At 72.5% G+C, this 57671-nt stretch carries 47 protein-coding genes (2 of these 47 running past the window's edge); 21 read left to right on the forward strand and 26 right to left on the reverse strand.

Annotation, left to right across the window (positions count from 1 at the left end):
• The 7 genes from ACIBBF_RS01885 to ACIBBF_RS01915 all read right to left on the reverse strand — a co-directional run.
• Positions 1-249, reverse strand: partial view of a carbohydrate ABC transporter permease gene (locus ACIBBF_RS01885; protein WP_397409897.1) — the 5' end (the start) only. The gene continues 624 nt to the left of window position 1, outside the view; only the first 249 of its 873 coding nucleotides appear in the window; its start codon is at positions 247-249; the stop codon falls past the left edge of the window.
• Complete coding sequence (locus tag ACIBBF_RS01890) at positions 246-1223, reverse strand: carbohydrate ABC transporter permease (protein ID WP_397409899.1); 978 nt, start codon at positions 1221-1223, stop codon at positions 246-248. The genes ACIBBF_RS01885 and ACIBBF_RS01890 overlap by 4 nt, the downstream gene beginning before the upstream one ends.
• Before the next feature lie 26 nt (positions 1224-1249).
• A complete protein-coding gene (locus tag ACIBBF_RS01895) occupies positions 1250-2545 on the reverse strand; it encodes an ABC transporter substrate-binding protein (RefSeq protein ID WP_397409901.1) in 1296 nt (431 codons plus the stop codon).
• A gap of 187 nt (positions 2546-2732) precedes the next feature.
• On the reverse strand, positions 2733-3878 hold the full coding sequence (locus ACIBBF_RS01900; RefSeq protein WP_397409903.1) for an ROK family protein: 1146 nt from the start codon (positions 3876-3878) through the stop codon (positions 2733-2735).
• Between the two features lie 68 nt (positions 3879-3946).
• Positions 3947-5419 (reverse strand): alpha-L-fucosidase, encoded by a 1473-nt coding sequence (locus ACIBBF_RS01905; RefSeq protein WP_397409905.1) that lies wholly within the window; start codon positions 5417-5419, stop codon positions 3947-3949.
• Positions 5420-5848: 429 nt separating this feature from the next.
• Positions 5849-8149 carry an FdhF/YdeP family oxidoreductase gene (locus ACIBBF_RS01910; RefSeq protein ID WP_397409907.1) on the reverse strand — a complete coding sequence of 767 codons (2301 nt, stop codon included), beginning with the start codon at positions 8147-8149 and terminating at the stop codon, positions 5849-5851.
• Positions 8150-8243: 94 nt separating this feature from the next.
• Complete coding sequence (locus ACIBBF_RS01915; RefSeq protein ID WP_397409909.1) at positions 8244-9482, reverse strand: MFS transporter; 1239 nt, start codon at positions 9480-9482, stop codon at positions 8244-8246.
• A gap of 204 nt (positions 9483-9686) precedes the next feature.
• Here ACIBBF_RS01915 and ACIBBF_RS01920 point away from each other — a divergent pair, with 204 nt between their 5' ends.
• Positions 9687-11405 (forward strand): FAD-dependent oxidoreductase, encoded by a 1719-nt coding sequence (locus tag ACIBBF_RS01920; protein ID WP_397409911.1) that lies wholly within the window; start codon positions 9687-9689, stop codon positions 11403-11405.
• Positions 11406-11408: 3 nt separating this feature from the next.
• On the opposite strand, the gene ACIBBF_RS01925 is transcribed toward ACIBBF_RS01920, so the two are convergent.
• The 3 genes from ACIBBF_RS01925 to ACIBBF_RS01935 all read right to left on the reverse strand — a co-directional run bounded on the left by ACIBBF_RS01925 (position 11409) and on the right by ACIBBF_RS01935 (position 14047).
• Entirely contained in the window at positions 11409-11765 is a 357-nt protein-coding gene (locus ACIBBF_RS01925) for a UBP-type zinc finger domain-containing protein (RefSeq protein WP_397409913.1), read from the reverse strand.
• 70 nt (positions 11766-11835) lie between these two features.
• A complete protein-coding gene (locus ACIBBF_RS01930) occupies positions 11836-13278 on the reverse strand; it encodes an amidase (protein WP_397409915.1) in 1443 nt (480 codons plus the stop codon).
• 79 nt (positions 13279-13357) lie between these two features.
• Positions 13358-14047, reverse strand: coding sequence for a type 1 glutamine amidotransferase domain-containing protein (locus tag ACIBBF_RS01935; protein ID WP_397409917.1), 690 nt, complete (start codon positions 14045-14047; stop codon positions 13358-13360).
• Between the two features lie 152 nt (positions 14048-14199).
• Between ACIBBF_RS01935 and ACIBBF_RS01940 the strand changes: the two genes are divergently transcribed.
• From ACIBBF_RS01940 to nhaA, 8 genes are all read left to right on the forward strand, one after another.
• Entirely contained in the window at positions 14200-16380 is a 2181-nt protein-coding gene (locus tag ACIBBF_RS01940; protein WP_397409919.1) for a LuxR C-terminal-related transcriptional regulator, read from the forward strand.
• Positions 16381-16488: 108 nt separating this feature from the next.
• Positions 16489-17274: an alpha/beta hydrolase gene (locus ACIBBF_RS01945; protein ID WP_397409921.1), complete on the forward strand. Its 786-nt coding sequence runs from the start codon at positions 16489-16491 to the stop codon at positions 17272-17274.
• On the forward strand, positions 17264-20500 hold the full coding sequence (locus ACIBBF_RS01950) for an ATP-binding protein (protein WP_397409923.1): 3237 nt from the start codon (positions 17264-17266) through the stop codon (positions 20498-20500). Before ACIBBF_RS01945 ends, ACIBBF_RS01950 begins: the two co-directional genes overlap by 11 nt.
• Positions 20501-20592: 92 nt before the next feature.
• Positions 20593-21384: an alpha/beta hydrolase gene (locus ACIBBF_RS01955; protein ID WP_397409925.1), complete on the forward strand. Its 792-nt coding sequence runs from the start codon at positions 20593-20595 to the stop codon at positions 21382-21384.
• Positions 21385-21389: 5 nt separating this feature from the next.
• Positions 21390-22121: a tetratricopeptide repeat protein gene (locus tag ACIBBF_RS01960; RefSeq protein ID WP_397409927.1), complete on the forward strand. Its 732-nt coding sequence runs from the start codon at positions 21390-21392 to the stop codon at positions 22119-22121.
• A 115-nt stretch (positions 22122-22236) separates the two neighbouring features.
• Positions 22237-23061 (forward strand): alpha/beta fold hydrolase, encoded by an 825-nt coding sequence (locus ACIBBF_RS01965; RefSeq protein ID WP_397409929.1) that lies wholly within the window; start codon positions 22237-22239, stop codon positions 23059-23061.
• Positions 23058-23972 carry an alpha/beta fold hydrolase gene (locus ACIBBF_RS01970; protein ID WP_397409931.1) on the forward strand — a complete coding sequence of 305 codons (915 nt, stop codon included), beginning with the start codon at positions 23058-23060 and terminating at the stop codon, positions 23970-23972. Before ACIBBF_RS01965 ends, ACIBBF_RS01970 begins: the two co-directional genes overlap by 4 nt.
• Before the next feature lie 29 nt (positions 23973-24001).
• Positions 24002-25897 (forward strand): Na+/H+ antiporter NhaA, encoded by a 1896-nt coding sequence (gene nhaA / locus ACIBBF_RS01975; protein ID WP_397409933.1) that lies wholly within the window; start codon positions 24002-24004, stop codon positions 25895-25897.
• A gap of 78 nt (positions 25898-25975) precedes the next feature.
• Here nhaA and ACIBBF_RS01980 read toward each other — a convergent pair whose 3' ends face one another.
• A complete protein-coding gene (locus ACIBBF_RS01980) occupies positions 25976-27436 on the reverse strand; it encodes an NAD-dependent succinate-semialdehyde dehydrogenase (RefSeq protein ID WP_397409935.1) in 1461 nt (486 codons plus the stop codon).
• Positions 27437-27624: 188 nt separating this feature from the next.
• Entirely contained in the window at positions 27625-28584 is a 960-nt protein-coding gene (locus ACIBBF_RS01985) for an alcohol dehydrogenase catalytic domain-containing protein (RefSeq protein WP_397409937.1), read from the reverse strand.
• A 458-nt stretch (positions 28585-29042) separates the two neighbouring features.
• Between ACIBBF_RS01985 and ACIBBF_RS01990 the strand changes: the two genes are divergently transcribed.
• On the forward strand, positions 29043-33728 hold the full coding sequence (locus tag ACIBBF_RS01990; RefSeq protein ID WP_397409939.1) for a S8 family serine peptidase: 4686 nt from the start codon (positions 29043-29045) through the stop codon (positions 33726-33728).
• Positions 33729-33816: 88 nt separating this feature from the next.
• Here ACIBBF_RS01990 and ACIBBF_RS01995 read toward each other — a convergent pair whose 3' ends face one another.
• Positions 33817-36225, reverse strand: coding sequence for a hypothetical protein (locus tag ACIBBF_RS01995; protein WP_397409941.1), 2409 nt, complete (start codon positions 36223-36225; stop codon positions 33817-33819).
• Positions 36226-36426: 201 nt separating this feature from the next.
• Between ACIBBF_RS01995 and ACIBBF_RS02000 the strand changes: the two genes are divergently transcribed.
• On the forward strand, positions 36427-37656 hold the full coding sequence (locus ACIBBF_RS02000) for an amidohydrolase (RefSeq protein ID WP_397410667.1): 1230 nt from the start codon (positions 36427-36429) through the stop codon (positions 37654-37656).
• Positions 37657-37666: 10 nt separating this feature from the next.
• Here the strand turns inward: ACIBBF_RS02000 and ACIBBF_RS02005 are convergent, their stop codons facing one another.
• A complete protein-coding gene (locus tag ACIBBF_RS02005) occupies positions 37667-38320 on the reverse strand; it encodes a TetR family transcriptional regulator (protein WP_397409943.1) in 654 nt (217 codons plus the stop codon).
• A 64-nt stretch (positions 38321-38384) separates the two neighbouring features.
• Between ACIBBF_RS02005 and ACIBBF_RS02010 the strand changes: the two genes are divergently transcribed.
• The gene (locus ACIBBF_RS02010) at positions 38385-39230 is read left to right on the forward strand and encodes an SDR family NAD(P)-dependent oxidoreductase (protein ID WP_397409947.1); all 846 of its coding nucleotides are present in this window, start codon (positions 38385-38387) and stop codon (positions 39228-39230) included.
• 5 nt (positions 39231-39235) lie between these two features.
• On the opposite strand, the gene ACIBBF_RS02015 is transcribed toward ACIBBF_RS02010, so the two are convergent.
• Both ACIBBF_RS02015 and ACIBBF_RS02020 read right to left on the reverse strand, forming a co-directional pair.
• Entirely contained in the window at positions 39236-39685 is a 450-nt protein-coding gene (locus ACIBBF_RS02015) for an ACT domain-containing protein (RefSeq protein ID WP_397409949.1), read from the reverse strand.
• Positions 39682-40173, reverse strand: a complete 492-nt coding sequence (locus ACIBBF_RS02020) for an OsmC family protein (protein ID WP_397409951.1) — start codon at positions 40171-40173, stop codon at positions 39682-39684. The genes ACIBBF_RS02015 and ACIBBF_RS02020 overlap by 4 nt, the downstream gene beginning before the upstream one ends.
• Positions 40174-40237: 64 nt before the next feature.
• Between ACIBBF_RS02020 and ACIBBF_RS02025 the strand changes: the two genes are divergently transcribed.
• Positions 40238-40966: an ArsR/SmtB family transcription factor gene (locus ACIBBF_RS02025; protein ID WP_397409953.1), complete on the forward strand. Its 729-nt coding sequence runs from the start codon at positions 40238-40240 to the stop codon at positions 40964-40966.
• Between the two features lie 10 nt (positions 40967-40976).
• Here ACIBBF_RS02025 and ACIBBF_RS02030 read toward each other — a convergent pair whose 3' ends face one another.
• Entirely contained in the window at positions 40977-41435 is a 459-nt protein-coding gene (locus tag ACIBBF_RS02030; RefSeq protein WP_397409954.1) for a winged helix-turn-helix transcriptional regulator, read from the reverse strand.
• 107 nt (positions 41436-41542) lie between these two features.
• On the opposite strand from ACIBBF_RS02030, the gene ACIBBF_RS02035 reads away from it, so the two are divergent.
• Both ACIBBF_RS02035 and ACIBBF_RS02040 read left to right on the forward strand, forming a co-directional pair.
• Entirely contained in the window at positions 41543-42400 is an 858-nt protein-coding gene (locus ACIBBF_RS02035; RefSeq protein WP_397409956.1) for an NAD(P)H-binding protein, read from the forward strand.
• Between the two features lie 52 nt (positions 42401-42452).
• On the forward strand, positions 42453-43466 hold the full coding sequence (locus ACIBBF_RS02040; RefSeq protein ID WP_397409958.1) for a zinc-dependent alcohol dehydrogenase family protein: 1014 nt from the start codon (positions 42453-42455) through the stop codon (positions 43464-43466).
• On the opposite strand, the gene ACIBBF_RS02045 is transcribed toward ACIBBF_RS02040, so the two are convergent.
• The 3 genes from ACIBBF_RS02045 to ACIBBF_RS02055 form a co-directional block, all read right to left on the reverse strand.
• On the reverse strand, positions 43444-44970 hold the full coding sequence (locus ACIBBF_RS02045; protein ID WP_397409960.1) for a PepSY-associated TM helix domain-containing protein: 1527 nt from the start codon (positions 44968-44970) through the stop codon (positions 43444-43446). The two genes, ACIBBF_RS02040 and ACIBBF_RS02045, sit on opposite strands and share 23 nt — an antisense overlap.
• Before the next feature lie 101 nt (positions 44971-45071).
• Entirely contained in the window at positions 45072-45707 is a 636-nt protein-coding gene (locus ACIBBF_RS02050) for a hypothetical protein (protein WP_397409962.1), read from the reverse strand.
• Positions 45708-45762: 55 nt separating this feature from the next.
• Positions 45763-46479 carry a FadR/GntR family transcriptional regulator gene (locus ACIBBF_RS02055; RefSeq protein WP_397409964.1) on the reverse strand — a complete coding sequence of 239 codons (717 nt, stop codon included), beginning with the start codon at positions 46477-46479 and terminating at the stop codon, positions 45763-45765.
• Positions 46480-46599: 120 nt separating this feature from the next.
• Here ACIBBF_RS02055 and ACIBBF_RS02060 point away from each other — a divergent pair, with 120 nt between their 5' ends.
• Positions 46600-47235, forward strand: coding sequence for a gluconokinase (locus tag ACIBBF_RS02060; RefSeq protein WP_397409966.1), 636 nt, complete (start codon positions 46600-46602; stop codon positions 47233-47235).
• Positions 47235-48719: a gluconate:H+ symporter gene (locus ACIBBF_RS02065; protein WP_397409968.1), complete on the forward strand. Its 1485-nt coding sequence runs from the start codon at positions 47235-47237 to the stop codon at positions 48717-48719. The genes ACIBBF_RS02060 and ACIBBF_RS02065 overlap by 1 nt, the downstream gene beginning before the upstream one ends.
• Here the strand turns inward: ACIBBF_RS02065 and ACIBBF_RS02070 are convergent.
• From ACIBBF_RS02070 to ACIBBF_RS02080, 3 genes are all read right to left on the reverse strand, one after another.
• A complete protein-coding gene (locus ACIBBF_RS02070; protein WP_397409970.1) occupies positions 48655-49731 on the reverse strand; it encodes a helix-turn-helix domain-containing protein in 1077 nt (358 codons plus the stop codon). The genes ACIBBF_RS02065 and ACIBBF_RS02070 overlap by 65 nt on opposite strands.
• A 57-nt stretch (positions 49732-49788) precedes the next feature.
• The gene (locus tag ACIBBF_RS02075; protein ID WP_397409972.1) at positions 49789-50760 is read right to left on the reverse strand and encodes an alpha/beta hydrolase; all 972 of its coding nucleotides are present in this window, start codon (positions 50758-50760) and stop codon (positions 49789-49791) included.
• Positions 50761-50901: 141 nt separating this feature from the next.
• A complete protein-coding gene (locus tag ACIBBF_RS02080; protein WP_397409974.1) occupies positions 50902-51456 on the reverse strand; it encodes a MarR family winged helix-turn-helix transcriptional regulator in 555 nt (184 codons plus the stop codon).
• A gap of 113 nt (positions 51457-51569) precedes the next feature.
• On the opposite strand from ACIBBF_RS02080, the gene ACIBBF_RS02085 reads away from it, so the two are divergent.
• Entirely contained in the window at positions 51570-52019 is a 450-nt protein-coding gene (locus ACIBBF_RS02085) for a pyrimidine dimer DNA glycosylase/endonuclease V (RefSeq protein ID WP_397409976.1), read from the forward strand.
• Positions 52016-54163, forward strand: coding sequence for an MMPL family transporter (locus tag ACIBBF_RS02090; protein WP_397409978.1), 2148 nt, complete (start codon positions 52016-52018; stop codon positions 54161-54163). The genes ACIBBF_RS02085 and ACIBBF_RS02090 overlap by 4 nt, the downstream gene beginning before the upstream one ends.
• Here ACIBBF_RS02090 and ACIBBF_RS02095 read toward each other — a convergent pair.
• Complete coding sequence (locus tag ACIBBF_RS02095) at positions 54160-55029, reverse strand: TetR/AcrR family transcriptional regulator (protein ID WP_397409980.1); 870 nt, start codon at positions 55027-55029, stop codon at positions 54160-54162. The two genes, ACIBBF_RS02090 and ACIBBF_RS02095, sit on opposite strands and share 4 nt — an antisense overlap.
• Positions 55030-55120: 91 nt before the next feature.
• On the opposite strand from ACIBBF_RS02095, the gene ACIBBF_RS02100 reads away from it, so the two are divergent.
• A complete protein-coding gene (locus tag ACIBBF_RS02100) occupies positions 55121-55753 on the forward strand; it encodes a GNAT family N-acetyltransferase (RefSeq protein WP_397409981.1) in 633 nt (210 codons plus the stop codon).
• 6 nt (positions 55754-55759) lie between these two features.
• Here the strand turns inward: ACIBBF_RS02100 and ACIBBF_RS02105 are convergent, their stop codons facing one another.
• Complete coding sequence (locus ACIBBF_RS02105) at positions 55760-56545, reverse strand: ferredoxin reductase (protein ID WP_397409983.1); 786 nt, start codon at positions 56543-56545, stop codon at positions 55760-55762.
• Entirely contained in the window at positions 56538-57152 is a 615-nt protein-coding gene (locus ACIBBF_RS02110) for a molybdopterin-dependent oxidoreductase (protein ID WP_397409985.1), read from the reverse strand. The genes ACIBBF_RS02105 and ACIBBF_RS02110 overlap by 8 nt, the downstream gene beginning before the upstream one ends.
• A gap of 198 nt (positions 57153-57350) precedes the next feature.
• Here ACIBBF_RS02110 and ACIBBF_RS02115 point away from each other — a divergent pair, with 198 nt between their 5' ends.
• Positions 57351-57671, forward strand: the start of a protein-coding gene (locus ACIBBF_RS02115; protein ID WP_397409987.1) for an NPP1 family protein. The gene runs 507 nt beyond the window's last position; the window shows 321 of its 828 coding nt (coding positions 1-321); it begins with the start codon at positions 57351-57353; the stop codon falls past the right edge of the window.

A 57671-nucleotide genomic window follows, 5' to 3' on the forward strand; every position in this document is an offset into this window, starting at 1 on the left:
GAGCGCCCACATGCCGTAGGCGCCGTCCTCGCGGGCGAACAGGTCGCCCAGGTTCTGGAGGAGTCCGCTGCCGGGGGCGAACGTGAAGGAGCTGAACAGCTCGCCCGGTGCTTTGGACGCGGCCACGAACACCCAGATCACGGGGATGAGACAGTAGATCGCGCCGATGACGAGGACGACTGTGGGAACGACCTTGCCGCGGTGCAGCGGTGATCGGCCGGGACGGACCGGAGCCGTGGTCGTGGTCATGCCATTCCCCTTCGGCTGATACGACGGACGGCCGCGAGGACGGCCACGGAGACGGCGGCCGTGCCGATCGCCAGCACCATGGATGCCGCGGCGGCCGAGGAGAGGTTGTCCAGCACGAACGCGTCGCGGTAGATCGTCATCAGCGGCGCCCAGGTGGTGGAGATGCTGTTGGTCAGTGGCATGAGCATCGCGGGCTCGCCGTACAGCTGGAGCGCGCCGAGCAGGGCGAAGATCGACGTGAGGACCAGCGCGGGACCGACCAGCGGGACCTTGATCCGCAGGGCGACCTGGACCTCGCTGGCGCCGTCGATGCGGGCCGCCTCGATCATCTCGTTCGGGATGCTCTGCAGGGCCGTGTAGATGACGAGCATGTTGAAGCCGATGCCGCCCCAGATCGTGATGTTGGCGATCGACCCGTACAGGCTGTCCGGTTCGAGGAACGGGATCGTTCCGAGGCCGATCGCACGGGTCACGTACGAGAACGGGCTCGTGTCCGGCAGGTACATGAACCCCCACATGAGGGCGGCGACGACACCTGGAACGGCGTAGGGGATGAAGATCGCGGTGCGGCCGAACCGCTTGAGGCGGGTCCCGTTCGCGTCGAGCAAGAGGGCGAACAACAGGGCCAGACCCAGGGTGAGCGGTACCGCGATGATCCCGTAGATCGTCAGCCGGCCCAGGCCGGCGACGAGGCTGGCATTGGTGAGGACCTCGGCGTAGTTGTCGAACCAGACGAAGACCGTCTGGCGTGTTCCGAGGATCCCTCCGCCGGTCAGCCGCTGGGCGAAGAAGCTTGATCCGAGGGCGTATCCGAGCGGGATGACGGTGAAGGCGACGTAGAGGACCATCGCCGGCGCGCTGAAGAGATACGGCGCGACCCGTGGGCGGAGCGAACGTCTGCGCTGTGGTGGGTGCCGGTGGTCGGGTCGCCGCGGGATCGAGACGGCGGCTGGGTCGGTGGTGGCGTGGGTCATGGTCGGTTCTCCCGCCGGCTGCGGGCTCAGTTGCCTTCCTTGACGGTGAAGCCCTGTTCCTTCATGTCCGCGACGACCGCCTCCTGCGTCGCATTGAGCGCATCCGCCCACGGGGTCCCGTTCTGGACAGCGGCATTCATCGCATCGGTGAAAGCCGCAGCGGCGACGTCGGTGTTCGGGCCCCACGTGACCGGCTTGGTGTTCTTCGCGATCTCCGCGACGATCTCGTAGTAGTCGGCCTGCTGGGGCATGAGAGCGGGCGGGTCCTGCTCGGTCGCGATCTCCTGACCGGACAGCGCGGCCGGATAGCCGTTCTGGACGTTGAGGATCATCTCGGCCCCCTCTTCGCTCGCGTTCAGCCACTTCGCGAACTCCGCGGCCTCCTCCGGGTGCTCGCTCGAGGAGGTGACGACGACGGACGACCCGCCCTGGAACGAAACGGTGGGATCGTCTGCGTCCCACCGGGGCAGCGGGGCCAGGGCCCACTTTCCGGCAGTGGAGGGCGCCACGCCCTCGATGACTCCAGGTGCCCAGACGGCCGAGGGCCACGTGAGCATGGTGCCGTCGTTGAGCTGCTTGTTGTAGGTCGGCGTCAGGATCGGGTCGGCGGCGATGAGCCCGTCGTCGTACATGCCCTGGAAGAAGTCCATGACCTCGCGTGACTTGTCACCGTCGATGTCGACCGTCCAGGTCTCGCCCTCCACCGACCACCAGTCGTCACCGGCCTGGGCCGCGACCGGGGCGTACCAGCCCCAGCCGTCGGTGCTGAGGGAGGCCATCGTCAGGTTCGGGTCCTGCTCCTTGATCGTCGCGGCCGCGTCGCGGTAGTCCTGCCACGTCACCGGCGGTTCGATCCCGAACTTGTCGAAGACGTCCTGGCGGTACAGGAGCGCCATCGGGCCAATGTCTTGCGGGATCGCGAACGCGTGGCCGTCGAAGGTGGTCTGTTCCCAGGAGCCCGGTGCGAAGTTGTCCTGCACGTCGGCGACGTAGTCGGTGATGTCCAGGGGGACGCCGGAGACGATCATCCGGGGCAGCGAGGTGTTCTCGACCAGGGCCAGGTCGGGCGCGTTGCCGGCGCGCAGCGCCGTGATGAGCTTGGCGGACGAGGTCTCGCCACCGCCCGCGTCGACGTGCTTGACCTGGATGTCCGGGTGGGACGCGTTGAACGCGTCCACTTCTTCCTGGGAGCCGGGTGCCCAGGCCCAGTACTCGAGCGTGACGGGCTCGCCCGTGTCGTCACCGGATGCCGAGCAGCCGGTGATCGCGATCGCCGCGAGCCCGAGCGCGAGGGCTGCTGCTGTGTTTCGTGGGGTACGCAAGACGTCTCCTTTGACCGAGCGTGGTTGCCGCAGTTTTCGGCAGCCGCGTTCAGGTTCGCGGACGCCTTCCGAGTTTGTCAAGTGACGAAAATAAGACCGGCAGAAGTGGGTCGGGCGTCGCTCGAGGGTCTCGGGGGCGTGCCTGAGCGTGCCCCCGTCGAGCCGACGGAGCGCGCTTCGAAGGTGCTCAGTAGCCCTGGGTGCTCACGCTCCGGTAGAGGGCCAGCGCTGCGGCGGCTCGGGCCCATTCCACGAAGTTGAAGTCGGGCAGGTCGACCTGAACGTCCCGGTCGCCGAGGTAGGTGCGCTGGAGGGCCGAGTGGAACGGGCCGAGGCGACCCCGCAGGACGGTATGGCTCTCGCCGGTGAGGACGAGCTTGTCCGGGTCCAGGAGGTTCGCGAGGTATCCGGCGACCGTGCCGAGGCCGTCCGCCGCGCGTGTCATGACGTCATTGCTCAACGGATCGCCGTCGTCCGCGCGCGCGACGACCTCGGACATGGTGCTCGATCCTGGGACGGCGCGGGTGACCGCTGTCGTCGAGCAGACGCTCCAGAGGCATCCGCGGTGGCCGAGAGGGCACTCGGGGCCACCGGAAAGGACCGGCACATGGTCGAAGCGGCCGGCCGCGCCATGGGCGCCGCGGATGATCTGCCGGTCCTCGACCAGGCCGAAACCGATCTCCTGGCCCACCGAGATCAGGACCATGCTGTTCTGGCCTTCGGAGAGCTGGGGCCATTGCTCGAACGCCGTCAGGGCGACCACGTCGTCCTCGACCCAGAGCGGGACGTCCCATGTTGCGGTGAACTCCTCCTGGAGCTGTTCGCCGATCCCGCGAACCTGTTGATGCGCCGGGTCGAGCCCTACCCTGCCCAACGGACCGCAGATCGCGACAGCGGCCACCCGGAACGCCGATGCCGTCTCCTGCAGCCACCTGGCTGCCAGCTCGACGACCTCACGGGGTGCCTCGGTCTCCAGCGAGGCGCTGTCCTCCCAGACCACCCGCCCGTCGAGGTCGACCAGCGCGGCGATGACGTCTGTCCCGCGCAGGTGCAAACCTAGGAACTGGTACGCGGTCGTCACCGCGTGGAGCATCTCTGCCGGGCGCCCCGTGGCGGCCCGCAGCTCCCGGTGCCCCTCGACCAGCAGGCCGGCGGCTTCCAGGTCGCGTGTGATGGCTGTGAGCCGGGCTCGAGAGATCCTGAGCTTGCGAGCGATGTCGCTGCGGGAGAGCCCGCCCTGCCAGAGGACCTGGTTGAAGGCGGCCTGGGTCGTCGGATGGAACTCCGGCCACCGCTCGATACCGCTGTGCCGGAGAGCGGCAGCCTCGTTCATCGGCACGAACTTAGCAGAGTGCGGGTGACCGTCCTGGTTCTCGTGGTGCCACCCACCCGCACTCCTGGTCACGACGACGAGCGCGGGCCCGCCACGCTGTCCTCCACGGCGGCGACGGTCGCGACCGCGGGGGTGCCCCGGCTCGAGCCGATGGTGACGGTCAGGCCCCGGATCGTCACGGTGGGGAATCGCATGACCCGGCGGTACCCGACCGACTCGGCCTGCGCGAGGACGACGTCGCGGCCTCCCACCACGGCGCGCACGGTCAAGCTCTCGATGCGTTGGCCGTGCCGGATGTCCTCGCTCACGACCACGGCTCCGATCGGCCGTGGCTCGTCGAACGTCAGCTCGACCGTGGGTTGCGCATCGGCAGGGTCTGGTTGCCACGGGATGTCCCGATGCGGGCCGAACACGCACGAGAAAGCGGCTGGGAGCGTGTCCGCCCCGGTCGCGCCGCGGATGGACGACGGGTAGGCGCGCGAGGGCACCACCCCGGTGCGGAACCGTTCGACGAGCTCGCCCAGCCGCGCGAGCTCGCGCTGGTCCGGTTCGGCGACGAGGCCGCGAGCGTCCGGCGGAACGTTGAGGAGGAACGTCGCGTTGCCTCCGGTGGAGCTGCACCAGATCTCGAAGAGCTCCTCTGCGGTGCGCACGGCAGCGTCCTCGTCGGCGTGGTAGAACCACCCGGGCCTCATGGAGGTGTTGACCTCGGCGGGGTACCAGACCAGGTCGTCGAGGCGGCCGGCCAGGGCCTCGCGGCTACCGAGATCCTCGTCGTTGCTCCGTACCAGGCGTGAGAACTGGCCGTCGTCAACGTGCTGGGACTGCTGCGCGATGCGTTCCGCGTCACGCAGTGCGCCCGGGACGACGCTCCACTCGTTCGTGCGCGTGTGGCCGGCCTCGTTACCGCACCATCGGACGTCGGGTCCGCAGACGCTGATGACCGCGTCCGGCTGGAGGTGGCGGATCGTCTCGTAGTAACGGTCCCAGTCGTAGACCTGAACGCGCCCGTCGGGCCCCTCGCCGTTGGCGCCGTCGAACCAGACCGAGAAGACCGGACCGTACCGGGTGAGGAGCTCGGTGAGCTGCGCGACGAAGAAGTCGTCATAGGCCGGGCCGGAACCGTAGGTGCGCTCGGTGCGGTCCCAGGGCGAGAGATAGACGCCGAACTGGAGGCCGTGCCGCCTCGCAGAGTCCGCTACTTCGGCGACCAGATCACCGGAACCGTGGCGCCACGGGGAAGAGGCGACGGAGTGGGTCGTCACGTCGCTGGGCCAGAGGCAGAAGCCGTCGTGGTGCTTGGCCGTGAGGATCACGCCCGTCATGCCGGCGCTCCTGATCGACCGCATCCATTGATCGGTGTCGAGCCCGGTGGGATCGAAGAGCGCGGGGTCCTCGTGGCCCAGGCCCCATTCGCGGTTGGTCATCGTGTTCATCCCGAAGTGGATGAATGCGTAGAACTCCAGCTGCTGCCAGGCGACCTGGCGTTCGTGGGGTCGGACCGCGGCGAGACGGTCGGTCTCGTCGACAACTGAGGTCATCGGTTCCTGCCTGCCTGGTGTCGTGTCGGAGCGGCGCTGGTGCTGGCCGGGCCGAGTTATTTTTGTGAGTTGACAAACGCGACTCTACAGGGTGGACAACGGGGGTGTCAGCATGGGAGCACTCGGTGAGGTGGACGGGTCGCGGGACCTGCTGGGTGAGCTGAGGGTGCTGGCCCAACGCCGCGGACAGTCTCCGGGACGTGCATAGACGTCTTGCGTCATCGTTCACATTGGGATTGTTGTTGCGCCAGGAGGTGCGAGGTCCGCTTCGAGAACGCGATCTGGCATGGTGCGACACGGCGAGCATGCCAAGCCGCGTCTCAAAGCGTGCAAGGCACCTGGCTCGAAGCTCCGGGCTTCGTGCGGTGAGCGCGCTGCGGCCCAGCACTGGACGGACGAGAAGCACCGCGTCGTGCATCCCGGACCCGGCTACTCGTCTTTGGCTCGGGCCGGCGTGACGCGGACCTTGAGGTTCTTCATCAGGGGCTGGTTGCTCTGTGTGCTGTAGTCACTGATTCCGACCAGAGCGTTCATCTCCGGCATGTAGCCCGCGGCGCTGCCCCGGGGCAGGTCGTACGCCAGCGCACGATAGCCACGCAGTTCCCGGACGCTTCCGTCCTTGGAGGTGGCGACGATGTCGACCAGTGTGCCCTGGGGGATCCCGCGTGAGGTCATGTCCTCGGTGTTCATCAGGATCAGGGTGCGCAGGTTCTTGATCCCGCGGTAGCGGTCGTTGTCGGAGTAGATCGTGGTGTTCCACTGGTCGTGTGACCGCATGGTCTGCAGCACGAGCACGTCGTCCGACTCCGGGACGACGTCGGGCAGCGGGGCGCAGGAGAACTCGGCGCGTCGGGTCGGTGTGTGGAAGACGAGCTCGCGGGCGGGCTGCTCGATCCGGAACCCTCGGGGGCGGCGCACCCGGGTGTTGAAGTCCTCGAAGCCGACCAGAGCTCGGGCCATCACGTCGCGGATTCGGTCGTAGTCCTCGACGTACCACTCCCATGGGGTGGTGCTGTCGGGCAGCGTGGCCCTGGCCATCGCGGCGATGATCGCGGGTTCGGACAGGAGGTGGGGCGAGGGTGGTTTCCGGTGGCCGCGTGAGAGGTGCACCATGCTCATCGAGTCCTCGACGGAGACGGACTGGAGTCCGCTGCGCTGGGGGTCGCGTTCGGTGCGGCCCAGGCACGGCAGGATGAGCGCCTTGCGGCCGTGGTCGAGGTGGCTGCGGTTGAGCTTGGTGCTGACGTGGACGGTCAGCTCGCACCGGTGCATGCCGGCTGCCGTGTATGCGGTGTCGGGAGCCGCGCGGACGAAGTTGCCGCCCATGCCGACGAAGACCTTGACCGCGCCGCGGTGCATCGCCTGCACGGTGGCCACCGTGTCGAGGCCGTGCTCGAGTGGCGGACGGATGTCGCAGGCCGCGGCGAGCCGGTCGAGGAACTCTCGCGACGGGCGGTGGTCGATGCCGCAGGTGCGGTTGCCCTGGACGTTGCTGTGGCCGCGCACGGGGGAGGGTCCGGTGCCTTCCCGGCCGAGGTTGCCGCGCAGGAGCAGGACGTTGACGATCTCGCGGACGGTGTCCACGCCGTGCTCGTGCTGGGTGAGGCCCAGGCACCAGCTCATCAGCGTGCGGTCGGACGCCAGGTAGATCTGACCGGCCTTGCGGATCTCCGACTCGCTCAGGCCGGACTGCGTGGTCAGATCCGCCCAGGTGGTGGCTTCGACCAGCGCGCGGTACCGGTCTGATCCATGGGTGTGCCGTGCGAGGAAGGCCTGGTCGACGGCGGCGGGGTGGGTGGCGTGGGCCTCGAAGACCGACTTGGCGATCCCTCGCAGGAGCGCGAGATCCCCGCCCGGGCGTACCTGGAGGTTGAGGGAACTGGTCCTGGTTGCCTTGTTCAGGGCCATGTCGACGACCTCGTGCGGGATGATGGCGCGCCGTGCTGCGGCTTCCACGAGCGGGTTGACGTGAACGATCTGAGCGCCCCGTTCGTATGCGTGGGTGAGCGCGGTCAGCATTCTCGGCGCGTTGGAGGCGGCGTTGACGCCGAAGATGAACAGCGCGTCGGCGGTCTCCCAGTCGTCGAGGTCGGCGGTGCCCTTGCCGGTGCCGAGGGCCGCCTGCAGGGCCAGGCCCGAGGCCTCGTGGCACATGTTGGAACAGTCCGGCAGGTTGTTGGTGCCGTACTCGCGGGCCATCAGCTGGTACAGGAACGTCGCCTCGTTGCTGAGCCGGCCAGATGTGTAGAAGGCGGCCTGGTCTGGGCTGTCCAGGCCGCGCAGCTCCTGCCCGATCATCGCGAACGCGGCCGCCCAGGTGATGGGTACGTACCGGTCGGTTGCTGCGTCGTACGACATGGGTTCGGTCAGGCGGCCCGCCGCCTCCAGGTCGGCGTCCCGCCAGCCGCGCAGCTCGTCGACGGCGTGAGCGGCGAAGAAGTGCCGGTCGGCGCGCCGGGCGGTCATCTCCCAGGCGACGTGCTTGACCCCGTTCTCGCACAGGTCGAGCGCCAGGCCTTTCAGGTCGTCCGGCCACGCGCAACCGGGGCAGTCGAAGCCGCCGTCGGAGTGGTTCATGCGGGCCATGGCGCGCGGGCCCGAGACGACGGCGCCCTCCTTGGCCAGGAACGTCCCGACCGACCGGGCAGCGCCCCACCCGGCCGCCGGATGGTGATAGTCCGCCTGCGACCACGACGGGTCCGGCGTCTGGTGTGACTCGGGGTCGGTCATGCGTTGCTGCTCCTGTCGGGGACGCGGTTTCTCGGGCCTGTCCGGAGCCGTGCACGCCGGTGCGCCGGGCGCACCGTGCTCGGGCGGGCTCGTCTCACGTGGCGGCGGGCAGTGGCGTCCGTACCCGCCCGACGGTCGTGACGTAGAGCAGCAGGCCGGCGCTGGTCAGGACGGCGCCGGCCCAGACCGTGGACAGGGTTCCCCAGCCGGCGTCGAGGGTGATGGCGCCGCCGATCGCGCCGAGGGAGTTGGCCAGGTTCAGGGCGGCGAGGTTGAGGGCGCCCATGAGGGTGGGGGCGTCGGGCGCGAAGCCGGTGAGCCGGACCTGGATGGTGGGGATGGCGAACATCATCGTGGCCCCGGTGCCGAAGAAGCAGAGCAGCAGGACGGTGAGGTTGTTGCCGGCGATGCCGATCAGGACCAGGAAGACGAGCACGCCGCCGTACCCGTAGAGCAGGCCGCGGCTCTCGTACCGGTCGGCGACGCGTCCGCCCAGGCCGTTGCCTACGGCCATGCCGATGCCGAACACGGCCAGTGCGAGGGGGATGAGAGCGGGGTCCTGGTGGGCGGCGTCGGTGATGAAGGGGCCGATGAAGGTGTAGACGGCGAAGATGCTGGAGATGCCGAGGGCGGCGACGGCGACCATGAGCCAGACGTTGAGGCGGCGCAGGGCGCTCAGCTCGTTGCGGATGGAGCCGCCGTGCAGGTCGCTGGTGCGTGGCAGCCAGGCGACCAGGGCGGCGCCGGCGAGCAGGCCGATGACGACGACGGCCCAGTACATGGCGCGCCAGCCGGCGTTCTGCCCGATGAAGGTGCCCAGGGGTGAGCCGACGATGGTGGCGACGGTCAGACCGCCCATGACGGTGGCGAAGGCTTTGCCGCCGCGCCCGGGACCGTAGACGTAGGCGGCGACCACGGCGCCGGCCCCGAAGAACGCGCCCTGGACGCTGCCCGCGATGAACCGGAACACGACCAGCAGGGCGAGGTTGGGTGCGATGGCCGACAGTCCGTTGCCGATCAGGAACAGTGCGACCAGGCCGAGCAGCAGGGTGCGGCGGTTGGTGCGTGCGGCGATCAGCGTGATGGCGGGGGAACCGATCATGACGCCGAAGGCGTAGGCGGTGATGGCGTAGGTCGCTACGGGGATCGACACGTCCAGGTCGGCGGCGAAGAGCTGGATGATGCCGTTGCTGCCGAACTCGCCGGTACCGATCGCGAACGTGCCCAGCGCCAGCGCGAACAGGGCCAGTCGCGGGTTGCGGCTGGGTGCGGTGGCGGCAGTGTGGCGCGGCTCCTCGGCTTCGCACTGCGCCTGGTAGGCATGCTCGTGCATGGTTCCTCCGTCGTGAGGGTCAACGATCTCGGGCCGAGCCTGCCGGTTGTCGGTAGACACCCTGTGAATCGATGTCTCAGTGCGCGACGGCGAAATCCACTCGTTGTCCACCGCGTCCTCGTAGCGTTGAGCCCTGGCCGGGCAGGCGCCCGACGGTCGTCAGGTGGCCTGGATGATTCACCGCGCTGGAAGGTAGGGCGGAGCATGCCTCAGGAGAGCGAACCGGCAGCCGGCACAGAGGATGTCCGTGCCGAGGCTGTCGCGGCCCTGGCAGATGCGCCGTCCTTGAACCCGGAGCAGTTTCGCCGTCTCGCCTCGTACGGTGAGCGTGAGGACGTCGCTCAGGGCGATGTGCTGTACGCCACGGGTGACCGGCGCTACGACCTCTTCCTGATCGAGTCGGCGGTCGTCGACGTGGTGCGCGATGCCACGGCCACCGACTCCGAGTACGTGGTCTACTCCCGGCACCCGGGTGACTTCACGGGCGAGCTGAGCATGCTCACCGGGCAGTCGGTGTTTCTGACCGCCAGGGTCAGCCGCCCTGGTGTCGTGATCCGGATCGGTGGAGAACGGTTCCGTGCGGTGCTCCGTGAGCAGGTCGACATCGCCGACGTGATCGTCGAGGCGTTCAGCGTCCGCCGCCGCATCGTGCAACGGGCTGCCGGCAGCGTGCTGGAGATCGTCGGCGCACCGAACTCTGACCAGACGCGTGCTCTTCAGGCCTATGCGGCCCGGCTCCTGCTCCCGCACGAGGCCCTGGACGCCGACTCCGTTCCCGGACAGGCGCTCATGGCCGCCCATGGCCTGACGGCGGCGGACCTTCCGGTCGCGGTCGTCTCGGACCGCGCGCTCCGCAGGGCGGCGCCCCACGACGTCGCCGCGGCGATCGGCCTGACGTACGACGGCTCCCCGGGGTCCGGCGACTCGATGCGCGCGGTGGACCTCGTGGTCGTCGGAGCAGGCCCGGCCGGTTTGGCGGCGGCGGTCTACGGGGCGTCCGAAGGCCTGGCCACGGTGCTGCTCGACTCGGGTGGGGCAGGTGGGCAGGCTGCCACGAGCTCTCGGATCGAGAACTATCTCGGGTTTCCGCGTGGCGTCAGCGGGGAGGAGCTGACGAGGCTGGCGCTGGTGCAGGCGCTGAAGTTCGGTGCGCAGCTGTACGCACCGTGCGACGTGGTGGCGCTGGACGTCGGCGACCCGCGCGGTCCCGCGGTGCGCCTTGCGGACGGCGTGCGTCTTCGGGCCCGGTCGCTGATCGTCGCCACCGGAGCGCGCTATCGTCGGCTGTCCGTTCCCCGGCTGGACGAGTTCGAGAAGCTCGGGCACGTGCGCTACTCGGCCACCGAGCTCGACGCGCGCGACTGCGTCACCCGGCCCGTCACGGTGGTCGGTGGAGCGAACTCCGCTGGTCAGGCGGCCCTGTTCCTGGCGGCCCGGGGTGCACGTGTCGATCTCGTGGTCAGGGGCGAGGAGATCCGGCAGAGCATGTCGGACTACCTGTGCAGGCGGCTGGAGGCGGATCCCAAGATCCACCTCCACCACCGCACGCAGGTCGTGGGGTTGACCGGCGACGGCGCGCTCAGCGGCGTCGTCCTGGCGCATGGCGATGCCCCCGGCCGTGAAGTTCCCAGCAGTGCGGTGTTCTGCTTCATCGGTGCCGACCCCGACACGGACTGGCTCGCCTGCCTGGAGCGCGACCCGCACGGGTTCCTGCTCACCGGGACCCGGACGTCCGCACGGACGGCAGGGCCGGGCAGGCCGGCCCTGCCGTATCAGACGAGCCACCCGCGGGTGTTCGCCGCGGGTGACGTCCGTGCAGGGTCGGTCAAGCGGGTGGCCTCGGCTGTCGGTGAGGGGGCCGGGGCTGTCGCATCCGTGCACCAGATGCTGGCTCAGGAGCACGACGGAGCACTGCGGCTCTGACGGTCAGTGCAGGAGCTCCGTCCAGTTGTGCGGGAGACGTTCGACGGGACCAGGGCTGGGCTGGCTGAGGGGGCGGCTGCGCGGCGGAGCCAGGACCGGCCCGTCCATGGACAGTCCGGTGCGGTAGTCGTAGAACCAGTCCTCACCTGGTTCGAAGCTCTGGATGATCGGGTGCCCGGCCTGTCGGGCATGCCGGGACGCATGCCCGGCCGGTGAGCTGTCGCAGCACCCCACGACACCACAGGTCGCGCACCGCCTGAGGTGCAGCCACCAGCCCGTGCCGCTGGACAGACACTCGCGGCAGCCCAGGCCGCTCGGTGGCTTGTCGGTGTCGATCAGCGGGTCGATGTCGCTCGTCATCGTGCTGGCTCCTCGTGTCGTTGCTGAGACGTTCTGATGGCGCCCCGGGGATGGTCGCCGCCGCCGGGACTCACTGCCGCACGGCGTTCTCGAGCGCGTGCGCGATCCGCACCAGCGTGGCCTCACCCCAGCGTGGGCCGACGAGCTGCACTCCGACGGGCAAGCCCGCGGCATCGGTGCCCGCGGGCAGGGAGACCGCCGGTAGGCCTGCCATCGAGATCCCGTAGGTGTACCTGACGAAGGTCTCGAACGTGCCGGCGGACCGTCCGTTGTGTCGCATGGTGGTGTCCTGGGTGATCGGGACAGCGGTCGCCGGCGTGGTGGCCGTGAGCAGCACGTCCACCGTGGTGAACGTGTCCGCGAACGCCCGGCGGAGCGCGGGCAGCGTGGCGGCCTGGACCTTTGCGTACTGGAATGCGGGTACGGGCTCCGGCTCAGGTCCGACCTGCGCACCCAGAGCGGCCCGGACGTCCGCGCCGAAGCGGTCGAGGTGCGCGACGATCCCGCCGTCGATGCCCGCGGTTCGCAGTGCGCGCTCGGTGAGCACGACGGCTTCCGGAACTACCGTGACGAAGCCCTGTGCGGTCGCCGCCTCGACACCTTCGACCGTCACCGGCACGAGGACGGCGCCCGCATCTTCGAGCGTGCGGTATGTACGGGCCAGGGCACGGTCGACGTCGGGCGTGTTGTCCGCCGCGAAGAAACCGTCGGGAATCCCGATGCGCGCTCCGCGCAGGCATCCGATGGCCGTCGCGAGGGACTCGGGTACGTCCGTGCCGGGCGGCCCGTGTCTCGCATCCGGGTCCAACGTGTCCGGGCCGGAGGAGATGACCCGAAGGAGCGCCACTGCGTCGGCCACGGTGTGGGCGATCGGCCCCACGACGTCGCACGTCCATGACAGGCCGAACATGCGTCCCCGGCTGACCCGGCCGAGCGTCGGCTTGAGACCGACGACCCCGCACAGCGCCGCCGGGATCCGCACCGATCCACCGGTGTCGCTGCCGATGGCCGCCGAGCACAGGCGTGCGGCGACCGCGGCAGCCGACCCGCCGCTGGAACCTCCGGGGATCCGCAGCGGGTCGTAGGGGTTGCGCACCGCACCGTAGTGGGGGTTGTTGCTCGTGATGCCGAACGAGCTCTCGTGCAGGTTGGTCTTGCCCAGGACGACCGCGCCGGCCCGGCGCAGCCGCCGCACTGCTGTGGCGTCGTGGTCGGGGATGAATGACTCGAGCAGCGCGGTGCCGTTGGTCGTGGTGGTGCCGGCGGTGAACAGGTTGTCCTTGACGGCCAGCGGGACACCGTGCAGCGGACCCAGCGGACCCCCCTGGGCACGGAGGCGGTCGAGCCGGGTGGCCTCCGCCAGGGCGTCCTGCCCACGCGAGAGGATGAACGCGTTGAGCCCGTCCGGTCCGTCCAGTGCGTCGATCCGTTCCAGGTACGCCCGCGTGAGCTCGAGGCTGGACAGGTCGCCACGGCTTATCGCGGCGGCCTGGTCGAGCATCGCTCCGGACACCTCCGACACGTACGGGCCCGACACGGCGGCCGGTGGGGGCGGGACGGTTCGAGAACGGCCGGGGGACGTGACCATCGCGTCACGCCCCGGTGTTCCGGACCATCGAGATCAGCTCCATGGCAGCGGGACCCGACGACGCCGGGTTCTGCCCGGTGACGAGCATCCCGTCGACCACGACGTGGGGCTCGAAGTTGCGCACCCTGGAGAACACGGCTCCGCGCGCGACGAGGTCGTCCTCCACGAGGAACGGCACAACCTCGGTCAGGCCCATCGCGTCTTCCTCGCTGTCGGTAAATCCGGTGACCTGTCGGCCTGCCACGAGCGGCTCACCGTCCGCGGTGGTGGCGTGGCGCAGCGCACCAGGCGCATGGCACACCAGCGCGAGAGGCCGGCCGGCCCGCACCATCCGTTCGATCAGCGCGATCGAGGCCGGGTCCTCGGCCAGATCCCACAGCGGGCCGTGCCCACCCGGGTAGAACACCGCGTCGAAGTCGTCGACGGAGACCGAGTCCAGCCGGGCCGTCGCGCCGAGCAAGGCTTCCGCATCCACGTCGGCCTCGAACCGCCGCGTTCGTTCGGTCTGGAACTGCGGCTCGTTGCTCTTGGGGTCCAAGGGCGGACGTCCGCCCTGTGGCGAGGCGAGGGTGATGTCCCATCCCACATCACGGAAGTGGTAGTAGGGCGTCGCGAGCTCCTCGAGCCAGAACCCGGTCTTGCGTCCCGTGTCGCCCAGCTCACCGTGCGAGGTCAGTACGATCAGGATCTTCATGGACGCGACGCTATGGCGCTGCACTGGACACCCTGTTGACGGGGCGTGGACGGTCGATGGATCGCTCTACGGCAACGGATTGCCGCACGAGCCAGGGTGAAACCACCCCCTGCGGGATGGCGGACCTTGTCCCACGGCGTTGAGATTGACTCGTGGCGTCGTCTGATCCGTATGCAAGTATCGCCGCCCTGCCCCGGGCGACCCGGGACCTGCTGCTTGCCGCGGCGGCAGCGGCACCGGAAGACCTCCCGTTGTTCCTCGGATCGCTGCCGGACGACGCGCTCGCGGACCTGGAGCCGGCAGAGGATGCAGGGCTCGTCCACCTGGGTGGCACCGAAGCTCAGCCGCTGGTGTGGTCCAGTCCCGAGGTCCCGAAGGGCCTCTACGGCGCAGCGCGGTACAGCGACCGCCGACGCGCCCACCGAAGACTTGCCGACGCGCTCGCGGGACGCGCAGACCGGCAGGCCTGGCATCTGGCCGCCGCCTCGCTCGGACCGAACGACGACGTGGCCACCGCGCTCGAAGACGGCGCGGAGGTAGCGCGTGTGCACTCGGGCTGGGCAGCCGCGGCAGAGATGCTGGAACGGGCCGCCGAGCTGTCGACCCAGCAGCGTGCCGCTGCCCGGCGCTACCTGCTGGCGATGCGAGCAGCCATCTTCGCCGGCGACGGTCCGTGGGTACGACGGCTGGGCGTCCGGGCCGGTGAGCTCACCGACGACCCGGACGACGCCCTCGAAGCCGCGCTGGCATCCGGTTGGGCCCTGGCGCGCACTGACCGGCACGGGGAGGCCGTCGCCATGCTGACCGCAGTGGCGGTCCGTGCGGCCGGTACCGGCAATAGCCGTCTCGCCTGGTCGGCCCTGTCGCCTGCCGCCGTGGCGGCCTTCTATTCCGGAGCCGTCGCACACCGCGAGCAGCTGACGAGAGCACTCGACGTCGTGGTCCGGCGGTTCTCGCGCCCCCCGCCCGATGCGGTTGCCTCCACGGACGACTCGCCCCTCCTGAAGCCCGCGGCAACCGCGCCCCCGGCCTTCGTCACCGCCGCCGGAGGAGAGAACGCGCCGGACCTGTCCGACCTACCGCAAGCGGCATGGCTGACGGCCTCGCTCGACCCCGTCGGTTCCGTGAAGCAGATCGAGGCGGTCCTGACCGCAAAGGGGCACCCCACCGGCCTGGACCAGGTCACGCTGAACCAGCTCGGCGGCGCCGCATGGGCCATCGACCAGACGCAGTACGCCGTCACAGCACTGCGCACGTTCCTGGACCGGCAGGAGGACACCGCGCTGGGGGGCGTCAACGCCCTGGTCTCGAACACTCTCGGCACCGTGCTGCGCGACAGCGGTGCCTGGGATGCCGCCGCCGCGGCGTACGGTGACGCCCTCCGGGTGGCCGAAGGGACCGGGATGGAGATGATCCGCCGGACCGCCGAAGCCGACCTCGCGATCATCGCCGCCATGCGCGGCGATGCGGACCGGGCGCACACGCTGGTAGCGAGGTCGTTGTCCGGCCTCGACCTGGACACCAGCCGCGCCGTCGCCGTGCTCACCCGCCGCGCGCTGGGCCTGGCGGCCCTGGCCGGCGGCGACCACGAACGCGCCCACGACGTGCTCCGCCTGATCCTGGACGACTCCGGCCAGCCGCTGCACCCGCACCTTTCGCTGTACGGCATGGTCGACCTGGTGACCGCAAGCCTGCGCACAGGCCGCCACGTCGCGGCACAGGAGGCGGCGGCAACCTTCGAGCAGGTGGCCGGGCACGGATCCGCCCGGCTGCAGATGCTGGTGGCGCATGCCGCGGCACTGGTCGCCACCGCGGGTGACGAGCACGCCGACCAGGCCCAGGGCGAGACTCATTTCGCGCGGGCACTCGCAGACTCGCGGAGCACGACGTGGCCGTTCGAGCGTGCTCGTGTTCAGCTCGACCTCGGCGCCTGGCTGCGACGGCAGCGCCGGGTGACGGAGGCGCGCCCGCACCTCATGGATGCCCACAACACGTTCGAGCGCCTCGGCGCAGCACCTTTCGCCCGCCGTGCCGGGGCTGAGCTGCGCGCGGCGGGCGTCCGGGCCGATCTTGCTCCGGGCGGCTGGTCGACACCGAGGGATTCCGCCTCCAGTGGTACGGGGCAGCTCTCCGTGCTCACCCCGCAGCAGCGCCAGATCGTGCTGCTGGCCGCCGAGGGGCTCACGAACCGGGAGATCGCCGAGCGGCTGTACCTGTCACCGCGGACGGTGGGTATGCACCTGTACCGGGTGTTCCCGTTGCTCGGCGTGACCAGTCGCAACCAGCTGCGGGACGTCGTCGACCGGTCTTCGCCAGGCCCTGAGCAAGACTGACCGGCCCACGTGCTGTCGACGAGCCAGGTGTAGTCATCTGACAGAAGCCCTGCCGCCGTCTCCCGGCCGAGACTGTTGTTCAGGAGCACGGCGACCGCGGAGGAACGGATGAGTACTGTGGTCTTCGTCCACGGGTTGTGGCTGCACGCCACGTCCTGGACCGCATGGTTGGAACACTTCGCGGCGTCCGGGCACACGGCGCAGGCGCCGGGCTGGCCCGGCGACTCGCCGACCGTGGCCGAGGCGCGCGCCAACCCCGACCGTGCTGCCGGGTTCGGTCTCGATGACGTCGTGCGGCACTACGGGCATCTGGTGGCCGGCACAAGCAGGCCCGTCGTGGCGGTCGGCCACTCGTCCGGTGGCCTGGTCGTCCAACGGCTGCTGGCCCGCGGCGGGGCCGACGCCGCCGTCGCGATCAGCTCAGCACCCGTCCACGGCGAGGCCCTGCTGCCCTCGTCCTGGTCCGTGGCGGCCCCGGTGGCACCGTGCGGTGGGGTCAGCTTCCGGGGCTCGGTCACGTTGACTCCACACGAGTTCGCCACCGGCCTGGGCAACACCCTGCCCGCGGAGGAGTGCGCCGATCTGTACGAGCGCTGGACCGTGCCAGCACCGGGCCGCATCCTGCTCGAGGACGCGGCGAACCTGAGGGCCGGCTCACCGACCCCGATCGACGTGGACGCCGATCGGGGGCCCCTGCTGCTGATCACCGGGGGCATGGACCGCGCGGTCCCGCCGGCACAGGCCCGCACCGTGCACGAGCTGTGCTCCCGCAACCCACGCGTGGTCACCGACCTGATCGAGCTTTCCGACCGGGGGCACACGCTCACCGTCGACCACGGGTGGAGCGAGGTCGCCGACGTGGCCCTGTCCTGGATGAAGCACAATGGCCTCTGAGATCGACCGCCCCCCGGCCGCCCCGGCCGTACGTGGTGGCGCACTGCGCATCCAGATCCTCGGACCGCTGCGGCTGTGGCGGGGCCAGACCGAGCTGGACACCGGTCCACGGCAGCAGGCCTACCTCCTGGCCCTGCTGGCGGCGCACCCAGGGCTGCCGGTCAGCAAGTCGGAGCTGGTCGACCTCATCTGGGGGGACGCGGCACCGGACAGCGCGCTCAACGTCATCCACAAGTACGTCGGCGTACTGCGGCGGCTGCTCGAGCCGACACTGCCCAGCCGAGGGCAGAGCTCCTACCTCGTGCGGCGGGGAGGCAGCTACCTGTGCACGGCGGGATCTGGGACGCTTGACCTCGCGACCTTCAGGGATCTGGTGGCCTCGGCTCAGAGCGACTCGGGCGACGGCCGGCCCGAGGACGCGCTGGACGCCTTCGAACGCGCACTGAGGCTGTGGCACGGCTCCGCGGGCGACGGGCTGGCCCTGCGGCCTGACGCCGTGCCCGTGTTCGCGGGGTTGAACAACGAGTTCTTCGGGGCGTGCACCGCCGCAGCCGACCTCGCGGTGGCCGTCGGCCAGCCTGAGCGGGTGCTTGCTCCCCTCCGGCTGGCGGCGTCCATGGGTCCGCTGCACGAACCCGTCCATGCCAGCCTGATCACCATTCTCGGGGCCGCCGGCCAGCAGGCCGAGGCACTGTCCGTCTACCAGTCCGTGCGGACCCGTCTGGTCGAGGAGCTCGGTATCGATCCGGGCCCTCTGCTGGAGCTGGCTCATCAGCAGGTGCTGCGGCAGGATCTCCCGGCCGGACATCCGACGTCGCCGGATCATGCTCCGCCGGCTCGTGCCGAGCTCGTGCCACCGCTGCGACCTGTCGACGTCGAACCGGTAGGCCGCGCGGTCGAGCTCACGGCCCTGCGGGACACCGTGAGCCGCGTCGCCGGTGGCGCGACAGGCCTGGTCGTCCTCGAGGGAGAGCCGGGCGTCGGCAAGACCCGGCTCCTGGAGCAGGTCGCAGGGGAGGCGGGCGCGAAGGGCTGCCTGGTGGCGTGGGGCCGGTCCGCCGACAGAGAGGGTGCTCCCTCCATGTGGCCGTGGCTGCAGACCGTCCGCGCGATCCTGGAGGACCTGCCCGAGGCGGAGCAGCGGCCCTGGCTCACCGGCGCGCTCGGTGAGCTCCTGGAACCCCACGATGCCGCCCCCGCGGGCCGGCTCCTGCCCGGCGGCAGCGGCCAGTTCCGGTTGTTCGAGAACGTCGTGGCGTTGTTCTCTCAGGTGTCGGCGCGGCGCCCCGTCATCGTCGTCCTCGACGACCTGCAGTGGGCCGACACCGCCTCGCTGCACCTCTTCGCCCATCTTGCCACCCGCATGCCGTCCAGCAGCGCGATCCTCGCGGCCGTCCGCGACCACGCGCCCGTGCACGACCCGCACCTGGCGCGGGCCCTCGCGACAGCGAGCCGGTCGTCGGCGCACCGCAGGCTCCGCCTCGGCCCACTGGGCGTGGACGACGTCGCTGAGCTGGTGCGCCGCGAGATCGGAAGGCCTCTGGACCCCCAGGCAGTCCGCACTCTGCACACGCGTACCGCCGGCAACCCGTTCTTCGTCCGGGAGGTCGCGCGGCTGCTCGGAGACGACCAGCCCGTCGGCAAGCCGCGGTGGCGCGAAGGGGTACCCACATCGGTCCGCGACGTGGTTCGCGACCGGCTGACCGACCTGGACGCCGACGCCACCGTGCTGCTCGAGACCGCAGCGCTGATCGGCCGAGACGTGGACCTCAACCTCCTGGCCCGCGTTGCCGACCTCGACCTGGGCACCTGTATGACGAGGCTCGAGCCCGCCGAGGCGCTGAGCCTGCTGACACCCACCCCGGGCGACCCCTGCTCGGTGCGCTTCGTGCACGACCTCGTGCGGGAGTCGATCTCCGAGGCGATCTCACCTCGGCACGCCACCCGCCTCCACCTGCGGGTCGCCGACGCGCTGGAGCACATGGCGGCGGACGGCGAGGTCGTGCCCGAACGGGTGGCGCACCACCTGTGGGCGGCCGGACCGTTGGCGGAGCCGGGCCGCACGGCCGACGCCCTGGTGCGGTCCGGGCGCAGGGCGGCCGCGCGATCGGCCCTGGAGGCTGCGGAGCAGCAGCTGCGGCTCGCCGCACAGGTGTCCCGCAGTGCCGGGCTGACCGAGGCAGAGCTTGCCGCGCTCACGGAGCTCACGGCTGTCATCGGGATGCGTTCGATGTACGCCGGCGCAGAGCGGGGACTGCTGGAACGGGCCGAACACCTGGCCCGCACGCTGGGGCGCGAGGTGGAAGCCGCAGGCATCCTCTACTCCCGCTGGGCTTCCTTCGCCCAGGGCATCCACCTGGACCAGACGGGTCCCCTCGCGAGGCAGCTGCTCATGCTCGGCGAGTCGTCCGACTACCCGATCGTGCGCACCTACGGCCTGCAGGCATGGGGGATCCACCAGTGGGACATCGGCAACATCGGAGAGGCGTTCCGGTACCTGAGCCGGTCCGAGGAGACCCTCCGGGCCGACTGGGTCGGCCGCGAGGAGAACCCCGTCCAGTACGACCTGCAGCTGCTCATGACAGGCCTGCATGCCGAGACGACGGTCCTGCACGGCAACCGTGAGCAAGGGCTGGCACTCCTGGACCGGTTGGAGACCGCCGGCCCGGACCCCTACACGGTCACCGTGTGGGCCACCATGTCGGCGAGGATCGCCGTGCTCATCGGGGACCCGGTCATGGCCCTCGACGCGGCCGAGCGGGGCATCACTGCCGATCCCGACTACTCCTACGCGTTCCTGGGCACCTACCAGCGGCTGGCCCGCTGCTGGGCGCGAGCGGTCGCCGCGACAGAACCCGCTGCAGCGGCCGGCGCTGCCGAGGAAGCCGAACGGATCATCGAGACGAGGTTGTGCAACCCCGTGCGTTCGTGCGTCTCCACCTGGTACGGGTTGCTGGCCGAGATGCTGCTCGCCGCAGGCGACGTCCGCGGCGCCGCGGAGGCTCTGGACCGCGCCGACCACTACCTGCATGACTATGGCCAGCGTTACGCGGAAGGTCTGCTCCTGCTCCTGCGCGCGCGACTGCTACGGGCCGAGGGGAAGCCCGCTGGGAAGGTGCGAGCGGCCGTGCTCAGGGCCCGAGACGTCGCCCTCGCGCAGGAGGCGTACCTGTTCGTCCAGCGGGCCGACGACCTCCTTGCGCGATGGGACTCGACGGCTGCGTGATGGACGCTCCACTCGTGTTCCACCGCTGGTCAACAACACGCGCCTAGGTTGACGAGCGTCGGAAAGCCCCTTCTGCACGGATGAGGTCAGTGATGAGACGGCGCGTCGTGTTCATCCACGGTCTGTGGATCCACTCCACGTCCTGGACGCCATGGCAAGACCACTTCGCCAAAGAAGGCTATGAGACGCTCGCACCGGGCTGGCCGGGCGACGCGGACACACCCGAGGCCACACGGTCCGACCCGTCCGGGATGATCGACGTGGGCGTGGACCGGATCACCGAGGCCTACGCCGAGACGATCGCCGGCCTGGAGGCGCCGCCCATCGTGGTCGGACACTCCTTCGGCGGGCTGGTGGCACAGAAGCTTCTCGAACGTGGCCATGCCGCGGCTGCCGTCGCGATCTCACCCGCGCCGGTCAAGGGTGTGCGGGTCGTGCCGCTGAGCCTGCTCCGGTCGAGCTTCCCGGTGCTGTCCAACCCGCGCAACAGGCACAGGACGGTCGCCCTCACTGCCGACCAGTTCGCGTACGGTTTCGGCAATGCCCTGTCGCGTGCGGAGTCGGACGAGCTCCACCGGCGCATCGCGATCCCTGGGCCGGGCCGGCCGCTGTTCGAGGCGTCGTCGGCCAACTTCACGCCCCGTGCGGCCACGACGGTCGACACACGGCGCAGTGACCGAGGGCCCTTGCTGCTGATGGCCGCAGGCAGGGACCACACCGTGCCCGCCGTCGTGGTCCGGGCGGCGTACAAGCTCTATTCCGCCTCGGGTGCGGATACCGAACTGCTCGAGTACCCCGACCGCGGGCACAGCGGGGTCTTCGACGCGGGCTGGCGCACCCTGGCGGATGCCACGCTGGACTGGCTCACCCGGCGGGGGCTCTAGGCGCGATGAGCTTCCAGGACCAGATCCGCGCCACCTTCCGCCGGGGTGAGACCGCCGAGGTGCGCCGTCTTGCGGAAGCCGGTGTGCGGCGCGCCAGAGCCGCGGGGGAGCCGGAGGACGAGGTCGAGGGACTCTATGCCCTGGCGCGGCTCGCGCTGCGCCAGGGTGAGCTCGGGGAGGCTGAACGGCTTGCCGGGCAGGCTCTCGAGGTCGCGGTGCGAGCGGCCGACCGGCGACTGGAGGAGCGGCCCCGGCACGTGCTGGCCGCTGTCGCCCGTATGAAGGGAGACCATGCCCTGGCGCGCGAGCGTTACCTGGCGAGCATCGAGCTGAACCGGGACCTGGGGCGGCCAGAGCAGGTGAGTTCCGAGACCTACAACCTGGCGCTCACCGAGCTGCACCTCGGAAACCTGGGCCGGGCCCGTGACCTGCTGCGCACCGTCCAGGAGCGGGTCTTCCGAGTGGGGGACCACACGTTCGTGCCGTACCTGGGCGTCGCGGCGGCCACCCTCGCCGCGGCCGAGGGTGACGCCGAGACGGCTGCGTCGATGATCGGGTTCACGGACAGCGCCTTCGACGGCCTCGGGCAGGTTCCCGACCCCGACGACGCCGAGGAGCTGGCCGCCGCCCGCACCTTCGCGACCGTGGCCCTGCACCCCGAGCGGTTCGCCGCGCTGTACGCCGTGGGCACCGGCTGGGACGCGCCCACGGCCTTCGGACTCTCCTGGGGCACCTGATGGACCACGACAGGACGCCCGGCCTTGCCGGGCGCGTCCATCAACGGTCCACCAGCCGTCAACCGCTGCCCGGAACGCTGGGTGGACACCCAGCGGATCGACGGAGGGCACGACGATGAGCACGTTCACGACCTCGGACGGCACCGAGATCTTCTACAAGGACTGGGGATCAGGCCAACCGGTCCTCTTCAGCCACGGCTGGCCGCTGTCGGCGGACGACTGGGACAGTCAGATGCTGTTCTTCCGGGACCACGGGTACCGGGTGATCGCCCACGACCGGCGTGGCCACGGGCGGTCGGCACAGCCCTCGGGCGGGCACGACATGGACCACTACGCCGACGACCTGGCCGCGCTCGCTGAGCACCTCGACGTCCGCGACGCCATCCACGTCGGACACTCGGCCGGTGGCGGCGAGGTGACGCGATACCTCGGCCGCCACGGGCAGGGCCGCGTGGAGAAGGCCGTGCTGATCAGCGCCGTCACCCCCTCGACCGTGCAGTCGGAGGCCAACCTGGACGGTCTGCCTCGGTCGGCGTTCGACGGGCTGCAGGCCCAGCTCGCGGCCAGCAGGACAACGTTCTTCCGGGACCTGCCTGCCGGGCCGTTCTACGGGTTCGACCGTCCCGGTGCGGAACGTGTCGACGCCGTCGTGGACAATTGGTGGCGCCAGGCGATGATGGGGGCCGCCAACGCCCAGTACGACTGCGTCAACGCCTTCGCGCACGAGGACTACACCGCGGACCTGGCCAAGATCACGGTGCCGGTCCTGGTCATGCACGGGCTGGACGACCAGATCGTTCCCTACGCCGCCACCGCGCCCCGGACCGCACAGCTCCTCCACGACGGCACGCTGCTGTCCTACCCCGGCTACCCGCACGGTATGCCGACCACTCAGGCCGACACGATCAACGCCGACCTGCTGGCGTTCTTCCGGTCATGAGCTCGGCTGCGCACAACCCCGCCGCCAGGACGCACCACCGGTACGCCACCGTCGACGGCCACCGGCTGTTCTACCGCGAGGCGGGACCTCCGGACGCCCCGGTGGTCGTGCTGCTGCACGGGTTCCCCGCCAGCTCGTTCATGTTCCGTGACCTGATCCCGCGGCTGGCCGACCAGTTCCACGTCGTGGCGCCCGACCTGCTGGGCTTCGGCCTGTCCGACGCACCGCCGGCCGACCGGTTCACCTACACCTTCGACAGCCTCACCGATGTGACGGCCGGCCTGCTCGACCAGCTCGGTATCAGCCGGTACGCCATCTACGTCCAGGACTACGGTGCGCCGATCGGATGGCGCTTGGCACTCCGGGACCGGTCAGCGGTCACCGCAGTGGTCAGCCAGAGCGGCAACGCCTACGAGGAAGGCTTCCAGCCACAGTTCTTCTCGACGGTGCGCGCCTTCTGGGAGAAGGAGACACCCGAGACCGAGGCCGGTGTCCGGCAGGCCCTGACCCTGGACCTCACGCGCTGGCAGTACCTCGCCGGCGTGGTTGACGAGTCCCTGGTGGACCCCGTCACCTGGATGCACGACCATGCACTGCTGTCCCGGCCGGGGAACGACCTCGTGCAGATCGCGCTGTTCCGGGACTACGCCACCAACCCGGCGCTCTATCCCGAGGTCCACCGCTGGTTCCGGGAGAGCCAGGTGCCCCTGCTGGCAGTCTGGGGACGCGGCGACCCGGTCTTCGGCCCCGACGGTGCACGCGCCTTCACCACCGACCTGCCCCACGCCCAGGTCCACCTCCTGGACGGCGGCCACTTCCTGCTCGAGAGCGCCCTGGACGACGCAGCCCCTCTCATCCGTGACTTCCTCACCACGCAGGCCGGCCATCTCGACCTGAGCACCTCGACCTGACCACCTCGCTACAGCCGCATGGAGCCACGATGTCTCTGCCCGTCGTCATCGACACGTCGCCCGACCCCGAGCGTGCCGACCCGGAACGCCAGCGGGGACCCTCCATCGCTGCCTGGATCCGGTCGATGGGCCCCAGCCGGACGGGCGCACTGCTGCTGGTGGCGGGCACGCTGCTGGCCATCGTCTGGGCGAACGCATCCCACGAGACGTACGAGACGTTCTGGGACACCCGCCTGACGATCGGCGTCGCCGACCTGAACCTCGACTTCACCCTGCACGCCCTCGTCAACGACGCCCTCATGGCGGTGTTCTTCTTCACGGTGGGCCTCGAGGTGCGCCGTGAGTTCTCGATCGGCGAGCTGACCAGCTGGTCGAGAGGCGTGGTACCGGTCGTGGCCGCACTCTGCGGCCTGCTGGTGCCGAGCCTGCTGTACGTGCTGATCGCCCGAGGGTCCGGCTGGGAAAGCGCCTGGGGTGTGGTCATCTCCACCGATACCGCCTTCCTCGTCGGTGGTCTGGCCCTGGTCGGGCCGAAGGCCGCCGGCCGCCTGCGGATCTTCCTGCTGGCGCTCGCCGTGGTCGACGACATCGGGGCGCTGAGCATCATCGCCCTGGTCTATACCGAGAACTTCAACCCGCAGCCGCTCCTGGTCGCCGCAGTGGGACTCACGGGGATCTGGTTCACCCGCTACGTGCCCACGGGCCGCGGCCCGATCTATGCCACGCTCGCGATCATCGTCTGGTTCGCGTTCCTGGCATCCGGGGTGCATCCCACCCTCGCAGGGGTGGCGGTGGCGCTGCTGGTCCCGGTCTACCGTCCGAGCCGGCGCGATGTCGAGCACGCACTGGCCTTGGCGCGCACGTTCCGGCAGTCGCCCACCACCCAGTATGCGCGCGCGGCCGCCAACAGCCTGCGTGAGTCGATCTCGATCAACGAGCGCTTGCAGTCCGCGTACGCGCCCTACGTCTCCTTCGTGATCCTGCCGGTCTTCGCCGTCGCCAACGCCGGTGTACAGATCTCCCGGGACGTCCTCGTCGAGGCTGCGACCTCGCCGGTGACCTGGGGAATAGTGGTCGCCCTGGTCGCGGGCAAGTTCCTGGGTGTGTTCGGGTCGACGACGCTCGTGCGGGTCTTGAAGCTGGGTGAGCTTGGGGCAGGCCTCACCACCGGTCGGGTCGCCGGCGGCGCCGCGCTGTGCGGCGTCGGGTTCACGTTGTCGCTGTTCATCGTCGACCTGGCGATCTCCGATCCGTCGGTCCAGAACCAGGCACGCGTCGGGGTCCTGCTCGCCTCGGTCCTGGCCTTCGGGATCGCGGCGCTGATCTTCCGGGCGACCGAACACTCCCCACGCGAGATGGAGATCGGGCAGGTCCTGCAGCGCCCGGTCGATCCCGCCCGTGACCACATCTACGGACCGGTCGACGCGCCCTTGACGCTGGTGGAGTACGGCGACTTCCAGTGCGGGTTCTGCCTCAAGACGGCCGGCACCATCCAGGAGGTCGTCCAGGAGCTCGGTGGACGCCTGCGCTATGTCTGGCGGCACGCGCCGTTGCTGCACTACCACCCGAACGCAGTCGCGGCGGCGGAGGCGTCCGAGGCCGCGGCGATGCAGGGCAAGTTCTTCGAGTTCGAACGCTCCCTGTTCATCGATCAGGACCATCAGCAGCCGGCGGACATCCTGCGTCGTGCCGAGCAGCTCGGTCTCGACCTCGAACGGTTCGAGAGAGACCTCACCTCGGCCTCCGTCGCAGCCAGGGTGCGTGACGACATGCTGGACGCTGAAGCCATGGACATCACCGCGGTGCCGACCCTCTTCGTCAACGGTCGCCGCCACACCGCCCCGCACGACGCCGCGTCGCTGATCGCCGCCCTCACATCGGACAGGTCCCCGTTCCGCGCCGAGGAGAGTCACGGGCAGGGATGAGGAAACCGGGATCCGGAACGTCGGGCGGAGCACGCCGAGACCCCGCAAGGCAGGATGCCTGCGGGGCCTCGGCGCACGTCACTCGTCAGGGACGAGGGTGTACTTCGTGGACAGGTACTCGTGGATGCCCTCGCTCCCACCCTCGCGACCCAGCCCGGAGTGCTTCACGCCTCCGAACGGCGCCGCTGCGTTCGAGACGACGCCCACGTTCAGGCCCATCATCCCGGTGTCCAGCCGGTCCATCATCCTCTGACCCCGGGCGAGGTCGGTCGTGAACACGTACGAGACCAGGCCGTACTCGGTGCCGTTGGCCAGACGCACGGCCTCGTCCTCGGTGTCGAACTCGACGATCGAGACCACGGGACCGAAGATCTCCTCGTGCAGGATGTCGGCATCTCCGGGCACCGCCGAGACCACCGTGGGTTCATAGAAGGTGCCCGGCCGGTCGATGGCTCGGCCACCGACCAGCACGGCGGCGCCCTTGCTCACTGCGTCCCGGACCAGCGAGTCCGCCTTCGCCACGGCGTCCTGGTCGATGAGGGGGCCGATCGTCACACCGTCCTCGGTACCGCGACCGATCTTCATCGCGCGGACTCGCTGGGCCACGCGGTCGGCGAACTCGGCTGCGACCGAGCCGTGCACGATGAATCTGTTGGCCGCCGTGCAGGCCTGCCCGGTGTTGCGGAACTTCGCCAGCATCGCACCTTCGACCGCTCGGTCCAGGTCCGCGTCCTCGAACACCACGAACGGTGCGTTGCCGCCCAGTTCCATCGACGTGCGCAGGATCCCGTCCGCGGCCTGCCGCAGCAGCGTCCGGCCCACCTCCGTCGACCCGGTGAAGCTCACCTTGCGCAACCGCGGGTCCGCGAACACCGCCTCGGACAGGGCGCCTGAGCGGGATGTGGGCACCACGTTGAGGACACCGTCCGGCAGGCCCGCTTCCTGCAGCACCGCGGCCAAATACATCGTCGTCAGCGGTGTCGCACCAGCCGGTTTGACGACGGCGGTGCACCCCGCCGCGAGGGCCGGGCCGATCTTGCGGGTCGCCATCGCCAGCGGGAAGTTCCACGGCGTGATCAGGAAGCAGGGGCCGACCGGACGCTGGGACACGACCATCGATCCTGTGCCCTCTGGGCTGCGGCCGTACCGTCCGGTGATGCGGACTGCTTCCTCGCTGAACCAGCGCAGGAACTCGCCCCCGTAGGCGACCTCGGCGTAGGAGTCGGCGAGCGGCTTGCCCATCTCGAGGGTCATCAGCAGCGCGAACTCGTCCTTGCGTTCCTGCACCAGGTCGAAGGCCCGGCGCAGGATCTCGCCCCGGTCACGCGGCGGGGTAGCAGCCCAGCGGTCCTGGGCTCGTGCGGCGGCGTCCAGCGCGCGGACACCGTCGGCAGGCGTGGCATCGGCGACGGTCTTGATCGGCTGACCCGTCGACGGATCGTCGACGGCGAATGTCGTGCCGGACGAGGACGGTACCCACTGACCTGCGATCAACAGGCCGCCGGGCACCCTGGTCAAGAGATCGGACTCAAGGCTCATGGTGTTCCTCCCAGGTTCGTGTCGCTGTTGGGGCGCCGCGCGGACGGGGACGCCCGGACTGGGCTCTTCGTCGGCGCGGTCGGCCTCGGGTGGGCAGCGAAGGCGGTCGTGGCAGCGAGAGCATGTCCGCCGCCACGACCGCCTTCGGTGCCGCCCCGTAGGTGCGTTGCCGCCGCTGTCGGGCCGGATCAGTAGGTCACGACAGCCTTGAACCGCAGCTGTCCGTTGATCATCCGCTGGTACGCCTCGTCGACCCGTTCCTTGGGGAAGACCTCGATCATGGGCTTGACGTCACCCCTGGCGACGATCTCCAGGGCCTCCGCCAGGTACTCCGGGCCGTTGTGCGCGGAGCCGATGATCTCGAAGCTGTGCCCCGTCAGAGACAGGGCGGGGAACGAGAACGAGTCGTTCGCCGAGATGCCCATCAAGATGATCTTCGCCCAGGGCCGGAGCCCCTTGAGCGCGTCGATCGCCGGGGCGTGGGTGGGCGCGGTGTGCAGGAGCACATCGGCGCCACCGACCTCGCGCAGCTCGTCACCGTTGGACACCACGTCGTCCGCGCCCAGCTGCTTGGCCAGGTCGTGCTTGTCAGGGGAGTGGGTCACCGCGATCACGTGGTACCCGGCGGCCTTGGCGAACTGGACCCCGAGGTGGCCGACGCCGCCCACGCCCACGACCGCGATGCGCGCGCCCGGCTTCGCGTTGGCGCGCCGCAGGGCGGCCCACACGGTGTAGCCGGCACACACCGTCGGTGCGGCGAGCTCGTACGGAAGGCCGTCGGGGAGCAGGACGGTGCCGTTGGCGTCCGCAGCGATGTACTCGGCCTGCCCGCCGTCGACGTTCACTCCGGTGAGGATGGGCGCGACGCAGTTGTTCGCGGTGACGAAGCTGTACGGGTGCCGTTCACGACAGAAGTCGCACCGACCGCAGGGCTTCTGCGTGATGGGCAGCCCCACCCGGTCGCCCACCTTGCGGGTGGTGACGCCGTCACCGACCGCGACCACCTCGCCCACGCCCTCGTGTCCCAGGACCAGGGGGAACGGCCGGAACGAGAGGACGTTCTGCGCCAGGAGCGCGTCGGTGTAGCACAGGCCACAGGCATGGATCTTCACGAGTACCTGGTGCGGGCCTGCTTCGGGCTGTGGCACGTCTTCGAGTGACCAGGGGGCGTTTGCCGCTGGAACTACCGCCGCCTTCATGGTTGTCATCGCTCTTCCTTACCTTTCGCGGAACGCAGGCCCCGGTCAGGAGGACCAAGGGTCCTGACACTGCGACGGCCGTCGTCTGACCGAGCGGGCCGCCACTCCTGCAAGCTATGCGGGGGAAGTTGAGGACCAGTTGACGGTCGGTGTACTGCATCGAATGCGGGTCCGCGGGCGAGAGGACGCTGCCCTGTACCAAGGCCGGTCTGGGTGCTGGACTCGCTCGAGAGGCAGCACCTGGGCCACTGCCCGCATTCGCTCAGGGCGATCCGGACGTTCGGCATCACGGCACATCACGCGCTTCATGTCGGCCGTGTAAATACTTGCGGCCGGTATCGGCCAGTGGCCGAATGCGGTCATCGTGCTCATTGCTCTCACGGGTCGGCAAAGACTAGACAGCCCCCATGCAACCTTCGTTCGCCGGCCGCCACTGGGGCGCTCTCGTGATGGGCGCCCTCGTCTCGGCCTCAGTGATCCTCTCTCCCGGTGCCGCCATCGCAGCTCCGGAAGCCGATCCTGTACGGGTCATCATCGAGCTCGACGCTCCTAGCGCCGCCGACATCGTCGGCACCGAGGAAGTAGCAGCGGCTCGCGCCCGGCAGGTCACAGCACGTAGTGCGTTCGCTGCCGACTACCGCGCGGCCGTGGTGACGGTCGAGGACGCGCAGGAGGACGTCACGTCCTGGGCCGTGCGCGAGGGCGTCGACTTGGGCGACGCCGAGTCGGTCACCGGGCTGCTGTCCGCCGTCGTGGCCACCGTGGACCCCGCCGACCTGGCCGAGCTGCGCTCCGCCCCCGGGGTCGCGCGGGTCACCCAGGACGCGCCCGTGCGGATCCTGGGCCAGGAGGCCAACATCCCCGCCACCGGCGCCCCGCAGGTCTGGGAGCAGCAGGACGCCGACGGCGTGCCCGTCACCGGCGAGGGCCGCACCGTGGCGATCATCGACACCGGCATCGACTACACGCTGCCCGACCTCGGGGCCGGGTTCGGCCCCGGCCACCGCGTGGCCGACGGGTACGACTTCGTCAACGACGACGCCGACCCCATGGACGACCACATGCACGGCACCCACGTGGCCGGCATCGTCGGCGCCGGCGGCGACAACCTGACCGGCATGGCACCCGACGTCACACTCACGGCCTGGAAGGCCATGGACGCAGGCGGCGGCGGCACCACCGAGGACCTGCTGCTCGCCCTGGAGGCCGCGACCGACCCGCTGGGCGACTACCCGGCCGACGTCGTGAACATGAGCCTGGGCACCCCCGGCGACGGCACCGACCCGCTCGGCCGCGCCTCCACCGCCGCCGTGCGGCAGGGCGTCGTGGTCGTGGCCGCGGCCGGCAACGCCGGCCCCGGCGACCAGACGGTCAGCTCGCCGGCGGCCGCCGAGGGCGTCATCGCCGTCGGCGCGAGCGTCACCGGCGTCGCCGACCCCACGCTCACGCTGGCCGGCGCCCGGCGGGGTGACGCGCCCCGTCCGCTGGACGTCACGCGCTTCCCGATGTCGGCCAACCCGCCCGCGGGCGGCATCACGGCCCGCCTGGTCGACGTCGGCGACGGACTTGAGGAGGAGGACTACGAGCAGGCCGGCGACGTGCGCGGCGCGATCGTCGTCATGCAGAGCGCCACCACGACCTCTCTCGGCGAGTTGCAGGTGCCGCACCTGTTGCAGGCCCAGCTCGCCGAGGAGCACGGGGCTGTCGCCGCCCTGCTGTACGCGCCCAGTGCGACCGACCCGACCGGCGATCAAGGCTCCGGTCCCCAGGGGTCCGCGAACGTCCTGGCCGGCGGTGGGTTCGACCTGCGCCGCGAGTCCCTGGTCATGATGAACATCAGTTCGGCCCACCTCCAGGCCTTCAAGGCCGAGCTTGCGGCCGGCACCGTCTCGGGCACGATCGGCTCGGTCGACCAGACCGACACGATCACCGACTTCAGCTCCCGCGGCCCGAGCGACGCCATGACGCTCAAGCCCGAGATCGTGGCCCCCGGCTACGAGATCATGTCCGACATCCCGGCCATGTTCGGGGTGGACGGCAACCAGTACCGGATGTCCGGCACCTCGATGGCCGCACCGCACGTCGCCGGCGCGGCCGCCCTCCTGGCCCAGGCTCGCCCCGAGCAGACCGCGCAGCAGCTGCGCGCGACCCTCATCGGCAGCGCGCAGGCCATGGACCCCGTCACGGAGCCCGCCGACGCCGACGCGTCACCGTCCGCCCAGGGCGCCGGCACGCTCGACGTCGCCGCCGCCGTCGACCAGCGGGTCACCGCGTCCCCCGACGCCATCTCTTTGGGGCTGGCCGACATGGGTCCGAACCCGACCCGGACCAGCACCGTGGTGCTGCGCAACTCCGGCGCCAAGGCCGTGACCGTCAGGCTCTCCGCCGAGCCGTCGAAGAGCAGCACCGGCACGGCTGACCTGTCCACCCGGACGCTGCGGATCCCGGCGGGTCGTCAGGCCTCGGTCGACCTCACCGTCACGCCGGAGTCCGGCGAGATCGACGGCGAGATCTCCGGCGTGGTGGTCGGTAGTGTCTCTGACGGCACGACCGTGCGCGTCCCGTACGCGGCCTACGTGCGCCCGCTGTACGTGCAGTCCTCGCCGTCGCTGGCGACCGGCAGCACCGATGTGTTCGTCTACGCGCCGATGACCCCCGAGGCGACACCCACCGCGACGGCGACCGCGCCGTCCGGCGAGAAGTACACCGCCGCGCTCACCGCCGTCGGCACCAGCCCCGGCTGGTACCGCGGCACCGTGCCGCTCGACGAACCCGGCACCTACCGCCTCGACGCCCGCGCGACGGTGACCGGCCGCACCCTGACCGGTACCGGCGGCGTGCAGTCCGAGGGTGCCGACCAGGCCGGGCAGTGGGAGCAGGTCGGACGCACCGGTGTGGCCAGGGCCCTCGCCACGTCGCCGAATGCTCCGGGAACCGGCCTGGCGATGGCCTCGACGGGTGTGCACCCGTTCGTCACCACCGACTACGGCCAGACCTGGCAGCGGGTGCGCAGCATGCCCGTGGCCGACGGCTGGGGCATCCCCGTGGCCGACACGACCACGCCCGGCGGCTTCTATGTCGCACTGAACGGCTCCTCGGGCAAGTCGGTCATGGACCCGAGCTACGCCGGCCGCATCGTGCACACCCTGGACGCGGGCGCCACCTGGACGGTGCTGCCGTTCCCGGACGTCGCCGTCAGCGAGCTCGTCGCCCAGGGCGACGCGCTGGCCGCGGTGACCGACGACGGCGTCTACCTCAGCAAGGACGGCGGGCAGAACTGGCGCCGGGTCGCCCCGGCCTGGAGCGGATCCGTGTCCAACGCCACCTTCGCCGGCGACGACCTGCTGATCACCACCTACCACGGCATCTATCGCGTCGCTGACGTCCTGGCCGGCGGCAGCGAGGTCACGCAGACCTACACGACCACTGCCGCGGACCCCTTCCCCCAGGGTGTCGTCGGTGACGGGTCCGCCGCCGTCGCCATCCAGGGCGACGGCCTCGCACTGATCTCCTCCGACGGCGGTGCAACCTGGACCAAGGGCCCGGACACCGGCCAGACCTATGTCACGCAAGCCACGCTGGTCGAGGGCACCGTGTACGTCGCGGGTCTGTCGAGCTACAGCACCAGCGCCGATGGAGGCGCCACCTGGGACACGCATCCGCTACCCGTTGACGGCTCGCTCGCGACGGACGTGGACCACTGGCCCGGCAAGCCCACCGGAACCATCGTCCTCGCGATGGAGGCAGCCGGCTACTACGCGACCGACGACGGCGAGCACTGGGCCCGCACCGGTGTCCCGGGCACCGACGTCTACGACGTCGAGGCCGGTACGGACGCGGAGGGGGAGGCCGTGCTGCGTGCCGTGGACGACTACGGTCTGCACACACGGTCGCTCGCCGAGATCTCGGCGGACACACCGGACTGGGGACCTTCCGGTCACGAGGGTTGGATCGGGTTCCAGCTCGACGAGGTGGTCCAGTCGCCGGTAGGTGACCGGGCCGTCTGGGCCATCGGTGCGGACGCGCTCGGGCTGGGCAAGATCCGCACGGGCACCTCCGGCGCCGGTGACGGCGACCTGACCGACGTCGGGCCGTATGGCGGGTTCAAGGCCCTGAGCCTCGCCGTGTCGCCGCACGAGGTGACGGGCGAGGGCGGGGACACCGTCGCGGTGTCCTACGCGACCCAGCGCGAGGCCGGAGTCATGGTCTCCCAGGACGGGTTCGCCCACTGGACGACCTATCCACACCAGGTGCGGATCAACCAGGTCGCCTTCGATCCCCAGAACCCGGAACGGCTGTGGCTGGCGACGGTGTCCGGTCTGTACCGGTCGGACGACCTGGGCAGGACGATCACGCGCCTGACGCAGGACGAGGCGCGGTCGGTGTGGGTCGACCCGGCCGACACCGACCACGTGGTGATCGGCGAGACGCCGGGCATCCGCGTCAGCACCGACGGCGGCGAGACCTTCGCCGACGCCGAGGTGCCGAACACGTCCGCCGCGGTAGGCACGTTCGTCGCGGTCCAGGTGCCGGACGGTCCGGCCGCCGGCACGCAGCTCCTGGTCGCCGGTGCCGCCCGCTGGCGCCCCTACGGTCTGGCGGCCAACGGTGCCGGGGTGCTCGTCTCGGCCGACGGCGGCGCCACCTGGGCGTCGGCGTCGCAGGGCCTGACGGCGATGTCGGTGCGGTCCCTGACCGTGAGCCCCGACAGTGCGTGGGTCTACGCGGGCACCGACGAGGGCGGCGTGCACCGCAGCGCGGTCACCGCCCTGGTGCCCGCGGACCTGCTGCCCGCGGCCACCAGCACGCAGGTCAAGGCGCCGTCCTCGGTCCGCCCGCTGGAACCGTTCCTGGTCAAGGTCACCGTGTCCGCCGAGGACGTCACGCCGTCGGGCCGGGTGACCGTCACCGTGGGCCAGGACGGCGACCGCCACCCCTACCAGCGCACCGTGACGCTGCGCCACGGCAAGGCCGACGTGCTGGTCCCCCCGCTGCTGCGCACGGGCCAGTACACGATCACGGCCGGGTACGCCGGCACCGACGACCTCGGTGCCTCGGAGGCGACCGCCGACCTGGAGGTCAAGCGACGCTGAGACGCGCGACCCGGCCGGGTGGTCGGTAGAAGGTCAGGTGGTCGGTACCCCGGGGTGCCGACCACCTGACCTTCTACCGACCAGCGTTCTACCGGTCGGCTGATCTTCCGTCACCTGGCCGGGCCGCCGTCGGGCGGACTGCCACGGCCCGGCGGCGGGCGGCGCGGACGAGGGCCCAGCCGCAGGTCAGGAGCACCAGCGTGAGGCTGAGCAGGGCCGTGACGTCGGCGCCGGTCGTGGCGAGCCCCGCGCCGGGGGTGCTCGCACCGGGGTCCGGTCCGGTGGCCCCCGTTCCACCGGGACCTGTTCCCCCGGGGCCTGTCCCGCCGTCGTCGGAACCGCCGCCGGAACCGTCGCCCGGGCCGCCGTCAGGGCCGCCGTCAGGGGGTGGCGCCCCGCCACCGGGGCCTGGTGGCGTCGGGGAACCGGTCGGAGTGGGCGTCGGAGTGGGCGTGGGCGTCGGCGTCGGCGTGGGCGTCGGCGTCGGCGTCGGCGTCGGCGTCAGGCACGTGACCGTGTTCGTCACCACCACCTCGCGGAACGGCAGCGCGGCCGTCGTCTCGTACGGCAGCACGGCCTCGGCCGGGTCGCCGTCCACGGCGGTGACCAGGGCGTCGTCGGCCGTGCAGTCCTCGGGCACCTGGGCGCTCTCGTCGACGGTGACGGCCCCACCGACGTCGTAGCCCTCGCGGGCCTCGCCCCAGGGCTGCGGCGTGGCCCCGGTGCCGCCCGGTCCGGTGAGGCTCGCCTGCGCCGTGAAGCCGTCGGGCTGCTCGCCGTCGGCGTACGTCTCGCCGTCGATCACCCACTCCTTGTCGACGACGACGCCCGCCGACGGCCGGTTGTAGACCGTGCACGAGACGAGCTCCGTGGCGGGCAGGTCGACCACGAATCCGGGCCGCGCCGGGTCGTCGACGTTGCTGACCGCGACCGGGTCGCCCGTCGACCGGTTGACGCACACCGCGTTCTGCCCGCCGGGGGCCACCAGCTCGTACCCGGGCTGCTGGGTCTCGGCCACGGTGACGTCCGACGTCAGCGTGCCGGTCGGGTACGCCAGGTCGAAGCTCACGCCGCCGGTGCCGTCGTCGGTGGTGGTCGCCGTCGCCGGGTCGACCGTCACGCCGGGTGCGGACGCGCTCGCGTCGAAGACCCAGCCCGCGCCGGCCGGGACGGACCCGCTCACGTCGTCGCCGGTGTTCTGCGCCGGGACGATCTCCTTGAACACGCTCACCGAGCCCTGGCACTGCGACAGCGCGAGGTCCTGGAGCGCGGCGCCGGCCTCGGCGTAGTCGGCGGCGTCGAAGTAGTCGGCCTCCAGCACGTTCGTGCCGTCGAACAGGGTGGGCCCGGACAGCGCCCGCAGGTTCAGCCGGGTCACGTCGTCCACGCCGTCCCCGACGCCGAGGGCGACGAGCCGCGAGCCCTCGCCCTTGACCGCGTTGGCCGAGTAGATGCCGTTCTCGACGTCGCGGAAGTGGGTGGTGCCGCCGGTGCCGAGCAGCGGGTCGGCGCTGAACCGGGTGGGGTTGCCGTCGGTGATCACCACCGTCAGCTCGTAGTCCGGTGCGGCGTCGGCGACTGCCCACAGCCCTCGGTCCCAGTTGGTGCCGCTGCCCGTGGTCCATCCCGCGTAGACGTCCTTGAACTCGTCCGCCCCGGCCTGGGTGGACACGTTCGTCAGGTCGGGGACGTTCGCGCCGACGCTCGTGCTCGGCGAGCTGCCGTCGAACGAGAAGACGGCCATCCGCGACGGCGTGCCCACCAGCGCGTCGGTGAACGTGTTCGCCGCGCCCTTGAGCGCCATGAGCTCGCTGGAGCTCACCGAGGAGGACAGGTCGAGCACGAGCGCGACGTCCAGCCCGCACCGCTCCGGCAGCGGAGGGTTGGTCCGGGACTGCTGCCACACGCCCTCGGAGTCGGTCACGGGACGCCCGCTGCCCGCGGTGCCGACCATGAAGTCCGACGTCGACGAGTAGGTCGTCCCGCCCGCGAGCGCCGGCGCCTGGAAGACGTAGGGGCTGGCGTTCGAGCTCGATCCGGAGCCGGGTCCGGTGCGCAGCGTGGGGTTGGTGAACCAGCCGGACGGTGCGTCGATCTGGCGCACCCACCACTGTGCCCCGGCGTTCGGTCCGCCGGGCGCGGTGCCGGGGACCACGAAGCTGCAGTCGCCGTCGGCGTCGGACGTGCACACGCCCCAGGTGGGGTCCACGGGGTCGGTGGCGTCCGCCGTGGCGAAGAGGCCGAGGGTCGTGCCCGCGAGCGGTGCGACGGTGCGCGTCCCGGTGCGGTCGGCGCCCACGGCCACGGTCACGACGGACTGGTCGGGTGCCGGGTCCGGCACGGCGGCGGGTACGACCACCGGTGTCCCCGGCACGGACCTCCCTGACACGGACGTCCCGGGCACTGCCGCCGGAGCCGCGACGGCCGTGCCGCCGAGGGCCAGCAGCCCCGCCAGTGCGGCCGACCGGACCATCCGTGCCGAAGCTCTGCGTCTCATGCGGTCCTTTCCGCCCCGGACCCGCGCCAGGACCCGGTCCAGCCTCGCAGGGGCCCGGCGACTTGTCGCGCGGGCCCGGTCCCGGCGCGGATCCGGGGCGTCGGTGCGATGGTGGGCCTCATGACCGTTCCTCCCGCACGCCCCGCCCCCGCGCCGGCGAGCCCACACCTGGCCGAGTCCGTCCTGGCTCCCCTGCCCGGGCTGCTGGCCGGGCTGCGCGAGACCTACGTCGACCTGCACGAGCACCCTGAGCTGTCCTACCAGGAGACCCGGACGGCGGCCCTGGTCGCCGAGCGTCTCGCCGCGGCGGGGTACGTGGTGCACACCGGGATCGGCGGGACCGGGGTGGCCGGGGTGCTGGGCAACGGGGACGGTCCGTGCGTGCTGCTGCGGGCCGACATGGACGCGCTGCCCGTCACGGAGGACACCGGGCTGCCCTACGCCAGCACGGTGCGCACCACGACGACGGAGGGCGTCGAGTCCGGCGTCATGCACGCGTGCGGGCACGACGTGCACGTCACCGCCCTGCTGGGCGCGGCGGACCTGCTGGCCCGGGGCCGCGCGGCATGGTCGGGCACCGTGGTCGTCGTCTTCCAGCCGGCCGAGGAGCTCGGCACCGGGGCGGACGCGATGGTCGACGGCGGCCTGTACGACCGCGTGCCCCGCCCGGACATCGTGCTGGGCCAGCACGTGGCGCCGGTGGCGGCCGGCCTGCTGGGGCTGCACGCCGGCCCGGCGTTCGCCGGCACGGACGTCCTCGACATCCGCCTGGTGGGTCGCGGCGGGCACGGTTCCCGGCCCGAGGCCACGGTGGATCCGGTGGTGATGGCGGCGGCCACGGTGATGCGCCTGCAGACGGTCGTGTCGCGGGAGGTGGCCGCCGGGGACGCCGCGGTGGTCACGGTGGGGCGGCTGCAGGCGGGCACCAAAGACAACATCATCCCGGACGAGGCGGCGCTCGGCGTGAACGTGCGCTCGTTCGACGAGGCGGTGCGGGCCCGGGTGCTGTCCGCGATCGAGCGCATCGTCCGCGGTGAGGCCGACGCCGCGGGTGCGCCCGAGCCCCCGCGGATCACGCCGGGCGAGTCGTTCCCGCCGCTGGTCAACGATCCGGTCGAGACCGAGCGCACGCGCGCGGTGCTGGCGGCGCAGTTCGGCGCGGAGCGCGTGATCGACCCCGGTCCGGTGTCGGGCAGCGAGGACGTGAGCGTGCTCGCCACCGCTGCCGGGGTGCCGCTGGTGTACTGGCTGCTCGGCGGCTGGGACCCGGCGGCCTTCTTCGCGGCGCAGAGCGCGGGCACCACGGACCGGGACATCCCCTCCAACCACTCCCCGCGGTTCGCCCCGGTGCCGCACCCGACGCTGGAGACCGGCGTGACGGCCCTCGTCGTGGCGGCCCTGGACCGGCTGTCCGGCCCGGCCGGGGCCTGACCGGGGGCGGTCAGGCGCGGGGCGCGACGGCGGCCATGGCCTGGTCGACCAGGTCGGCGAACCGCCGGCTGGTGCCCCCGGCGAGCCATGCGTGCTGCGCGGCCAGCACACAGCCCATCGCGGCGGCGACCACGGCGCGCGGCGTGGGATCGTCGTCGGCCCACGGGGTGCCGGCGGCCGTGGCCCGTTCGCGCACGACGGTCTCCGCCGCGCCCGTGACGCGCTCGAGCTTCTCCAGGTAGCGGCCGAGCAGGTCGGGCGTGCCGAAGATGACCCGCTGCATGGGTTCGGCCAGCTCGGCCTTGTGCGGTTCGTCGAAGGAGGCCACGAGCCGGTCGAACGCGCGTCGCAGCGAGACCCACAGCTCCTCGCCGGCCGGACGGTCGCGCAGCGCCGTCAACAGGTCGTCACCCACCAGGTCGAGCTTGCCGAGGACGATCTCCTCCCGCGTCGAGAAGTACCGGTAGAGGGTGCGCCGGGACATGCCGACCGCCTCGGCGATGTGCTCGATGGTGGTCGCGTGGTACCCGCGCTCGACGAACAGCCGCTCGGCCGTGTCGGTGATGTCCCGCTGGATCACGCGCCGCGTGCGCTCCCGCAGCCCGCTCCGCGCCTCGTGCGTGCCCCCGCCCATGCCGCCCTCGATCCGTCCGTCCGGCTCCACGGCAGGCAGATTACACGATGCGCCGCTCTTGACACACTGTGCCACCACTCGCATGCTGTGCCACATGGAGACCCCCGCAGCACGGACCATCGTCATCACCGGAGCCAGCGACGGGATCGGCGCGGCGGCCGCCCGCGCCCTCACCGAGGCCGGGCACCGCGTCGCCGTCGTCGGCAGGTCGCCGGACAAGACCGGACGGGTCGCCCGCGCGCTGGGCGCCGACCACTTCGTGGCCGACTTCACCCGTCTCGCCGACGCCCGCCGCCTCGCGGCCGAGCTCACCGACGCCTACCCGCGCATCGACGTCCTGGCCAACAACGCCGGCGGCCTCCTGGGCGACCGGACCCGGACCGAGGACGGGTTCGAGCGGACGTTCCAGGTCAACCACCTGGCGCCGTTCCTGCTCACCAGCCTGCTGCTGGACACGCTGGTGGCGAGCCGGGCCACCGTGGTCCAGACGTCCAGCACCGGTGCCCGGCTCTTCGGCCGGCTCGACCTCGACGACCTCCAGCACGACCGGGACTTCACGCCCCACCTGGCCTACGGCACCGCCAAGCTGGAGAACATCCTGTTCACCCGCGAGCTGCACCGCCGGTTCCACGGGCAGGGCCTGGCCGCGGTGGCCTTCCACCCGGGCGGCGTCGCCACCAACTTCGCCGCCGAGAGCACCAGCTTCCTGCGGCCCCTGTACCGCAGCCCCGTCGGCAGGCTCGTCCTGGCCACCCCCGAGCGGGGCGCGGCGCAGCTCGTCCGCTTCGCCCGGACCACGCCGGGCGTGGACTGGGAGCCCGGCGCCTACTACGAGCGCGGACGCGTGGCCCGGCGCGTCAACCCGCAGGTGCACGACGCCGACCTGGCGCGCCGGCTCTGGGAGCGCTCGGCCGAGCTCGTGGGCGCACCCGCGGCCTGAACGGCTCAGCCGCGGCGTCCGCCCCGCCGGCCGAACGGGCCGCTCGCCCAGTCCGCGACGACCGCACGGCAGGCCGCCCGGTCCGCCTCGGCGACCAGGAGCACCAGGTTGCCGACGTGGTCGCTGTACTGGACCCGCACGTTGACGCCGGCGTCACCCAGCCGGCGCGCGAGCGTGCCGAGCTGGCCGGGCACCTCCTGGTCCAGCCGGGCCAGCACGACGTCGCGCACCACGGCGGGCCCGAGACCGGCGGCCGTGACCGCCCGCAGCGCGCGGGCGCCGTCGTGCACCAGGTAGTGCGCCACGGCGTGGCCCGGACCGGCGTCCGGCCCGACCGCGAAGACACCACCGCCCTCCAGGCTGACCCCGGCCTCGCCGAGGGCCTGGCCCAGGTCCGCGAGCGCCCCAGGGCGGTCGGGCAGGAGGACCTCCAGGTCCTGCGGGTGGGCGCTCACCGGAACCGCACCGTGACGCCGACCTCGACGCCGACCGCGAGCGAGGAGGCCACGTAGCAGGCGTGATGGGCCTGCTCGGTGAGCTCGCGCACCACGGCCTCGTCGGTCCCGGCCGCCACGGTGACGGTGACGGCCAGGCGGATGGTGCCGAGCCGGGCGGGCGACTCGGTCAGGTCGAGGTGGCTGGTGGCCGCGTCGTCGTAGGCGAGCACGTCGACCCCGGCACGGGCAGCGGCCCCGAGGAACGACAGCATCTGGCACGACGACGCCGCCATCACGACGAGCTGCTCGGGGTTGAGCCGGTCGGGGTCGCCGCGGAAGGCGGAGTCCGCGCTGAGCTCGACGACGGGGGTGGCGGGCGCCGCGACGGCGGTGTGGTCGCGGGAGTAGGAGCGCGGGCCGCCGCCGGTCGACCCGGTCCAGTGCAGGCGGGTCGCGTAGGGGTGGGACGGGGTGCGGTGCACGGGGGCCGTGCGGGTCTGGTCCATGCCGGGACGGTAGGCCGGGGACGCTTCGGTGGACGCCGAAATGTCCGCGCCGTACGGTCGGCGCATGAGCCGGGACCGGGACTTCACCGCCGTGGGCCGGGCGCTGTCCACCCCGGCACGGTCGACGTTCCTGAACCTGCTCCTGGACGGCACCAGCCGCCCCGCGGGCGAGCTGGCCGCGGCGGCCGGGGTGAGCGCCTCCACAGCCTCCGAGCACCTGACGGTCCTGGCGGACGCCGGCCTGGTGACCGCCCGCACCCAGGGCCGGCACCGCTACTACACGCTGGCGGGGCCCGATGTCGCGGCGGCGCTGGAGTCGCTCGGCATGCTCGCCGACGCCGCTCCCGTGTCGGGCTACCGGCGCAGCCGCCGGGCGCAGTACCTGGCCGCGGCCCGGTTCTGCTACGACCACCTGGCCGGGCGGCTCGGCACCGGCCTGACGGACGCCTGGGTGGGCTGCGGGTGGCTCGCCGGCCGCGACGAGCTCACCCTGACCGGCCCGGGAGCGGCGGGCCTGCGGGAGCTCGGGGTGGACGTCGACGGCGCCGTCGCCGCCCGCCGCGCCACCACGCGGGCGTGCCTCGACTGGACCGAACGACGTCCGCACCTGGCGGGCGCGCTCGGCTCCGCGGTGGGGGCGCGGTTCCTCGAGGCCGGGTGGGTGGTCCGGCACCGGTCGGGCCGGGGGCTGGACGTCACCGAGGCAGGGCGGGCGCTGGTGCGCGATCGGTGGGGCCTGGAGTGGGACCTGAAGTGGGGCCCGGACGTGGCGGGCACGCGCGCGGGCAGGTGATCCCCGGGGGTCAGCGGCCCGAGTCGTCCGCGGGCCGCCCGGGGGACGAACCCGCTGCTGCTGCCGCCTCCGCCGCCGTCGCCTCCAGGAGGTCCGCCAGCGCCCGCAGCCGCTGGGCGACCTGCTCGCCGAGCGGCGTCAGGCCGTACTCCACGCGCGGCGGGATGGTGGTGACCACCTCGCGGGTGACCATGCCGTCGCGCTCCAGGGCCTGCAGGGTCTGGGACAGCATCTTCTCGCTGACGCCCTCGACGCGGCGGCGCAGGGCGTTGAACCGGTAGCGCCCCTCCCCCAGCGCGATGAGCGCCAGCGAGGCCCACTTCGACGTGACCACCTCGAACGCGGCGCGCGACGTGCAGCCCCGGGCGAAGACGTCGACCACCAGCTCCTGCGTGGGGCCGCCGGCCGGGTCCGCGCCCACGGGACGGCCGTCATCCGGACGGACGGCAGAGGGGTCGGTGGCGCTCACACGACACAGGGTACCGCGCACCGTCGGAATGTGGTGTACTTTCGATTCGAAAGCACTAACCGTCCGCAACCGGCGGGCGGCGAACCCTGCCAGCAACGGAGAATGACATGACCACCTACGCCGTCACCGGAGCCACCGGCCACCTCGGCCACCTCGTCGTCGCCGAGCTCCTGTCCCGCGGCGTCCCGGCCGCCGACGTCGTCGCCGTCGTGCGCACGCCGGACAAGGCCGCCGACCTCGCCGAGCGTGGCGTGCAGGTGCGCGAGGGTGACTACGACCGCCCCGAGACGCTGCCCGCGGCCCTGGCCGGCGTGCAGCGGCTCCTGCTCGTCTCCGGCAGCGAGCCCGGCCGGCGCGTGCCGCAGCACGCTGCCGTGATCGAGGCCGCCCAGGCCGCGGGCGTGGGGCGCATCGTCTACACGGGCATCCTCAACGCCGACGAGACCACCAACCCGCTCGCCGGCGAGCACCAGGCCACCGAGCAGGCGCTGCGCGCCTCCGGCCTCCCGGTCTCCGTGCTGCGCAACGGCTGGTACACCGAGAACTACACCGATCGCCTGGAGGAGTTCCTCCAGCGCGGCGAGATCGTGGGCGCCACCGGTACCGGCAAGGTCTCGGCGGCCCCGCGCGCCGACTACGCCGCCGCCGCCGCCACGGCCCTGCTCACCGACGACGGCGACGTCGTGGTGCACGAGCTGGGCGGCGAGGCGTTCACGTTCGCCGAGCTGGCGGCCACGATCAGCGACGTCACCGGCACCCCGGTGGCCTACCGCGACCTCCCGGTCGAGGAGTACACGGCCGAGCTGGAGCAGGCCGGGCTCGACGCCGGGACGGCGGGCTTCGTCGCCGGGATCGACGCGTCGATCGCGGCGGGCGACCTGGAGACCTCCAGCGACGACCTGGCCCGCCTCCTGGGCCGCCCGGTCACGCCGCTGGCCGACGTCGTCCGGGCCGCGCGCGGCTGAACCGGTCGCCCGGGGGTCCGCCCGATTCGACACGGCATGCGTCAATAGGGGCATGCGAGGAGCGATCATTCATGGAGCCGGGGACGTCCGCTTCGAGGAGCGGGCCGACCCCGGGATCGTCGAACCGACCGACGCCGTGGTCCGGACCGTGGCCACCTGCGTGTGCGGGTCGGACCTGTGGCGCTACCGGGGCGTGGCCCCGGTGCGGCGGCCCACGCCGATCGGGCACGAGTACGTCGGCGTCGTCGAGCAGGTGGGGGCGGCGGTCACCACGGTCAGGCCCGGCGACTTCGTGGTCGGCGGGTTCCTGCACAGCGACAACACCTGCGCGGTGTGCCGCAAGGGCATGCAGGCCAACTGCCTGCACGGCGGCGGGTACGACGGCTGCCAGGCCGAGAAGATCCGCGTCCCGAACGCCGACGGCACCCTGATCGCCACCCCCGGCGAACCGGACGCCGACCTGGTGCCGAGCCTGCTGAGCCTGTCGGACGTGATGTGCACCGGCTGGCACGCGGCCGTCTCGGCCGGGGTCGGGCCGGGTTCGAGCGTCGTGGTGGTGGGTGACGGCGCCGTCGGGCTGAGCGGCGTGCTGGCGGCCGCCCAGCTCGGCGCGACCACCATCGTGGCGATGAGCCGGCACGTGGACCGGCAGCAGGTGGCGCGCGAGTTCGGCGCCACCCACATCGTCGCCGAGCGCGGCGAGGAGGGCCTGGCCCAGGTGCTGGAGCTCACCGAGGGCATCGGTGCCGACGCGGTCCTGGAGTGCGTCGGCACCGAGCAGGCCCGGGCCCAGTCGGTCGAGCTGGTGCGGCCGGGCGGCACGATCGGCATCGTCGGCGTGCCGCACGGCGACCTGCCGGTGGACACCCTGTTCTGGGGGAACAAGGGCCTGCGCGGCGGTGTCGCGCCCGTGCGGGCCTACCTGCCGCACCTGCTGGACCTGGTGTGGAAGCGCGAGATCGACCCGGGGCGGGTGTTCGACCTGACGCTGCCCCTGTCCGAGGTCGCGGAGGCCTACCGCGCCATGGACGAGCGGCGCGCGATCAAGGTGCTGCTCCGGCCCTGACGCCACCCGCCCGGCGCCCGCGCAGGCCCAGGAGCACGTCGAGCACGACGAAGGCCGCCAGCGTCCAGCCGACCAGCGGCAGCCACCAGCCGATCAGGACGGCGCCGGCGAGCACGAGGGCGACACCCCACCACGGTGCGCCCCGCAGCACGCCCCGCTCCGGCGGCGCCCCGCCCGCGAGCCTCCGCTCCCGGGTCGGGCGCCGCCGCCACCACATCAGGTAGCCCAGCACGACCAGCGAGGCGATGCCGCCGGCCAGCGCGAACAGCACGAGCTGGTGCGGCAGGCCGAACAGCGAGCCCATGTGGGCATCGATGCCCCACCGGGCGAGCTTCGCCGCCAGCGGGAACTCCGAGAAGTCGACGCGGTGCACGGCCTGCAGGGTCTCCGGGTCGACCGCCACGGCGTCCACCTCGGTCGGGTAGCTGCGCTGGATCTCCTGCACCACCCAGGCGGTGCCGGGCTGCGCGGGTGGCGTGATCTCGACCAGACCGGTGTTCACGTTGACGGTCTGCGCGGTCGCGAGCACGGCGTCGAACAGCGTGGGGTCCAGGGCCTCGCCCGCCCCGTCGGACGCCGTGGCCGCCCCGTGGTGGGCGTGCTCCCCCGCGCCGGGGTCGGCCCCGCCGTCGGCCGCGCCCGGCAGGCTGGTGTCCACCGTGGGCGTGCCCCAGTCGAGCGCGGCGCGCAGCGCGTCCACGCGGGGCCCGGCGTGCTGCGACCAGGTGATGCCCGTCGCGGAGAGGAACAGCGCCCCGAGCAGCACCCAGAACCCGACCGACGCGTGCCAGCCGAACAGCCGCCGGTACCCGGTGCGCCCGCGGGCGGGCCGGACCATGTCCCGCGCCGTGGCCGCCCGGCGGCGGGACCGCAGGACGCGACGCAGCCAGAGACCCAGGCCGGCGAGCGCCACGATCCCGAGCCAGGAGGCGGCGAGCTCGCTGTAGAGGCGGCCGACGTCGCCCAGGTGCAGGTTGCGGTGGAGCTGGTCGAGCCAGGTGCGCAGGGGCAGGGCGCCGCTGGTGCCGTACACGGTGAGGTCGCCGCGGACCTCGCCGGTGCCCGGGTCCACGAACACCGCCCGGGACTCGCTCTCGCCGAGGCGCTCGTCGGCGAACATGACGCGGGTGGTGTCTCCCGGGCCGGGTGCGGGGCGCACCGCCGTGGGTGTCGCGCCGGCCTCGCCGACGTGCTCCTGGGCGATCCGGGTCTGCTCGGCGAGGCTGAGCCGCGTGTCGGCGACCGGCGCGTGCAGCACGTCGCGGTAGGCCACCTGCTCGATGGTCGGGGTCAGGGCGTAGAGCGCGCCGCTCACGGCGGCGACCAGGATGAACGGGCCCACCAGCAGGCCGGCGTAGAAGTGCAGCCGGAGCAGGAGGGCGCCGAACCAGCCCGAGCCGCGGCGGCGTGGCGCGCTGCGGCCGGGCCGGGCGGCCGGCGCGGAGGTGGAGGGGGTGGCCGTGCTGGAGGGGTTGGACGTGGTGGACAGAGGTGTGCTCGTCATGGCGGTTCGCCTTCGGGCCGAAGAGGGCAGCACGGACCGCTCGCGCGCGGGCGCGTCAGGACGACGGGCGCGACGGGGCGGGTCGGTGCTCGGGAGAGGAGTCAGATCGCGCGCGGCAGCGGCGGTCCGCGCCGTCGCGCCGGTGACACCTCAGGACGAGCGGGAAAGGATCCGGTGAACCAGTCGGGCGCCGGCACGCGCACGACGGTCAGGGGCGCGGCGACGTCGGCGCGCGCCGGGAGGTGGCGGGAGAAGCGCCCGGCCACCCGGCCGGCCAGGTCCCGGAGCCGGGCGATCAGCCGCTCGCCACCGAAGAGGGCGGCCACGGTCGCCGCGGCCGCGACGCCGTGCCAGAGCCACATGGCCGGGCCCGCGCCCACGAGGTCGGGCAGGTAGGCCGACGGGTCCGCCCCGGCAGCAGGCAGCGAGTACCCGCCGTGCGCGCCGTGCCCACCGGGCCCGGCAGGCCGCCCGCCCGCCGGGGTGCCCAGCACGAACAGCGTGTGGAACAGCACCTGGCTCAGCCCGACCGACACGACCGTGCGCCACAGCGCCAGACGGCGGCCCGCGAGCACGGTGCACACCGTCAGCGACAGCACCCAGGGCACCAGCACGCCGAGCCACCCGGGGACCGCGCCGCCGCCCGCCAGGTGCGACAGCAGGGCCGCCGCCGTGGCCACCGAGGCGACGACGGGTCCGCGCGCGTCGCGCGGGCGTCGGTGCCGGTGGGAGCTCACGCGGTCATTCTGGCGCACGGTCGGCCGCCCTGCCCAGAGGCAGCAGGTGGTTCGGTCAGGCCCGGTCCACGGCCCGCCGGGCGTCCGCGGTGAGCGCACCGCGCACCTCGCGCACGATGCGCGCCATCGCCTCCTCGGCCGCGAGGTCGTCGCCCGCGGCGACGGCGCGCGCCACCTCCTCGTGCGCGTCGAGCGCCTCGGGCACGGGGTAGGCCGGCATGAGCCCCAGGTGGATGCGCCCGGAGATGACGACGGCGACCACGTCGGCCAGCGCGCTGAACAGCTCGTTGCCGCTGTTCCGCAGCAGGAGCTCGTGCATCCGGATGTCGAGCTCCAGGAACCGGGCGCCGTCGCCCTGGCCGCTCTCGCCCAGCTCGCGCAGCCGGGCCGCGGTGACCACGAGCTCGTCGCGGACGGCCGCCGACGCGCCGCGTGCCGCTCCGGCCGCGGCCAGCGGTTCGACCGCCTGGCGCAGCTCGGTCAGGGAGCGCAGCTGCGCGGCCCGCCCGGGGCCGTCGAGCCGCCAGGCGATGACCCGGGGGTCCAGCACGTTCCACGCGTCGTGCGGTAGCACCACGATGCCGACCCGCGGCCCGGAGCGGACCATCCCGAGCCCTTCGAGCAGGCGCATCGCCTCCCGGGCGACGGTCCGCGAGACGTCGAACTCGCTGCCGATGCCCTCCAGCGTGAGCACCGTGCCGGCGGGCAGGTCGCCGCCGGTGATGCGTCGGCCCAGCGTGTCGAGGACGGGACTGTGCAGCACCGGGGGCATCCCCCCACTCTAGTTGAGCCCTCGGCCGCGGTCGCACGGCGTCCCGGTCGCCGACGCCGTCCGGTCATTGGTGAGATGAATCACGCCCCAATGATGTGACTAATGGGTGAGGATGGGGGGATGGACGCAGACGTCACCGAGACAGCGATGTTCTCGACACAGGGTTCGGCAGAGGGTTCGGGCCAGGGTTCGGGCCAGACAAGCAGCAGCACGCCCCGCGCCGTCGTCGTGATGGGGGTGGCCGGGTCGGGCAAGACCACGGTCGCCGCCCTCCTGGCCGGCCGGCTCGGCGCGTCGTTCGCGGAGGGCGACGACTTCCACTCGCCCGCGAACGTCGCCAAGATGGCCGCGGGCCACCCCCTGGACGACGACGACCGCTGGCCCTGGCTGCGCGGCATCCGGGACTGGTTCGCCAAGGAGCTGAACGAGGGCCGTAGCGCGGTGGTGCCGTGCAGCGCCCTGCGCCGTGGCTACCGCGAGCTCCTGGCCACCGCGGGACCGCCCGGCACCGTCCGGTTCGTGCACCTCACCGGCTCCTACGACCTGCTGCGCACCCGCATCCAGGGGCGGGCCGGGCACTTCATGAAGCCCGAGATGCTCGACAGCCAGCTCGCCACCCTCGAGCCCCTGCACGACGACGAGGCGGGTTTCGCCGTCGACGTCACGCCGCGGCCCGACGAGATCGTCGACGAGATCCTGCACCGCCTCGGCGACCCCGAGGCCACCCCCGCACCCACCACGCCCGAGGACCACTGATGCTCCACACCGCCCACCCGCTCGTCCAGGCCACCGCACAGGCCGCCGACGCCGCCGCACCGGCCGCCTCGACGCCGCAGCTCGTCGTCGCCGCGGTGGCGGGCATCGCCGTCATCGTCGCGCTGATCGTCTGGCTCAAGCTGCACCCGTTCCTGGCGCTCGTGCTGGGGTCCGGGGTGCTCGCGCTCGTGGCCGGGATCGGCCTCACCGACACCTTCACCAGCTTCACCGCCGGGCTGGGCAGCACCGTCGCGGGCGTGGGCGTGCTCATCGCGCTCGGCGCGATCATCGGCAAGCTGCTCATCGACTCGGGCGGCGCCGACCGCATCGTCGACACGATCCTGGACCGGACGCCGGCCGCGCGCCTGCCGTGGGCCATGGCCCTGATCGCGTTCGTGATCGGCATCCCGCTGTTCTTCGAGGTCGGCGTCGTGCTGCTCATCCCGGTCGTGATGATCGTGGCCCGTCGGGTGCGCACCAACCCGGTGCTGGTCGGCATCCCGGCCCTCGCGGGCCTGTCGGCGCTGCACGGCCTCGTGCCGCCGCACCCCGGCCCGCTCCTCGCCATCGACGCCCTCGGTGCGAACCTCGGCCTCACGCTCGGGCTCGGCCTGCTGGTCGCCGTCCCGACGGTGATCGTCGCCGGGCCGCTCCTGGCGATCCCGCTCACGCGCTGGGTCCGGCTCGCGCCGCCGACGACGGTCCTGGGCGTGCCCGACTCCGGCACCGACGACGCCGCGACCGGCACGGGCGGCACGGGCGGCCTCCCGGGTGCCGGCGGCACGGCGACCGCCGTCGCCCCCGCCGCCACCCTGCGCAAGCCGTCGTTCGGCATGTCGGTCCTGGTCGTGCTGCTGCCCGTGATCCTCATGCTGGCCCGGTCGGTGGTCGAGATCGCGGGCGCCGGCGAGACCGGTTACGGCACCGTCCTGGAGTTCCTCGGCGAGCCGCTCGTCGCCCTGCTGCTGACGTCCCTGTTCGCCCTGGTCGCGTTCGGCACGGGCACGGGACGCACCCGGCAGCAGCTCGGTGACCTGGTCGGCTCGTCGTTCGCGCCCATCGCGGGGATCCTGCTCATCGTGGGCGCCGGCGGCGGCTTCAAGCAGACGCTGGTCGACTCCGGCGTCGGCGAGGTCATCGCCTCCGGTATCGCGGACGCCGGCATCACGCCGCTGCTGGCCGGCTGGCTGGTGGCCGCGCTGATCCGCATCGCGACCGGCTCGGCCACCGTCGCGACGATCACGGCCGCCGGCATCATGGCACCGCTCGCCGCAGGTCTCGACCCCACCCAGGCGGCGCTGCTGGTCCTGGCGATCGGCGCGGGCTCGGTGTTCCTGTCCCACGTGAACGACGCCGGGTTCTGGCTGGTCAAGGAGTACTTCGGCATGACGGTCGGCCAGACCTTCAAGACCTGGTCGCTCATGGAGTCGGTCCTGTCGGTGGTGGCCCTCCTGACGGTCCTCCTCCTGGGCGCCGTCCTCTGACCCGACCGCCTGAGTCCGGGATCTCCGGGCTCAGGCGGAGGAGGAGGCCGGCCAGGCGGTGGCGGGTGCGGCCGTCCGGGGACCTCGGGTCGTAGCCGAGGTCCCCGGTCAGGGCCTCGTGGCGGGCCTGGAGGGTCGAGTGGTGCATGCCCAGGGTGGCCGCGGCCGCGCGCACGCTGTCGGACCCGGCCAGCACCTCCAGCACCGTGCGGCTGCGCGCGTCCAGCCGGGCGAGCGCGACGACGTCGGGCAGCCGCGCAGCCACCGGTTCGAGCGCCCCGACGGCGGCGAGCAGCACCCCGAGCTCCGCGGCGTCGACGACGGCGGCGCCTGGACCGCCGGGCACCAGCCGGAACGCCAGCAGGGCCGTCCGGAACGACTCCGGGAGCTCCTCGCCCGGCCCGGCGACCCCGATGCCGGCGGGTCCGGCCACCATGACACCCCGGCGGAGCACCGTCGCGCGCACCAGGCCGTGCGGCGTCGCCACCACGGTCGACGGCGCGGCGCCCGGGTCGCTCGCGACCGGGAGCGCCGCGACGCGCAGGTCACGCGCGCCGTCGAGCCGGAGGCGGGACAGCGCGACCCGCCGGTCGGCCACGTCGCGGGCGGCGTCGAGAGCGACGTCCAGGGCACCACCCGTGCCGCCGGGGCGGCGCGCCGCCACGAGATCCACCGCGAGCGCGAGCCGCTCCACGACCATCGCGTCGTTCGCGTGCGGGGGTCCCTCCCGCTCCAGCCACACCGTCCCGCTCCCCGCGGTACGGGTGGGCCAGCCGGGCTCGGGCCCCGCCCCGTCCGCCGTCGCGGCGAGCCGGCCGCCGTCGGGCGCGACGCGGTGCGCGCGCCGGCCGTCGAACGCCCCGGCGACGGCCCCGCTGAGCACGGCCGCGCCCCGGAGCAGCGCGTCCAGGCCGACGCCGCCGGCGATCAGCGCGTCGAAGTAGGCCACGACCTTGAGCGTCTCGCTCGCCTCGGGGTCCAGGGCCGTCAGGCGGCCGACCAGCTCCTGCATCGTTCGCTCCATCGCGCGGGTGGTCCCACCCTAGCCGGGGCGTGCACGGCGGCTGTCTCAGGCGCCGAGGACGCGGGCCACCCACGCGTCCCGGGCGGCGTGCGCGGCCTGACCCAGCGCGCTGTGCGGTGCCATCAGGTCGAACCCGTGGAAGCCGCCGGGCCAGACGTGCAGCTCGGCCTGCACGCCGGCGTGCCACAGTGCGGTGGCGTAGGCGACGTCCTCGTCCCGGAAGACCTCCGCGCTGCCGCAGTCGACGAACGCGGGCGGGAGGCCCGTCAGGTCGGTGGCGCGCGCGGGGGCGGCGTACACGGAGACGTCGTCGGTTCCGCACCGGTCCCCGAGCAGGGCCTGCCACCCGGTGCGGTTCGAGCCGCGGTCCCAGACGCCGACGCCGTCGATCTGGGTCGTGGAGACCGTCGCGTCGCGGTCGTCGAGCATGGGGTAGATCAGCACCTGCCCGGCCAGCGCGGGGCCGCCCTCGTCGCGGACCAGCAGCGCGGTGCCTGCGGCGAGCCCGCCGCCCGCGCTGGCGCCGGCGATGATCAGGTGGTCGAGGTCGATGCCGAGCTCGTCGGCGTGCTCCGCCGTCCAGAGCAGTCCGGCGTAGCAGTCGCGGACGGGGTACGGGTCGGGGAACTCGGGCGCGAGACGGTACTCGACGGTGACCACGACGACGTCGAGCGTGGTGATCCAGCCCAGGAGCACGTCGAGCCCCACGAACCGGTCGCCCATGATCATGCCGCCGCCGTGGGTGTGGTAGATCCCCGGCCGGACGCCGGTGCTGTCCCGGCGTCGCAGCACGCTCACCTGGATCTCGTCACCGCCGTACCCGGGGACGGTCACGTCCCGGCGAGTGACGCCGGCCTGGTCGAGCGCTGCGTCCACCCCGGGGTCCAGCCCCGGGCCGGCCTGTCGCAGCAGCGGGATCATCTCGGGCGTGATGGTCGGCGGGAGCTGGTCGGACAGCAGCGCGAGCGCCGCCTCCAGCTCGGGGTCGAACGGGGGTCGCTGCACGCTCTCAGCCATCAGAACTCCTTCGTTCCACGGTCCTGCACCGATGGGTGCACACCAGTCTCGGCGCGGGCGGCGTGGCGGAGCACCCGCCGGACGTGGCGCTCCGTGGGCCGTTCGCCCGCCATCCGGCGGGGGATGCCGCTGCGGGGCGGGTCAGCGGGCGGCGGCGTCGCCGGAGTCCGCCAGGTCGTCCAGGAAGCGGGTCACGATCTCGCGCTCCTGCGGGGTGAGGCGGGCGGCGACGTCGAACCGGCGCGCGTGGCTGCGTCCGACGGTCTCGCGGGCGACGCGCCGCGTCTCCTCGCTGACCTCGATCGCGAGGCTGCGCCGGTCGGACGGGTGCGGGAACCGCCGCACGTGGCCGCCCGCCACGAGGCGGTCGATGAGCTTGGTGGTCGACGCCGTCGTGATGCCCAGGTGCGCGGCGATGGCCCCCGGTGTGGCGACGCGGCCCTGGTTCTGCAGCGCGATGACGAAGCGGACCGCCTTCATGTCGGTCTCGCCCAGCTTCATGTACGCACGGGAGGCCTCGCTCATGCGGCGCTCGGCCTCGCGCCACCGGCGCAGGGCCTCCAGCACGCGCACGACCTGGTCGACGTCGGCGTCGTCCAGGCCGGAACGGCGCACGATCTCCTCCCGGGGGTCCATCACGCGCGGGTCCATGATCGACGGCTGGTCGCCGTCACGCGGCGCGAGTGCTGGATCCACGAGGGGATAGTAACGCGTCGCTGGTTGCTTCGTATGCTTGAATATAGCCTGGCTAGCGAATTTCGATCGACGTGACATCCGAACGAGGCATCTGAACGAGAGGAGAGCTGCGCATGCGGCTCTGGTCCCTGGACCCCGCCCTGCTCGACCGGCAGGGGCTCACCGCGTGCTGGCGCGAGGCGCTGCTCGCCCAGGCGGTGCTGCTCGGCCGCACCCGGGGCTACACCGCGCACCCGCAGCTCGACCGGTTCCGGGAGCACCCGGACCCCGTGACCGCCGTCGGCGCGTACCTGCACGCCGTGCGCGACGCCGCCACGCGGCGCGGCTACCGGTTCGACGCCGCCCGGATCGACCGGCCCCTCGACGAGGTCACGCGGTCGGCGGCCCGCATCCCGGTGACGACCGGGCAGCTCGACCACGAGTGGGAGCACCTGCTGGGCAAGCTGGCCGCCCGGTCCCCCGAGCACCGTGCCCGGCTGCTCGCCTCCGGGACCGGACCCGCGGCGCACCCCCTGTTCGTCGTCGTGCCCGGCGACGTCGCGGGCTGGGAGCGGGCGGCGTGAGCGCCGCGCGCGTGCCCCGCTGGCTGCGGGTGACCCTGCCGGCCGTCCTCATCGCCGTGTGGCTCGTGGGGGCCGCGATCGGCGGTCCGTACTTCGGCCGGGTCGACGAGGTCTCCTCCAACGACCGCACCGCCTACCTGCCGGCCACCGCCGAGGCCACCGAGGTCCAGGACCGGCTCGCGGGCTTCACCGACGGCGACGCCGTGCCCGCCGTCGTCGTCTTCGTCACCGAGGACGACGCCCGCCTCGGCGAGGACGACCTGGCCGCCGTCGGCGACCGGCTCACCGCCGCCGCCGACCTGGCCGCGGTGGACGGGGAGGCGTCGCCGCCCCTGCCGTCCGAGGACGGTGCCGCCGCCCAGGCGTTCGTGCCGCTGTCGGGCGACGCCGACCTGGGCGAGGCCACCGCCGAGCTCCGCGACACCCTGCGCACGGGCCTGCCCGACGGCGTCGAGGTCTACATCACGGGCCCCGCGGGCTTCTCCAGCGACCTGGTGTCGGCGTTCGCCGGCATCGACGGGCTGCTGCTCGGGGTGGCCCTCGCGGCCGTCCTGGTGATCCTGATCGTCGTCTACCGGTCGCTGCTGCTGCCGCTGGCCGTGCTCGCCACCAGCATGTTCGCGCTCTGCCTCGCGCTGCTGACGGTGTGGCACCTGGCCCGCTCCGGGGTGCTGCTGCTCAGCGGGCAGACCCAGGGCATCCTCTTCATCCTCGTCATCGGTGCCGCGACCGACTACGCCCTGCTGTACGTGGCACGCTTCCGCGAGGAGCTGGTGCGCACGCCCGACCGCTGGACCGCGACATGGCGCGCGCTGCGGGGCTCGGTCGAACCGATCCTCGCCTCGGGCGGCACGGTCATCGCAGGCCTGCTGTGCCTGCTGCTCAGCGAGCTGCGCTCCAACAGCACGCTCGGGCCCGTGGCCGCCGTGGGCATCGTGTTCGCCATGCTCGCAGCCCTCACGCTGCTGCCCGCCATCCTGCTCGCGCTGGGCCGGGCCGCGTTCTGGCCCCGCCGCCCGGTGTACGACCCGGAGGCCCCCGCCCAGACCGGCACGGAGGGGCTGTGGGGACGCGTCTCCCGCGCCGTCCGCGCACGGCCCCGCACCCTCTGGGTCACGACCGCGGCCGTCCTGGCCCTGGGGTGCCTGGGCGTCACCCAGCTCCAGGCGTCCGGGGTGCCGCAGTCGGACCTCGTGCTGGGCGCCTCCGAGGCGCGCACGGGTCAGGAACGCCTCGCCGAGCACTTCCCCGCCGGCTCGGGCAGCCCCGTCTACGTCGTGGCACCCGAGGGCGACCTCCGGGAGGCGGCCGACGTGCTGCTCCAGGAGGACGGCATCGCCCAGGTGGCGGTCACGGCGGACACCGCCAGCGGGACGGCGCGCGTGACCGCCGACGGCATCGAGGCGGCGGGTCCCCCGACGGCGGCCGCGCCCGAACCCGTGGTGTCGGACGGCGCGGTGCTGCTCCAGGGCACGCTCACCGATGCCGCCGACTCCCTGGCCGCGGAGCAGACCGTCCGCGACCTGCGCACCGCCTACGCCGGCACGGTGCCCGAGGCGCTGGTCGGCGGCGAGTCCGCGACCGACCTGGACACGAACGACGCGTCCATCCGGGACCGCACGCTCATCGTCCCGATCGTGCTCGTGGTGATCCTGGCGATCCTCATGCTGCTGCTGCGCGCGGTGCTCGCGCCGGCGCTGCTCGTCCTGACGACGGTGCTGTCCTTCGGGACGGCGATGGGCGTCGCGGCGCTCGTGTTCAACGACGTGCTCGGCTTCCCGGGCGCGGACCCGGCGGTGCCGCTGTTCGGCTTCGTCTTCCTCGTCGCGCTCGGCATCGACTACAACATCTTCCTCATGACGCGGGTCCGCGAGGAGTCGCTGGCGCACGGCACGCGCGAGGGCGTGCTGCGCGGGCTCCGGCTGACAGGAGGCATCATCACGTCGGCCGGGCTGGTGCTCGCGGCGACGTTCACGGCACTGGCCGTGATCCCGGTGCTCTTCCTCGCCCAGCTCGCGTTCATCGTGGCCTTCGGCGTGCTGCTCGACACCTTCGTGGTGCGCTCGCTGCTCGTGCCGGCCCTCGCCTACGACGTGGGCCGCACCATCTGGTGGCCGTCCCGCCTGGGGCGCGGACGGCCCTAGGCCGACGCCGCCCCGTCACCCCCGGCGAGGCCCGCGAGCACCCGGTCCAGCCCGTCCCGGAACCAGGCGTCCACGTCGGTGGCGAAGGCGGCGGGCAGCGCACCGCCCGAGACGTCGTCGAGCCACGGGTGCCTCCGGCGGGCACCGGTCCGGTCGAGCCGGCGCACCTCCTGCACCCACCAGGCCGGGTAGGCGGTACCGGACCGGGCGGCCTCGTCGCGCTCGGTGAGCAGCAGCAGGGCCATCCCCTGCACGTAGCCGCTCAGGGCCACGTAGCGGGCGAGCGCCGTCGGCGGGTCCAGACCGAGCGCGACGAACGCGTCCACGCTCGCCCGTGCGGCGTCCAGCACGGCGGGCACCAGCGGCGGCCGGCTGCTCGCCAGCACCGACACCAGCCACGGGTGCCGCCGGTACGCCTGCCACTCCGCCTCGGCGAGGCCGGCCAGCACCCGCGCCGGGGTCCCGTGCGGCGGCGGCTCACCGCCGTGCGGCCCCGCCAGCAGGCGCTGCACCATCGCCTCGACGAGGCGCTCGCGGTGGGCGAACACCCGCCGCACCTCGCCCGGTGACGTCCCCGCACGATGAGCGACCGACCGCAGCGTCACCGCCCCGATGCCCTCGGCGTCGGCGAGGACGACCGCGACGTCGACCAGTCCGGCACCCGCTGCCCCGCCCCCGGTACGCCGGCGCGGGTCGGGAACGCCCGCGCGCGTTCGCGGGACAGCCGTCCGGCGGCCCTCGTCGCGGCGACGGCGGTAGGCCCGGGACTGGCACGACCGGGAGCAGTACCGGCGCGGACGCCCGGTACCCGCCGCGGGCCCCAGGCCGGTCCCGCACTCGGCGCACGACGCGCCCGCTGCGTCCACGTCCGGCCACCTCCGCGTGCGCTCTTTCGTCTCACTCCCCGTGCGACGAAACTACTGCACCGGCCGGCCACCACCCGGGCAGCCTGAACCCATGGAGCACCGAGAGAGCACGCAGACCGCGCCGCTGGTCGTCCGCCCTGCCGCACCGGAGGAGTTCGGCCGCCTGCTGCCCGTGTGCGTCGAGGCCTTCGCCGACGAGGCGGTCTCCGCATGGGTGGAGCCGCGGCCCGGCCTCCGCCTCGACCGCACGCGTGAGCTCTTCGAGACCTCGCTGCGCGAGGCCGTCGACGCCGGGCAGCTCGTCGTCGCGTTCCTCCCCGCGGGGGACGCGGTCGCGGCGTCGGTCTGGATCGACCTGACGGACGGCGCCGCCGAGCCGCCGCCACCCGCGGACGACACCACCCCGCACCACGCCACCCGAGCCACCCGCCGCCTCGCCACCGTCCTGGCCGCGACGAGCGCACGACACCCCGGCGCCCCGCACGTCTACCTGTCGGCCATGGCCGCGCTCCCCCGACGGCGGGGCCTCGGCGCCGGGAGCGCGATGCTGCGCCACGGCCTGGACCGGGCGCGCCGGATCGGCCTGCCGGTGTACCTGGAGGCGTCCACGCCCCGGAACCGGCGGCTGTACCTGCGGCACGGCTTCCGCGACCGGGGCAAGCCCATCCACCTGCCCGACGGCGGGCCGTCGCTCCAGCCCATGTGGCACCCGGCGGGCAGGTGACCGGGGTCAGCCGCCGGCGGGACCGAACCGTTCGGTCCGGACCCGGGCGGGGTCGTGGCCCTGGGCCACGAGCATGCGGGACACGGTCTCCACGAAACCGGTCGGCCCGCAGACGTAGACCCGGGGCTCCAGGTCGGGCGGCCAGCCCCAGGAGGCCAGCTCGGAGTCGGTCAGGCGGCGCGGTCCCCGCAGTGCCGTGAGCGAGACCGCGCGCGTGAAGATGGTCCGGGCCTCGAACCCGTCGCTGCGCGCGGTGAGCGCGGCCAGCTCGTCCGGGTAGAGCTGGTCCTCGGCGGTACGCACCGAGCAGATCAGCCGGAACGGCGTGCGGTCGCCGGCCTCCCGCCGGGCCCGCGCCATGGCCATCAGCGGCACCAGGCCGGAGCCGCCCGCGAGCAGGAGCACGGGCGTCCCGGCGTCGCGCACCGGGTCCCAGACGAACCAGCCGCCGATGGGGCCGCGCACCTCGATCGCCGAGCCGACCGGGAAGGAGTCGACCAGGTAGGGCGAGACCTCGCCGTCGGCGACCCGCTGGACCGTGATCTCGACCCGGCCGCCGCCGGCCGCCGGCCCGGACGCGCTCGCCAGCGAGTACGAGCGCTCCGCGGTGTAGCCGTCGGCCGCGGTCAGGCGCACGTCGAGGTGCTGTCCCGGCTGGTGCCCCGGCCAGCCGGGTACGTCGAGCACGAGGGTCGCGGCCGAGGGGCTCTCGGTGCGCCGCTCGGCCAGCGTGGCGACCTGCCACCCGGAGCGGACGGCGTACCGCCCGCCGAGCCGCGCGCCGTCAGTCACCCTGGTACCTCTGCTCCCGCCAGGGGTCGCCGAGGTCGTGGTACCCGAGCTTCTCCCAGAAACCCTGGCGGTCGGTTGGCATGAGCGTCAGCGAGCGCACCCACTTCGCCGACTTCCAGAAGTACAGGTGCGGCACCAGCAGCCGGGCGGGGCCGCCGTGCTCGGGATGCAGCGGCGCGCCGTCGAAGGTGTGGGCGATCCAGGCCTTGCCGCCCAGCAGGTCGGCGACCGGGAGGTTGGTCGTGTAGCCGCCGTACGAGCCGACCAGGGCGAAGTCGGCGGTGGACTCCACGTCGGCCAGCAGCACGTCGAGCGAGACGCCGCGCCACCGCGTGCCGAACTTCGACCAGCGCGTCACGCAGTGGATGTCGACCGTGGGCGACTCCTGGGGCAGCGCCATGAGGTCCGCCCACGTCCAGGACGTCGACGTTCCGGTCTCGGTGGTCACGGTGAGGGACCAGGTCTCGGCGCTGACGTTCGGCGTCGGCCCGGCGGACAGGACGGGAAAGCCCTCCTCGACGTACTGCCCCGGCGGGAGGGCCACGCCCTCCGGGCGGGCCCGGCCGTGGAAGCCCGGGGTGAGGGCCGGCGGTGTCTCGCTGCTCATGGCCTCACGGTAGCGGGACGACGGCGGGGCCGGGTCTACGTGGTCACCCTCATTGTCCGGGGGCAGCGCGGCCCATAGCATCCACGTACCCCGACTTTCACCCGCTGAGGGGCACCGCTCCGGACACGGGCCGGCGGGTCGGACCGGGCGCGCACCACGGCGTCCGGCGCCGGCCCGGCGGCGCAGGAAGGGTCAGTCATGAACCGTCCGACCATCTCCCCGACACCCATGAACGAGCCCGCCGGCCCCCGCCCCCGACGCCGCCGCACCGCACGCCTCGCCGCAACGCTCGCCGCCGTCGTGCTCGCCCTCACGCCCGCCACGGTCGCGCACGCCGACCCGCCGCCCAGCCTCCCGCAGAACGCGTCCGGCACCGAGCAGACCTTCTCCCCCGCCTACGACTACGACGGCGACGGCTGCTACGCGACCCCCGCCATCGGACCCGACGGGACCATCGCACCCGGCCTGGACATCGGCGGCGCCGTCAACGGCAGCTGCCGCGACCAGTGGGACCTGGAC

It is taken from the genome of Promicromonospora sp. NPDC050880, from assembly GCF_044456525.1.
Lineage (GTDB): Bacteria > Actinomycetota > Actinomycetes > Actinomycetales > Cellulomonadaceae > Promicromonospora.

What these genes read in the sequence shown, in the direction of transcription:
- ACIBBF_RS01945 (WP_397409921.1), top strand. Translation starts at nt 16,489, where the DNA reads ATGAGTACTGTGGTCTTCGTCCACGGGTTGTGGCTGCACGCCACGTCC.
- ACIBBF_RS01990 (WP_397409939.1), top strand. Translation starts at nt 29,043, where the DNA reads ATGCAACCTTCGTTCGCCGGCCGCCACTGGGGCGCTCTCGTGATGGGC.
- ACIBBF_RS02020 (WP_397409951.1), bottom strand. Translation starts at nt 40,173, where the DNA reads ATGGACCAGACCCGCACGGCCCCCGTGCACCGCACCCCGTCCCACCCC.
- ACIBBF_RS02110 (WP_397409985.1), bottom strand. Translation starts at nt 57,152, where the DNA reads ATGAGCAGCGAGACACCGCCGGCCCTCACCCCGGGCTTCCACGGCCGG.
- ACIBBF_RS02025 (WP_397409953.1), top strand. Translation starts at nt 40,238, where the DNA reads ATGAGCCGGGACCGGGACTTCACCGCCGTGGGCCGGGCGCTGTCCACC.
- ACIBBF_RS01915 (WP_397409909.1), bottom strand. Translation starts at nt 9,482, where the DNA reads ATGCACGAGCATGCCTACCAGGCGCAGTGCGAAGCCGAGGAGCCGCGC.
- ACIBBF_RS02040 (WP_397409958.1), top strand. Translation starts at nt 42,453, where the DNA reads ATGCGAGGAGCGATCATTCATGGAGCCGGGGACGTCCGCTTCGAGGAG.
- ACIBBF_RS01935 (WP_397409917.1), bottom strand. Translation starts at nt 14,047, where the DNA reads ATGAAGATCCTGATCGTACTGACCTCGCACGGTGAGCTGGGCGACACG.
- ACIBBF_RS01980 (WP_397409935.1), bottom strand. Translation starts at nt 27,436, where the DNA reads ATGAGCCTTGAGTCCGATCTCTTGACCAGGGTGCCCGGCGGCCTGTTG.
- ACIBBF_RS02055 (WP_397409964.1), bottom strand. Translation starts at nt 46,479, where the DNA reads ATGCCCCCGGTGCTGCACAGTCCCGTCCTCGACACGCTGGGCCGACGC.
- ACIBBF_RS01910 (WP_397409907.1), bottom strand. Translation starts at nt 8,149, where the DNA reads ATGACCGACCCCGAGTCACACCAGACGCCGGACCCGTCGTGGTCGCAG.
- nhaA (WP_397409933.1), top strand. Translation starts at nt 24,002, where the DNA reads ATGTCTCTGCCCGTCGTCATCGACACGTCGCCCGACCCCGAGCGTGCC.
- ACIBBF_RS02045 (WP_397409960.1), bottom strand. Translation starts at nt 44,970, where the DNA reads ATGACGAGCACACCTCTGTCCACCACGTCCAACCCCTCCAGCACGGCC.
- ACIBBF_RS02070 (WP_397409970.1), bottom strand. Translation starts at nt 49,731, where the DNA reads ATGCAGGAGCTGGTCGGCCGCCTGACGGCCCTGGACCCCGAGGCGAGC.
- ACIBBF_RS01950 (WP_397409923.1), top strand. Translation starts at nt 17,264, where the DNA reads ATGGCCTCTGAGATCGACCGCCCCCCGGCCGCCCCGGCCGTACGTGGT.
- ACIBBF_RS01900 (WP_397409903.1), bottom strand. Translation starts at nt 3,878, where the DNA reads ATGAACGAGGCTGCCGCTCTCCGGCACAGCGGTATCGAGCGGTGGCCG.
- ACIBBF_RS02035 (WP_397409956.1), top strand. Translation starts at nt 41,543, where the DNA reads ATGACCACCTACGCCGTCACCGGAGCCACCGGCCACCTCGGCCACCTC.
- ACIBBF_RS01905 (WP_397409905.1), bottom strand. Translation starts at nt 5,419, where the DNA reads ATGACCTCAGTTGTCGACGAGACCGACCGTCTCGCCGCGGTCCGACCC.
- ACIBBF_RS01965 (WP_397409929.1), top strand. Translation starts at nt 22,237, where the DNA reads ATGAGCACGTTCACGACCTCGGACGGCACCGAGATCTTCTACAAGGAC.
- ACIBBF_RS02060 (WP_397409966.1), top strand. Translation starts at nt 46,600, where the DNA reads ATGGACGCAGACGTCACCGAGACAGCGATGTTCTCGACACAGGGTTCG.
- ACIBBF_RS01920 (WP_397409911.1), top strand. Translation starts at nt 9,687, where the DNA reads ATGCCTCAGGAGAGCGAACCGGCAGCCGGCACAGAGGATGTCCGTGCC.
- ACIBBF_RS02075 (WP_397409972.1), bottom strand. Translation starts at nt 50,760, where the DNA reads ATGGCTGAGAGCGTGCAGCGACCCCCGTTCGACCCCGAGCTGGAGGCG.
- ACIBBF_RS01970 (WP_397409931.1), top strand. Translation starts at nt 23,058, where the DNA reads ATGAGCTCGGCTGCGCACAACCCCGCCGCCAGGACGCACCACCGGTAC.
- ACIBBF_RS02085 (WP_397409976.1), top strand. Translation starts at nt 51,570, where the DNA reads ATGCGGCTCTGGTCCCTGGACCCCGCCCTGCTCGACCGGCAGGGGCTC.
- ACIBBF_RS02010 (WP_397409947.1), top strand. Translation starts at nt 38,385, where the DNA reads ATGGAGACCCCCGCAGCACGGACCATCGTCATCACCGGAGCCAGCGAC.
- ACIBBF_RS01960 (WP_397409927.1), top strand. Translation starts at nt 21,390, where the DNA reads ATGAGCTTCCAGGACCAGATCCGCGCCACCTTCCGCCGGGGTGAGACC.
- ACIBBF_RS01890 (WP_397409899.1), bottom strand. Translation starts at nt 1,223, where the DNA reads ATGACCCACGCCACCACCGACCCAGCCGCCGTCTCGATCCCGCGGCGA.
- ACIBBF_RS01955 (WP_397409925.1), top strand. Translation starts at nt 20,593, where the DNA reads ATGAGACGGCGCGTCGTGTTCATCCACGGTCTGTGGATCCACTCCACG.
- ACIBBF_RS02100 (WP_397409981.1), top strand. Translation starts at nt 55,121, where the DNA reads ATGGAGCACCGAGAGAGCACGCAGACCGCGCCGCTGGTCGTCCGCCCT.
- ACIBBF_RS02065 (WP_397409968.1), top strand. Translation starts at nt 47,235, where the DNA reads ATGCTCCACACCGCCCACCCGCTCGTCCAGGCCACCGCACAGGCCGCC.
- ACIBBF_RS01925 (WP_397409913.1), bottom strand. Translation starts at nt 11,765, where the DNA reads ATGACGAGCGACATCGACCCGCTGATCGACACCGACAAGCCACCGAGC.
- ACIBBF_RS01995 (WP_397409941.1), bottom strand. Translation starts at nt 36,225, where the DNA reads ATGAGACGCAGAGCTTCGGCACGGATGGTCCGGTCGGCCGCACTGGCG.